Source organism: Catellatospora sp. NPDC049609, from assembly GCF_040675365.1.
GTDB lineage: Bacteria > Actinomycetota > Actinomycetes > Mycobacteriales > Micromonosporaceae > Catellatospora.
Genome location: NZ_JBFAOU010000022.1, coordinates 1 through 55,696, shown reverse-complemented (window position 1 = coordinate 55,696; position 55,696 = coordinate 1). Strand labels below are relative to the sequence as shown.

At 73.6% G+C, this 55,696-nt stretch carries 55 protein-coding genes (1 of these 55 cut by a window edge); 23 read left to right on the top strand and 32 right to left on the bottom strand.

Translation table 11 applies throughout. The features are described from left to right. The 8 genes from AB0J67_RS09480 to AB0J67_RS09445 form a co-directional block, all read right to left on the bottom strand. A protein-coding gene (locus AB0J67_RS09480; protein ID WP_363478643.1) for a nucleotide pyrophosphatase/phosphodiesterase family protein crosses the window boundary here: on the bottom strand, positions 1-1,001 show its 5' portion. It extends 145 nt beyond the left edge of the window; the window shows 1,001 of its 1,146 coding nt (coding positions 1-1,001); it begins with the start codon at positions 999-1,001; its stop codon lies off the left edge, out of view. 164 nt (positions 1,002-1,165) lie between these two features. Continuing rightward, entirely contained in the window at positions 1,166-1,921 is a 756-nt protein-coding gene (locus tag AB0J67_RS09475) for a methyltransferase domain-containing protein (protein WP_363478640.1), read from the bottom strand. Positions 1,922-1,948: 27 nt separating this feature from the next. Beyond that, positions 1,949-2,671, bottom strand: coding sequence for a PASTA domain-containing protein (locus tag AB0J67_RS09470; RefSeq protein ID WP_363478637.1), 723 nt, complete (start codon positions 2,669-2,671; stop codon positions 1,949-1,951). Positions 2,672-2,826: 155 nt separating this feature from the next. Next, positions 2,827-4,113, bottom strand: a complete 1,287-nt coding sequence (locus AB0J67_RS09465; protein ID WP_363478634.1) for a hypothetical protein — start codon at positions 4,111-4,113, stop codon at positions 2,827-2,829. 111 nt (positions 4,114-4,224) lie between these two features. After that, positions 4,225-7,524, bottom strand: a complete 3,300-nt coding sequence (locus AB0J67_RS09460; RefSeq protein ID WP_363478691.1) for an error-prone DNA polymerase — start codon at positions 7,522-7,524, stop codon at positions 4,225-4,227. A 105-nt stretch (positions 7,525-7,629) separates the two neighbouring features. Continuing rightward, positions 7,630-9,135, bottom strand: coding sequence for a DNA polymerase Y family protein (locus AB0J67_RS09455; RefSeq protein ID WP_363478689.1), 1,506 nt, complete (start codon positions 9,133-9,135; stop codon positions 7,630-7,632). A gap of 23 nt (positions 9,136-9,158) precedes the next feature. Continuing rightward, positions 9,159-9,917, bottom strand: a complete 759-nt coding sequence (locus AB0J67_RS09450) for a hypothetical protein (protein WP_363478631.1) — start codon at positions 9,915-9,917, stop codon at positions 9,159-9,161. 163 nt (positions 9,918-10,080) lie between these two features. Beyond that, positions 10,081-10,506 carry an SAV_6107 family HEPN domain-containing protein gene (locus AB0J67_RS09445; RefSeq protein ID WP_363478628.1) on the bottom strand — a complete coding sequence of 142 codons (426 nt, stop codon included), beginning with the start codon at positions 10,504-10,506 and terminating at the stop codon, positions 10,081-10,083. 439 nt (positions 10,507-10,945) lie between these two features. Between AB0J67_RS09445 and AB0J67_RS09440 the strand changes: the two genes are divergently transcribed. From AB0J67_RS09440 to AB0J67_RS09430, 3 genes are read left to right on the top strand one after another with little or no spacing between them, the layout of a single operon-like run. Beyond that, the gene (locus AB0J67_RS09440) at positions 10,946-11,947 is read left to right on the top strand and encodes an EamA family transporter (protein ID WP_363478625.1); all 1,002 of its coding nucleotides are present in this window, start codon (positions 10,946-10,948) and stop codon (positions 11,945-11,947) included. A gap of 32 nt (positions 11,948-11,979) precedes the next feature. Next, positions 11,980-12,468, top strand: a complete 489-nt coding sequence (locus AB0J67_RS09435; RefSeq protein ID WP_363478622.1) for a YbaK/EbsC family protein — start codon at positions 11,980-11,982, stop codon at positions 12,466-12,468. Beyond that, entirely contained in the window at positions 12,465-13,007 is a 543-nt protein-coding gene (locus AB0J67_RS09430) for a GNAT family N-acetyltransferase (RefSeq protein ID WP_363478619.1), read from the top strand. Before AB0J67_RS09435 ends, AB0J67_RS09430 begins: the two co-directional genes overlap by 4 nt. 193 nt (positions 13,008-13,200) lie before the next feature. Here AB0J67_RS09430 and AB0J67_RS09425 read toward each other — a convergent pair whose 3' ends face one another. The 5 genes from AB0J67_RS09425 to AB0J67_RS09405 form a co-directional block, all read right to left on the bottom strand. Beyond that, positions 13,201-13,917, bottom strand: a complete 717-nt coding sequence (locus AB0J67_RS09425) for a CDP-alcohol phosphatidyltransferase family protein (RefSeq protein WP_363478616.1) — start codon at positions 13,915-13,917, stop codon at positions 13,201-13,203. A 46-nt stretch (positions 13,918-13,963) separates the two neighbouring features. Then, positions 13,964-14,881, bottom strand: a complete 918-nt coding sequence (metF, locus tag AB0J67_RS09420) for a methylenetetrahydrofolate reductase [NAD(P)H] (RefSeq protein ID WP_363478613.1) — start codon at positions 14,879-14,881, stop codon at positions 13,964-13,966. 108 nt (positions 14,882-14,989) lie between these two features. Further along, positions 14,990-15,274 (bottom strand): hypothetical protein, encoded by a 285-nt coding sequence (locus AB0J67_RS09415; protein WP_363478610.1) that lies wholly within the window; start codon positions 15,272-15,274, stop codon positions 14,990-14,992. A 256-nt stretch (positions 15,275-15,530) separates the two neighbouring features. Beyond that, positions 15,531-15,731: a hypothetical protein gene (locus AB0J67_RS09410; RefSeq protein ID WP_363478607.1), complete on the bottom strand. Its 201-nt coding sequence runs from the start codon at positions 15,729-15,731 to the stop codon at positions 15,531-15,533. A gap of 83 nt (positions 15,732-15,814) precedes the next feature. After that, the gene (locus AB0J67_RS09405) at positions 15,815-16,558 is read right to left on the bottom strand and encodes a GntR family transcriptional regulator (protein WP_363478604.1); all 744 of its coding nucleotides are present in this window, start codon (positions 16,556-16,558) and stop codon (positions 15,815-15,817) included. 235 nt (positions 16,559-16,793) lie between these two features. On the opposite strand from AB0J67_RS09405, the gene AB0J67_RS09400 reads away from it, so the two are divergent. The 3 genes from AB0J67_RS09400 to AB0J67_RS09390 all read left to right on the top strand — a co-directional run bounded on the left by AB0J67_RS09400 (position 16,794) and on the right by AB0J67_RS09390 (position 20,592). Then, a complete protein-coding gene (locus AB0J67_RS09400) occupies positions 16,794-18,041 on the top strand; it encodes a hypothetical protein (protein WP_363478601.1) in 1,248 nt (415 codons plus the stop codon). Positions 18,042-18,276: 235 nt separating this feature from the next. Further along, positions 18,277-19,512 carry a helix-turn-helix domain-containing protein gene (locus tag AB0J67_RS09395; protein ID WP_363478598.1) on the top strand — a complete coding sequence of 412 codons (1,236 nt, stop codon included), beginning with the start codon at positions 18,277-18,279 and terminating at the stop codon, positions 19,510-19,512. A 9-nt stretch (positions 19,513-19,521) separates the two neighbouring features. Continuing rightward, complete coding sequence (locus AB0J67_RS09390) at positions 19,522-20,592, top strand: polyprenyl synthetase family protein (protein ID WP_363478595.1); 1,071 nt, start codon at positions 19,522-19,524, stop codon at positions 20,590-20,592. Position 20,593: 1 nt separating this feature from the next. Here the strand turns inward: AB0J67_RS09390 and AB0J67_RS09385 are convergent, their stop codons facing one another. Next, positions 20,594-21,034 (bottom strand): ribonuclease domain-containing protein, encoded by a 441-nt coding sequence (locus AB0J67_RS09385; RefSeq protein WP_363478592.1) that lies wholly within the window; start codon positions 21,032-21,034, stop codon positions 20,594-20,596. A 56-nt stretch (positions 21,035-21,090) separates the two neighbouring features. Here AB0J67_RS09385 and mptB point away from each other — a divergent pair, with 56 nt between their 5' ends. Continuing rightward, complete coding sequence (mptB, locus tag AB0J67_RS09380; RefSeq protein WP_363478589.1) at positions 21,091-22,692, top strand: polyprenol phosphomannose-dependent alpha 1,6 mannosyltransferase MptB; 1,602 nt, start codon at positions 21,091-21,093, stop codon at positions 22,690-22,692. On the opposite strand, the gene AB0J67_RS09375 is transcribed toward mptB, so the two are convergent. The 3 genes from AB0J67_RS09375 to AB0J67_RS09365 are packed head-to-tail and all read right to left on the bottom strand — an operon-like array spanning position 22,637 to position 23,621. Continuing rightward, complete coding sequence (locus AB0J67_RS09375) at positions 22,637-22,945, bottom strand: lycopene cyclase domain-containing protein (RefSeq protein WP_363478586.1); 309 nt, start codon at positions 22,943-22,945, stop codon at positions 22,637-22,639. The two genes, mptB and AB0J67_RS09375, sit on opposite strands and share 56 nt — an antisense overlap. After that, positions 22,942-23,259 (bottom strand): lycopene cyclase domain-containing protein, encoded by a 318-nt coding sequence (locus tag AB0J67_RS09370; RefSeq protein WP_363478583.1) that lies wholly within the window; start codon positions 23,257-23,259, stop codon positions 22,942-22,944. Before AB0J67_RS09370 ends, AB0J67_RS09375 begins: the two co-directional genes overlap by 4 nt. Before the next feature lie 2 nt (positions 23,260-23,261). Continuing rightward, a complete protein-coding gene (locus tag AB0J67_RS09365; RefSeq protein WP_363478580.1) occupies positions 23,262-23,621 on the bottom strand; it encodes an Rv2175c family DNA-binding protein in 360 nt (119 codons plus the stop codon). A gap of 84 nt (positions 23,622-23,705) precedes the next feature. Here AB0J67_RS09365 and AB0J67_RS09360 point away from each other — a divergent pair, with 84 nt between their 5' ends. The 5 genes from AB0J67_RS09360 (at position 23,706) to bfr (ending at position 28,077) form a co-directional block, all read left to right on the top strand. Further along, positions 23,706-24,332: a hypothetical protein gene (locus AB0J67_RS09360; protein WP_363478577.1), complete on the top strand. Its 627-nt coding sequence runs from the start codon at positions 23,706-23,708 to the stop codon at positions 24,330-24,332. Between the two features lie 81 nt (positions 24,333-24,413). Beyond that, on the top strand, positions 24,414-26,408 hold the full coding sequence (gene pknB / locus AB0J67_RS09355; protein WP_363478574.1) for a Stk1 family PASTA domain-containing Ser/Thr kinase: 1,995 nt from the start codon (positions 24,414-24,416) through the stop codon (positions 26,406-26,408). After that, entirely contained in the window at positions 26,405-27,268 is an 864-nt protein-coding gene (locus AB0J67_RS09350; protein ID WP_363478571.1) for a deoxyribonuclease IV, read from the top strand. The genes pknB and AB0J67_RS09350 overlap by 4 nt, the downstream gene beginning before the upstream one ends. A gap of 83 nt (positions 27,269-27,351) precedes the next feature. After that, a complete protein-coding gene (locus tag AB0J67_RS09345; protein WP_363478568.1) occupies positions 27,352-27,540 on the top strand; it encodes a (2Fe-2S)-binding protein in 189 nt (62 codons plus the stop codon). 57 nt (positions 27,541-27,597) lie between these two features. Further along, positions 27,598-28,077, top strand: a complete 480-nt coding sequence (gene bfr / locus AB0J67_RS09340) for a bacterioferritin (protein ID WP_363478686.1) — start codon at positions 27,598-27,600, stop codon at positions 28,075-28,077. Between the two features lie 56 nt (positions 28,078-28,133). Here the strand turns inward: bfr and AB0J67_RS09335 are convergent, their stop codons facing one another. Continuing rightward, positions 28,134-29,156 (bottom strand): GntG family PLP-dependent aldolase, encoded by a 1,023-nt coding sequence (locus tag AB0J67_RS09335; RefSeq protein ID WP_363478683.1) that lies wholly within the window; start codon positions 29,154-29,156, stop codon positions 28,134-28,136. Positions 29,157-29,243: 87 nt separating this feature from the next. Here AB0J67_RS09335 and AB0J67_RS09330 point away from each other — a divergent pair, with 87 nt between their 5' ends. Then, on the top strand, positions 29,244-29,840 hold the full coding sequence (locus tag AB0J67_RS09330; RefSeq protein WP_363478565.1) for a hypothetical protein: 597 nt from the start codon (positions 29,244-29,246) through the stop codon (positions 29,838-29,840). Between the two features lie 140 nt (positions 29,841-29,980). Here AB0J67_RS09330 and AB0J67_RS09325 read toward each other — a convergent pair whose 3' ends face one another. After that, positions 29,981-31,408, bottom strand: coding sequence for a class II 3-deoxy-7-phosphoheptulonate synthase (locus AB0J67_RS09325; protein WP_363478562.1), 1,428 nt, complete (start codon positions 31,406-31,408; stop codon positions 29,981-29,983). A gap of 100 nt (positions 31,409-31,508) precedes the next feature. On the opposite strand from AB0J67_RS09325, the gene AB0J67_RS09320 reads away from it, so the two are divergent. Next, positions 31,509-32,015 (top strand): hypothetical protein, encoded by a 507-nt coding sequence (locus AB0J67_RS09320; protein WP_363478559.1) that lies wholly within the window; start codon positions 31,509-31,511, stop codon positions 32,013-32,015. On the opposite strand, the gene AB0J67_RS09315 is transcribed toward AB0J67_RS09320, so the two are convergent. The 4 genes from AB0J67_RS09315 to AB0J67_RS09300 form a co-directional block, all read right to left on the bottom strand. Beyond that, complete coding sequence (locus AB0J67_RS09315) at positions 31,967-32,332, bottom strand: hypothetical protein (protein ID WP_363478556.1); 366 nt, start codon at positions 32,330-32,332, stop codon at positions 31,967-31,969. The two genes, AB0J67_RS09320 and AB0J67_RS09315, sit on opposite strands and share 49 nt — an antisense overlap. A 148-nt stretch (positions 32,333-32,480) precedes the next feature. Continuing rightward, entirely contained in the window at positions 32,481-33,287 is an 807-nt protein-coding gene (gene proC, locus AB0J67_RS09310; protein WP_363478553.1) for a pyrroline-5-carboxylate reductase, read from the bottom strand. A gap of 108 nt (positions 33,288-33,395) precedes the next feature. Beyond that, positions 33,396-34,421: a 6-phosphofructokinase gene (locus AB0J67_RS09305; protein WP_363478550.1), complete on the bottom strand. Its 1,026-nt coding sequence runs from the start codon at positions 34,419-34,421 to the stop codon at positions 33,396-33,398. A 374-nt stretch (positions 34,422-34,795) separates the two neighbouring features. Then, the gene (locus AB0J67_RS09300) at positions 34,796-35,296 is read right to left on the bottom strand and encodes a polyadenylate-specific 3'-exoribonuclease AS (protein ID WP_363478547.1); all 501 of its coding nucleotides are present in this window, start codon (positions 35,294-35,296) and stop codon (positions 34,796-34,798) included. Positions 35,297-35,338: 42 nt separating this feature from the next. On the opposite strand from AB0J67_RS09300, the gene AB0J67_RS09295 reads away from it, so the two are divergent. Further along, positions 35,339-36,163: a DUF1028 domain-containing protein gene (locus tag AB0J67_RS09295; RefSeq protein ID WP_363478544.1), complete on the top strand. Its 825-nt coding sequence runs from the start codon at positions 35,339-35,341 to the stop codon at positions 36,161-36,163. A 12-nt stretch (positions 36,164-36,175) separates the two neighbouring features. Here the strand turns inward: AB0J67_RS09295 and AB0J67_RS09290 are convergent, their stop codons facing one another. After that, entirely contained in the window at positions 36,176-37,069 is an 894-nt protein-coding gene (locus tag AB0J67_RS09290) for a phosphotransferase (protein WP_363478541.1), read from the bottom strand. Between the two features lie 200 nt (positions 37,070-37,269). Between AB0J67_RS09290 and AB0J67_RS09285 the strand changes: the two genes are divergently transcribed. Together AB0J67_RS09285 and AB0J67_RS09280 are read left to right on the top strand one after the other, a co-directional pair. Next, a complete protein-coding gene (locus AB0J67_RS09285) occupies positions 37,270-37,962 on the top strand; it encodes a Crp/Fnr family transcriptional regulator (protein ID WP_363478538.1) in 693 nt (230 codons plus the stop codon). Between the two features lie 236 nt (positions 37,963-38,198). Then, positions 38,199-39,866: a cellulose binding domain-containing protein gene (locus AB0J67_RS09280; protein ID WP_363478535.1), complete on the top strand. Its 1,668-nt coding sequence runs from the start codon at positions 38,199-38,201 to the stop codon at positions 39,864-39,866. A 92-nt stretch (positions 39,867-39,958) separates the two neighbouring features. On the opposite strand, the gene AB0J67_RS09275 is transcribed toward AB0J67_RS09280, so the two are convergent. Beyond that, complete coding sequence (locus tag AB0J67_RS09275) at positions 39,959-40,231, bottom strand: hypothetical protein (RefSeq protein WP_363478532.1); 273 nt, start codon at positions 40,229-40,231, stop codon at positions 39,959-39,961. A gap of 205 nt (positions 40,232-40,436) precedes the next feature. Between AB0J67_RS09275 and AB0J67_RS09270 the strand changes: the two genes are divergently transcribed. Next, positions 40,437-43,853, top strand: a complete 3,417-nt coding sequence (locus AB0J67_RS09270) for an adenylate/guanylate cyclase domain-containing protein (RefSeq protein ID WP_363478529.1) — start codon at positions 40,437-40,439, stop codon at positions 43,851-43,853. On the opposite strand, the gene AB0J67_RS09265 is transcribed toward AB0J67_RS09270, so the two are convergent. Then, the gene (locus AB0J67_RS09265) at positions 43,831-44,511 is read right to left on the bottom strand and encodes a lysophospholipid acyltransferase family protein (protein WP_363478526.1); all 681 of its coding nucleotides are present in this window, start codon (positions 44,509-44,511) and stop codon (positions 43,831-43,833) included. The two genes, AB0J67_RS09270 and AB0J67_RS09265, sit on opposite strands and share 23 nt — an antisense overlap. 195 nt (positions 44,512-44,706) lie before the next feature. Between AB0J67_RS09265 and AB0J67_RS09260 the strand changes: the two genes are divergently transcribed. Beyond that, positions 44,707-45,267: a hypothetical protein gene (locus AB0J67_RS09260; protein WP_363478523.1), complete on the top strand. Its 561-nt coding sequence runs from the start codon at positions 44,707-44,709 to the stop codon at positions 45,265-45,267. 318 nt (positions 45,268-45,585) lie between these two features. Here the strand turns inward: AB0J67_RS09260 and AB0J67_RS09255 are convergent, their stop codons facing one another. The 6 genes from AB0J67_RS09255 to AB0J67_RS09230 form a co-directional block, all read right to left on the bottom strand. Continuing rightward, the gene (locus tag AB0J67_RS09255; protein WP_363478520.1) at positions 45,586-46,368 is read right to left on the bottom strand and encodes an alpha/beta fold hydrolase; all 783 of its coding nucleotides are present in this window, start codon (positions 46,366-46,368) and stop codon (positions 45,586-45,588) included. Beyond that, positions 46,365-47,780 (bottom strand): NAD(P)-binding domain-containing protein, encoded by a 1,416-nt coding sequence (locus tag AB0J67_RS09250; RefSeq protein ID WP_363478517.1) that lies wholly within the window; start codon positions 47,778-47,780, stop codon positions 46,365-46,367. Before AB0J67_RS09250 ends, AB0J67_RS09255 begins: the two co-directional genes overlap by 4 nt. 72 nt (positions 47,781-47,852) lie before the next feature. After that, the gene (locus AB0J67_RS09245; RefSeq protein WP_363478515.1) at positions 47,853-48,527 is read right to left on the bottom strand and encodes an endonuclease/exonuclease/phosphatase family protein; all 675 of its coding nucleotides are present in this window, start codon (positions 48,525-48,527) and stop codon (positions 47,853-47,855) included. 101 nt (positions 48,528-48,628) lie between these two features. Then, the gene (locus tag AB0J67_RS09240) at positions 48,629-49,573 is read right to left on the bottom strand and encodes an ROK family glucokinase (RefSeq protein ID WP_363478512.1); all 945 of its coding nucleotides are present in this window, start codon (positions 49,571-49,573) and stop codon (positions 48,629-48,631) included. A 123-nt stretch (positions 49,574-49,696) separates the two neighbouring features. After that, complete coding sequence (locus AB0J67_RS09235; protein WP_363478680.1) at positions 49,697-50,236, bottom strand: hypothetical protein; 540 nt, start codon at positions 50,234-50,236, stop codon at positions 49,697-49,699. An 8-nt stretch (positions 50,237-50,244) separates the two neighbouring features. Next, entirely contained in the window at positions 50,245-50,688 is a 444-nt protein-coding gene (locus AB0J67_RS09230) for an SRPBCC family protein (RefSeq protein ID WP_363478509.1), read from the bottom strand. A gap of 206 nt (positions 50,689-50,894) precedes the next feature. On the opposite strand from AB0J67_RS09230, the gene AB0J67_RS09225 reads away from it, so the two are divergent. Genes AB0J67_RS09225 through AB0J67_RS09210 form a run of 4 tightly spaced genes read left to right on the top strand, consistent with a single transcriptional unit; the run spans position 50,895 to position 55,611 of the window. Further along, positions 50,895-52,679, top strand: coding sequence for an AMP-dependent synthetase/ligase (locus AB0J67_RS09225; RefSeq protein WP_363478506.1), 1,785 nt, complete (start codon positions 50,895-50,897; stop codon positions 52,677-52,679). Further along, on the top strand, positions 52,660-54,369 hold the full coding sequence (locus AB0J67_RS09220; RefSeq protein WP_363478503.1) for a histidine kinase: 1,710 nt from the start codon (positions 52,660-52,662) through the stop codon (positions 54,367-54,369). The genes AB0J67_RS09225 and AB0J67_RS09220 overlap by 20 nt, the downstream gene beginning before the upstream one ends. Before the next feature lie 52 nt (positions 54,370-54,421). After that, a complete protein-coding gene (locus AB0J67_RS09215; RefSeq protein ID WP_120316171.1) occupies positions 54,422-55,093 on the top strand; it encodes a response regulator transcription factor in 672 nt (223 codons plus the stop codon). After that, the gene (locus AB0J67_RS09210; protein WP_363478500.1) at positions 55,093-55,611 is read left to right on the top strand and encodes a diadenosine tetraphosphate hydrolase; all 519 of its coding nucleotides are present in this window, start codon (positions 55,093-55,095) and stop codon (positions 55,609-55,611) included. Before AB0J67_RS09215 ends, AB0J67_RS09210 begins: the two co-directional genes overlap by 1 nt. Positions 55,612-55,696 lie beyond the last annotated feature (85 nt).

Sequence of the window (55,696 nt, the reverse complement as noted above, 5' to 3'; positions counted from 1 at the left end):
ATGCGGGCCGCATGGCGCTCCGGGACGGGGCCGTACCAGCCGGTCGCGATCGCCTCGTCGCGGGTGCCGATCCAGGCGGCGTGCCCGGCCAGCTCCTGCCACGCGGCCGCGACGTCGGCGGCGGCGCCGGGCTCGGTGTGCAGGTAACGCACCCGGGGCTCGCCGGTGACGATGCGCACCCCGGCCGCGAGCGCCGGATCGGCGTGCACGTCGACCCGGCGGTCGAACGGCACGTCCAGCTGCCCGTGGTCGGCGGTGACCAGCAGCGCGGCGTCCTCGGGCAGGCCGCTCACCAGCGTGGCCAGCAGCGCGTCTACCTCCGCCGCGGCCTGCGCCCACTGCGCCGAGGTCAGCCCGTGCTCGTGCCCGGCCTTGTCCAGGCGCGGGTGGTAGCCGTACACCAGCGCGGGCGCGGCGGCCTCCTTGAGCGCGCCGAGCATGCCGGCGGCCAGCTCTTCGGCGTCCACGGCGGGCAGGTAACGGGCGCCCGCGGTGGTCGCCACGGTGAGGCCGCTGCCCGCGTACTCGGGGCGGTTGACCACGGCGGTCTCGATCCCGGCGGCGGTCGCGGCGGCGTAGCGTGGCGGCACCGGCGACCACAGCTGCGGCGGCGGGTCGTCGGCCCACTGGGTGTGGTTGAGCACGCGGCCGGTGCCCGGCACGATCGTGTTGAAGGCGAGCACGCCGTGCGCGCCCGGCAGCGCCCCGGTGGCCAGGCTGATCAGGCTGGTCGGCGTGGTGGAGGGGAAGCCGCAGGTGGTGCGCAGCGCCTTGCCGAGCCCGCCGCGCAGGGTGGCCGCGATCGTCGGCCCGACCTCGGCCATGGCGGGCAGCTGGTGCCAGCCCATGCCGTCGACCAGCAGCACCGCGATGCGGCGTACGCCGTCGAGGTGGGCGGCCAGGCCGAGCCGGTCGCCGCCGTCCGGCAGGCCGAGCGCGGTCAGCGCCCCGGGCAGCACGTCGGCGAGGGTGCCCCGCGCGTAGTCGGGTGCGACGAACACAGGTGCCTCCCGGTGGCAGTCGGTGGGCGCGGCGCCGACAGCTCGGCCCCGGCCCGGTGGGCGGGAGCGCCGGGGCATGAGCCCCGGCTCAGGTCGGTCGCGGGCGCCGGGAGCGTGGCCCCCGCTCGCGGGGTGGGCGGGGCGTCGGCGGGCCCTGCCCGCGGTCAGTGGGCGGCGGGCCCCCGGCGGCGGGCCAGCAGGTGGAGTTGCGTGGCGACGTCGCGGTACGGCGGCAGCCCGGCGGCGGCCAGCTCGAAGGCGAGCAGCGACTCCGGGTCGGCGTCGGCGACCACCCCGGGCACCAGGTCGGCCACCACGCGCACGCCGTGCGCCTGCTCGACGCGCAGCCCGGCCGCGGACAGCAGGTCCTCGGCGGAGTCCAGGTCGAAGCGCCGGCGTGCGGTGTCCCGCCCGGCCGTGCGGGCCGCCGGGTCGCCCAGCAGGTCGGTGGCGGCCTTCCACTGGCCGGCGACGGCGCGTGAGAGCACCGCCGCGGCCCGGTTGGCGACCAGGACGCTGGCGGCGCCACCCGGGCGCAGCGCGTCGTGCAGGGCCTGCGCGACGGCGGCCGGGTCGTCGACCACCTCCAGCACGGCGTGGCAGAGCACCAGGTCCGCGCCGGCGGGTGGGACCAGGTCGCCGAGCGAGTCGGCGTCGCCCTGCAGGGCGTGCACGCGGTCGGCCACCCCGGCGTCGGTGGCCCGGCGCAGCAGCGAGGCGAGCGCGTCCGGGCTCGGGTCGACGACGGTCACGGTGTGCCCGGCCTCGGCCAGCGGCACGGCGAACCCGCCGGTGCCGCCGCCGACGTCGACCACGCTGAGCGGGCGGCCGTCCTGCCCGGCCAGCTCGCCGCGCAGCACGGACCAGATCACGGCCGTTCGAGGACCCGCGATGCGGGCATGCGCCACTGTTCGCTCCACGCCGCCGAGCCTATCGGCAGACCGGGCTCACGTGCGCACTCCGTAGCCCGCGCCGGAACCCCGCTCGATCACCAGTGCGCCCTCGAACCGCTTCATGAGCTGCTCGGTCTCGTCGTCGGTGAGGTCGGCGGACAGCCGCAGCGCGCACGAGGCCGGGTCCACCTGGGTGCTGAACTTCAGCTCGCCCGCTCGGGGCAGGAACTCCCGCCGGGACAGTTCTATCTGGACCTGCTCCAGCTCGACCCGGGACCGGGGGCACGAGACGACCCGGTACTGCTTGGCGGTGATGTACTTGCGGGCGCCCTCGATGACCGCGCCGGCCTCGGCGCCCTTCTGGTACACCGAGAGCACGAGCGTGCCGTCCGAGCTGAGCCCGGCGCCGAGGAACACCTCGTGGTTGCCGCGGATGTAGTCGTCGAGGTTCTTCGGCGCGCCCGCCACGACGACGCGGACGACCGAGCCCGCCGGTGCGATCGTGCCGGGCGGCGGATCGGTGACCGCGACGGTGCCGGCCTCCAGCAGCAGGCCGGGCTCGTACCTGATGAGAGCCACCAGGCCGGCCGCCGGGAACTCCTTCTCCACGAGGTCGACGTGCTTGTTCGTCAGCTCCGGCACGCGGGCGGTGGGGCCGCTCGGCGGGGACGGCAGTGCGGGCACCTCCCCGGCGGGCACCCGTGCGGCACAGGCGCTGAGCAGCCCCGCGCACATCAGCGCGGCCGCCAGAGCCGCCCGGCTTCCCGTTCTGCGCATGTCACGCCTCACTTCTGTCGGGCTCACGCCGCGTCTCGCCGAGCGGCGGCGTGGAGCGTCGCTGGATCGCACGGTCCGCCTCCCCGCCCGGCGCACCGTGTCCCCCGGTTCGAGGCCGCCGCCGCGGCCGCGGTTCCCTTCGCGCGGCACCGGCCTCAGCTGGTCAGCACGGTCAGGCCGAGGTGGGCCTCGATGACGCTCATGTGCTCGGCCAGCACGGACGTGCAGGAGCTGGACGAACATCCGATGATCATGGCGAGGCCGGTGGCGTTGCTGGTGCCGGACCGGATGTAGACCGGCCCGCCGGAGTCGCCGGGCTTGACGATGACGTCGCCGCCCCGGTTGCCCTGCATCAGCCCGTACGTGCAGCCGTCGGCGGCGCACAGCACGCCCTGCAGGGAGTTCACCGCGATGCCGCAGGTGGCCTTGGTGACCATGCCGCTCAGGCAGACCGAGTCGCCGATCACCGCGTTCCGCTTGGCGGTGACGAAGCGCTCCGTCGGGCAGCACGGATCGGTGTGGATCTTGTTGTCGTACTTCTCGGCCGACGCGCTCACGAACATCATGTCGTACGCCGGGTAGTCGCTCTCCCCGGAGGCCGCGCCCCAGTACTGGGTCGAGGAGTAGATGCTCTGGCCGTTGCTGAAGCAGTGCGCGGCGGTCGTGCCGCCGATCCGGCCGTCGGAGTTGCGCCGTGCGACGAAGCCGCTGGTGCAGGTGTTCGTCGCCCCGGAGCCGGCGCGCAGCCCGGCACCGCCGAAGTGGGGCTCGCCGTCGTTGAGCCGGCCGGTGCGCATCGCCCCGTCGAGGGTCACCTCGGCGACCTCGCCGAGGGCGTCCCGGAGCGCCTGGGCCGCCTCGGGGTAGGCGGGGTCGAAGGACACCCGGTAGCGCGAGTCGGCGGCGTCGAGGTAGTAGCTGAACGTCGCGGCGGACGCGTCGGGGTGCCAGGCCCGGCCGAAGAGCAGCTCGTCCGCGGCGATCAGGCGGTCGGCCGGGAAGCAGCCGACCTTGACCGACGGCGCGCCGGCGGCCGCGTCCCGGGCGGCCGGGACGGCGGAGATCCGGGCGCCGACCTCGGCGACCCGGTCGCGCGCCTCGGGGGTGACCACGAGCGTGACGGTCCGGGTGTTGTGGTCGATCGCGCTGCCGATCAGCCCCTGGCGCAGCGTGGTAGCGATGCGCTGCTTGCCCTCCGGAACGCCCAGCGCGGCCTGCGCGGCCTGCTGGACCGCGACGTTGGCCTGCCGGACGGACGCCGTGTCGAGCCACTGCAGGTAGGCGGGCGTGCCGTCGCCCGCTCGCGCGGTGAGCAGCGCGGGCGCGGGCGCGTCGACCCGGCAGTCGGCGGTGGGGGCCAGCGCGGCTTGGGCGGGCAGCGCGGTGACCAGAGCAGCCAGCAGCAGGCCACAGCTGGACACGGCGAGCAGCGACTTTCGCATCCGATGTCCGTTCGTCCCAGGGGTGATGGGTCTTGCGAACGGTATCGGCAGGAACAGGTCCACACAAGACTTTCTCATGTCCTGCGTGGACTGCCGGTAATCAGCGCGCTACTAACGGAAGTCGCGGGAAGCGACCGGTGTCACTATCGACAGCGCCGTGAGCTGGTCGGCGACCAGGTTGCGCACTCCCGAGGCGGACTCCAGCCGGCCGCGCACCACCAGCGCGGCGCTGCTCCGGGCCACCGTCCGGTGGCGCAGCCACAGCCCCGGCGAGCAGACCACGTTGAGCATCCCGGTCTCGTCCTCCAGGTTGAGGAAGGTCACCCCGCCCGCGGTGGCCGGCCGCTGCCGATGCGTGACCAGCCCGCCGACCAGCACCCGCGACCCGTGCTCGACCCCGGTGAGCCGGGAGATCGGCAGCACGCCCTGCGCGGTCAGCCGCTCCCGCACGATCCGGATCGGATGGTCGTCCGGGGACAGCCCGGTCGCCCACACGTCGGCCACCAGCCGGTCCACGTCGTCCATCCCGGGCAGCATCGGCGCGTGCACGCCGACGACCGTGCCGGGCAGCCGGTCGGGGGTGTCGGTGGCCGCCGCGCCCGCCGCCCACAGCGCCGCGCGCCGGTCCAGCCCGAAGCAGGCGAAGGCGTCCGCGGTGGCCAGGGCCTCCAGCTGACCCGCGGTCAGGCCGGTGCGCCGGGCGAGATCGGTCATGTCCGCGTACGGGCCGGACGCGCGCTCGTCCACGATCCGCCGGGCGACGTCCTCCCCCAGCGTGCGCACGCTGTCCAGGCCCAGGCGCACCGTCGGGCCGCCCAGCCCCCACTGCGACGGCTGCTCACCCGGCACGCTGCCGGACCGGTCCCCCGGCGCCCACTCCAGGTTCGCCTTGACCATGCTCGCGTTGACGTCGGGGCGGTTGACCCGCACCCCGTGCCGGCGGGCGTCGTCGACCAGCGACTGCGGCGAGTAGAAGCCCATCGGCTGCGCCCCCAGCAGCGCCGCGCAGAACGCCGCGGGGTGGTAGCGCTTGAGCCAGGCGCTGGCGTACACCAGGTAGGCGAAGCTGATCGCGTGGCTCTCCGGGAAGCCGTAGTTGGCGAACGCGGCCAGCTTGCCGAAGATGTCGTCGGCCAGCGTCCCGTCGATGCCGTTGCGGGCCATGCCCGCGAAGAGCCGGTCGCGCAGCCGCTCCATCTTCTCCATCGAGCGTTTGGAACCCATGGCCCGGCGCAGCTGGTCGGCCTCCACCGGGGTGAAGTCGGCGACGTCGATGGCCAGCTGCATCATCTGCTCCTGGAACAGCGGCACGCCCAGCGTCCGGGCCAGTGAGTTGTGCATGCGCGGGTGCGGGATGTCCACCGGCTCCAGCCCGTTCTTGCGCCGGATGAACGGGTGCACCGAGCCGCCCTGGATCGGGCCCGGCCGGATCAGCGCCACCTCCACCACCAGGTCGTAGAAGCGCTCCGGGCGCAGCCGGGGCAGCGTCGACATCTGCGCCCGGCTCTCCACCTGGAACACCCCGACCGTGTCGGCGCGGCAGAGCATCTCGTACACCTCGGGGTCGTCGGGTTTGAGGTCGCCGAGGTCCAGCTCCTGGCCGAGGAAGTCGAAGGCGTAGTGCAGCGCCGACAGCATGCCCAGCCCCAGCAGGTCGAACTTGACCAGGTCGATCGCGGCGCAGTCGTCCTTGTCCCACTGCAGCACGGTGCGGCCCGGCATGCGCGCCCACTCCACCGGGCACACCTCGATCACCGGGCGGTCGCAGATGACCATGCCGCCGGAGTGGATGCCCAGGTGCCGCGGGGCGGACAGCAGCTCGTTGGCGTACTCCAGCACGTGCTCGGGGATGCCGTCGACGTCCTTGGCCGACACCCCGTGCCAGCGGTCGATCTGCTTGCTCCAGGCGTCCTGCTGCCCGGCCGAGAAGCCGAAGGCGCGGGCCACGTCGCGCACCGCCGAGCGCGGCCGGTACGAGATGACGTTGGCGACCTGCGCGGTGTGCTGCCGGTCGTAGCGCCGGTAGACGTACTGGATGACCTCCTCGCGCCGGTCGGACTCGATGTCGACGTCGATGTCGGGCGGGCCGTCGCGCTCGGGGGCCAGGAACCGCTCGAACAGCAGCCCGCCCTCGCCGCCGACCGGGTCCACGTTGGTGATCCGCAGCGCGTAGCAGACCGCCGAGTTCGCCGCCGACCCCCGCCCCTGGCAGTAGATGTCCACCTCCCGGCAGAACCGGACGATGTCCCAGACCACCAGGAAGTAGCCGGGGAACTCCAGCTGCTCGATCATCTTCAGCTCGTGCTCGATGCGCTCGTACGCCTCCGGGTACGCCTCGGGCGGCCCGTAGCGCTGCGCCGCCCCCTCGTAGGTGCGCGCCCGCAGGAACGCCACCTCGTCCACCCGGTTGCCCTCGGGATCGGTGAACGGCGGCAGCTTCGGCGCCACCAGCCGCAGGTCGAAGGCCAGCTCCCGGCCCAGCTCGGCGGCGTACGCCACCGCGCCCCGGGCCAGCGGGTGCGGCATCGCCGCGAACCGGGCCGCCATCTCCGCGCCCGAGCGCAGGTGCGCCGTGGCCGCCGCGGGCAGGTGCCCGTCGATCTGGTCGAGGCTGGTCCGGGCCCGCACCGCCGCGGTCACCGTGGCCAGCCGCCGCCGCGCCGGCTGGTGGTAGTGCACGTTGTTGGTGGCCACCGTGCGCAGCCCCGCCCGCGCCGCGAGCTCGCACAGCGCGTCGTTGCGGTCGGCGTCGTACGGGTCGGCGTGGTCGATCAGCTCCACGACCACGTTCTCCGCCCCGAACAGGCTGCTCAGCCGGTCCAGCTCCCGGGCCGCCGCGGCCACGCCCTCGGTGAGCAGCGCCCGCGGCACGGCGCCCTTGCGGCACCCGGTCAGCACCACCGCGCTGTCCCGGACGGTGGCGGCGATCTGCTCCAGCTCATACTTCGGGCGGCCCTTCTCGCCGCCCGCCAGGTGCGCCTCGGACAGGGTGCGGGCCAGGTTCGCGTACCCCTGCGGCCCCCGCGCCAGCAGCAGCAGGTGGGTGCCCGCGGGGTCCGGCGCGCCCCCGCCGCGCGGCAGCCCCGCCAGGTTCAGCTCGGCCCCGAACACCGTCGGCAGCCCGTGCTCGCGCGCCGCCTCGGCGAACCGCACCACCCCGTAGAACCCGTCGTGGTCGGTGACCGCCAGCGCCTCCAGCCCCAGCCGCACCGCCTCGGCGACCAGCTCCTCCGGATCACTGGCCCCGTCCAGGAAGCTGAAGTTGGTATGGCAGTGCAGCTCCGCGTACGGCACCGCCTCCCGCGGCCGCTCGATCCGCTCGGCCCGATACGGCTCCCGCTTCCGGGAGAACCCCGGCGCGTCGCCCCCGTCGGCCAGCGCCAGCGGATCGACCACCCGGCCGCCCCGCATCCGCCGCTCCAGCTCCCCCCAGGGCAGCTGCTGCTGACTATCGAACCCCACTCGAACAACTGTACTAAACCCCAGCTCACCCCCGCCCTCGGGTCGGGTCTCCCGTCAGTCGAAGTGGAGGGTGATGGACCAGCGGCCTTCGGCGAGGGTGAGCAGGACGGCGCGGCCGGTGGCGAGCAGGACCTGCAGGCGGGCGGCGCGGTGGGCGCGGCGGTGGTCCCACCACTGCTCGTCGACGGGCCAGGGGCCGGCCCAGCCGGTGACCTCGACCTGCCTGCCGTCGGACACCAGGTACGCGGGAGTGGCGTTCAGTTCCAGGCGGGCGCTGATCCGGACCTCCTCGCCGTCGGCGGCGAGCAGGCGCGCGGGCTGCGGCTCGACCAGCACCACGGCGGGCGCGGGCGGGGGCAGCCGGCCCGGCCACGGGCCGTCGGGGCGCACCGGCACCCGTTCGTCGCCCCACGGCACCAGGGTGGCCTGCTCGCCGGGGTCGCGGCCGCCGCCGAGCACCGCGGTCAGCACCGCCTCGGGCCCGAGGATGCCCTGCACCCGGTGCAGGGCCCGGTGCGCGCGGTCGCGCTCGGCGCCGACGTCGCCCCACAGCCCGGCCTGCAGGCCCGCCTGCCGCACCAGCCCGTCGGGGACCAGCCGCAGCGCGATGATCCCGGCGGCCATCCGGCGCTGGGTGATCCAGCCCTCCAGCTGCCAGCGGGTGCGGTCGGCGATGGCGTGCGCGGTGAGCACCCCGTCGTGGCGCCATACCCGGTGCAGCTCGCGGCCGTCGGCGGTGACCGCGCCGATGGCCAGCCGGGTGGCCGCCATGCCGTGCGCGGCGAGCCGTTGGTGCAGCTGCTCGGCCAGCGCGCGGGCGGCGAAGGCGGCGGTGTCGACCCGGTCGACGGGCTCTTCGTAGCGCTCCTCGACCTCCAGCTCGGGCGGGGCCTGCCGGACCGCGAGCGGCCGGTCGTCGCGCCCCGCGGCCAGCCGCTGCGCGAGCGCCGCGTCGAGCCCGAACCGGGCCAGCACGTCACTGGGCGGCAGCGCCGCGAAAGAACCCAGGGTGTGTACGCCGAGCCGGCGCAGCAGGCTCGTCAGCTGCGGCCGGTCCAGCGTGCTGACCGGCATCGCGGCCAGGAAGGAGGCGGTCTGCCCGGGGGCGACGATCCGGCCGGCCCGGGCGGCCAGCAGCGCGGCGAAGGCGCCGTCGGCGACGCCGAGCTGCGCCTCCACCCCGCACTCCTGCGCGACCTGCTCGACGATGCGCTCGGCGGCCGCCTCCTCGCCGCCGAAGTAGCGGGCGGGGCCGCGGGCGGCGAACGCGCAGACGCCCGCGCGCAGCACCGCCACCGAGGCGGCGATCTCCTCGACCGCGGCGAGCACGGGCTCGAAGGCGCGTACGTCGCGCACGGGGTCGTGCTCGACGACGATCACCTGCGGGCACCGGCTCTGCGCCTCCCGTTTGCGCAGGCCGCGACGCACGCCCTCGGCGCGGGCCGCGGCGGAGGAGGCGATCACCCGGTTGGCGTGCAGCACCGCGACGGGCCGGTGCGCGGGCACCCCGTCCATCAGGTCGGCGGCGATGACCGGCCAGTCCGGACACCAGACGAGCATGGTGCGCTGGGCGGCGTCGCTCGTCAACGCACCACCCGCAGGTGGGCACGGGCCTGGCCCGCGTGGTGCGGCGTCGGGCCGGGCGGCGAGACGGCGGCCGGCTCGGGCACGCCGACCGGGCCGGACGGGGCGGGCAGCCATACGGTGACCCGGCGGGGGCGGGCGGCGGCGCCCCGGCCGCGGGCGGTGATGCTCAGCTCGCGGCAGCGCAGCCGGCCGTGCCCCCGGCCCAGGCCGAGCCAGGCGCCCTCGACCGGGGAGAGCACGACGTCGGCGCCGTCCCAGTCCCCGAACGGCACGAGCACGCTGCCCCGCTGGCGGGCGCGGGCTGCCAGCTGCTGGCGCACGGCCGCCGCGACCGGCCCGGTCGGCGCGGCCACCACCACGTCGAACCCGTCGAGCAGCGCGCCGGTCACGGTCGTCCACTGCGGCCCGGGGTGCGGCACCAGGGCCAGCCGGGCCAGGGCGATGCCCATCTCGGCGGCGGCGGCCATGCCCAGGGTCGGCATGCCGACCACCGCGCACCAGGAGCCCTCCGACGAGGCGGCCGCCAGCAGCGCCAGCAGCAGCGAGGTGGCCCCGCCGCAGCCCGGCGCGCCGGAGGGCGCCACGGCGACGGTGCTGCCGCGGCGCAGACCGCGTCCGGGAAGGAGTTCACGTAGCTCGGGCAGGACCGGCAGCATCCGGTCGGCGCCCAGGCCGGCCTGCTCTTCGGTGAGGTCGCTGGCTCGCCGCACCGCGTGCTGCAACTCCATTGACCGGGCCGCTTTCAGCCCCGTCATGGCGCTCATCCCCCCGTGTCGTACGTGAACTGCTGTCTGTGCCTGCTCTGTCCAGGCCCGCCTGTCGGGCGGCTTCGGTGCCTCAGGCGGGCCGCCCGGCGAGGTCGGTTCCGGTCTCCGCTCGTGGCACGGTCACCGGACCGGCCCCCGCCGGCCCGGGCCGTCACCCTGCGAGCGCGGGCTGGATCGCGAGGTCCAGCGCCTCCTGCACCTGGTCGACGAAGTAACCGGCCTGCAGCAGGAGCGCGTCGGCCTCTTCGGCGGTGACGCGGGCGATGCCGGCCTCGGCGGCGGACCGCTTCGCCGCGCCGGAGGAGAACAGAGCCGACCAGGCGCTCATCTCGGGGGCGACCATGGACAGCAGCACCCAGACGCTGGTGATCTGCTTGCGGCGGGCCGGGGCGGGCAGGGCCCGTGCGGCGATCACGGCGGCGGCCGCGCGCAGGGCGGCGAGGTGGGCGGTGGCGTAGCGCTGGCCGGGGCCGCCGGTGTCGCGGGCCTCGGCCAGCCCGCGCCGGGCGAGGACGATCAGCTCGATCGGGGTGCGGTGCGGCAGCAGATGGGCCGGCACCTTCGTCGTGGCGTTCATGTCGGCGGCTCCCTCCTCGTCCGGCCGTCGCCGGTCGGACCTCATGACCATCGCCTACCCGTACGACAGGTGGGCGACCCACTTTCACGAGCCACGGAGGAAGAACGTGGTGTAGCGCTCGCCGGCCGGGCGTGGAGCTTCCCCACGCCACACCCGGACCGGCTCGCCGGTCGGGCGGCCACCCGCTGCCCGGGGGTCGATGGGCAGCGAGCGGCTCCCGCCTGGTGGTCGCCCGGAGCCGCGAATCTCCGGTGACCTGGGCCGATGTCGCGAACAACGACCCGGGGTTCGCGTCGCGAACCGCTCCCCCCGAACGATGATCGAACACTTGTCCGAACAACGAGTAGAACGTTAGTTCGAAAAAACCCGGTTGTAAACCCTGACCCGCCGAGTAAGGACCGAATGGAGCGTCACACATGACACCGAGTAGCCTCGAACGGTGCCGTTCCGTCCCCGGCCCGCTTTGGGCATCGTCATGGTCGCGCTCGCCAGCCTGCTGTTCGCCGTCAACGGCACCGTCTCCAAGCTGATCCTGCGCGCCGGGGTCAGCGCGCCCGACCTGACCACCCTGCGGGCCGTGGGCGCCTGCGCCGGCCTGCTCGCGCTGGGCGCCCTGCTGCGCCCCGGCCTGCGCCGCTTCACCGTCACCGCCCGCCAGCTGCCGCTGCTCGTCGCGTACGGCCTGACCGGCTTCCTGCTCGTGCCGATGCTCTACTTCGTGGCCATCGCCCGGCTGCCGGTCGGCGTGGCGCTGCTGTTCGAGTACACCGCTCCGCTGTTCGTGGCGCTGTGGGCCCGCTTCGGCCAGCACCGGCAGGTGCGCCCCCGGCTGTGGGCCGGGCTGCTGCTGTGCCTGGCGGGCCTGGCCTGCGTCGCCGAGGTGTGGGGCGCGCCGAGCCTGAACGGCCTCGGCGTGCTGGCCGCGATCGGCGCCGCCGTGCTGCTCGCCGCGTACTTCGTGCTCGGCGCGCAGGGCGTGGCCGACCGGGACACCGTCTCGCTGACCGGCTGGGCGTTCGGCGTGTCGGCCGTGGCCGGGCTGCTGTTCCGGCTGCTCGGCGGCGCCGCGCCGGACTGGTCCGCGCTGGCCGGGCACACCGCCGGCGGCACGCCGCGCTGGCTGCTGGTCGCCTACCTGCTGCTCCTCGGCACCATCGTGCCGTACCTGCTGATCGCCGGCTCGCTGCGGCACCTGCCCGCCACCAGCGTCGGCATCCTCGGCATGATCGAGCCGGTGCTCGCCGCCGTCGTGGCCTGGCTCACCCTCGGCGAGCTGCTCAACACCGCCCAGCTCGCGGGCGGCGCGCTGCTGCTGACCGGCGTGGCGCTGGCCGAGACCGCCCGGGTGCCCGTGGCGGCGACGATCGAGCCGGTGCCGCTGGGGCAGAATGAGACCCATGCCGTCGCACCCGAACGCGACCGGCTGCGCGTGACCCGCTGACCGACCGCCCGCCACCAGGACATGGACCGAGGATGTTGTCGCACCCGAACGTGATCGCCGTCCAGCACGCGCTCGACGCCGCCGACGCCCGTGACCACACCGGCACCGGCTGCCGGGTGATCGTCCTGGACGACGGCGTGCACACCGCCGCCGCTGCCGCCGCCGCGCTCGGCGTCGAGCCCGCACAGATCGCCAACTCGCTGATCTTCGAGGTCGACGGCGAACCGCTGCTGGTGCTGACCTCCGGCGGGCACCGGGTGGACACCGCCAAGGTCGCCGCCGACCTGGGCGTGGCGAAGCTGCGCCGGGCCACGCCCGACTTCGTCCGCCAGCACACCGGCCAGGTCATCGGCGGGGTCGCCCCGCTCGGCCACCCCAAGCCGGTGCGCACGCTGATCGACGTCGCGCTGGCCGCGTACGACCAGATCTGGGCCGCGGGCGGGGTGCCCCAGGCGGTCTTCCCGATCACCTATCCGGAGCTGCTGCGGGTCACCTCGGCGACGCCGGCGGAGGTCGCATGAGGCTGGTGCCCTGGACGCCGGACGATCTCGCCCGGCGGATGGACGACGTGCTGACCGTGTTCGGCGAGGCGATGTCGTACCAGCCTCAGGCACTGGCCGTGCGGCGCGGCTACATCACCACCCACCTGCAGCGGCCGCACTTCCGGGCGGTCGCCAGCGTGAGCACCGCGGGCCACCTGCTCGGCTTCGCGTACGGCTACCACTCCGAACCCGGCCAGTGGTGGCACGACCAGGTCAGCGCGGTGCTCGACCCGGCCGCGCGGCAGCGCTGGCTGACCGACTGCTTCGAGATCGTGGAGCTGCACGTGCGCCCCTCCGCCCAGGGGCACGGGCTGGGCGAGGCGCAGCTGCGGGCGCTGCTGGCGATGACCCCGGCGGCGACCACGCTGCTGTCCACGCCCGAGGCCGACGAGCAGGCCTCCCGGGCCTGGCGCCTCTACCGGCGCACCGGCTTCGCCGACGTCTCCCGCCACCTGCTGTTCCCCGGCGACCCCCGCCCCTTCGCCGTCCTCGGCCGCCCCCTCCCCCTGACCCACTGACCCCCGGCAGGGACGCCCGACCGTCGACCCGACGCGGGCTTGATCACCCGCCGCACCGACCCTTCACGCGATGGCGGCGCCCCGCGCGGGCCTTGATCGTCCGACTTGCCTGGCACATGGGCGAATGCGCGCTCAAGATACGCCCATCTGCCTGGCAAGTCCGATGATCAAGAAGAAGCGCGACGGACGGCGGTCAGGTGAGGACCTTGCGGACGACACCGAGGAGCTGGCCGAGGCCCAGGACGGCCAGGGAGAACCACAGGACCAGCACCATCGTCACCACGCCGGCGGCGAGGTCGGCGCCGACCTGGGCGGTCGCGATCGCGGCCAGCAGCAGCGCCAGCACCGTCAGCCAGGCGCGGGTGGGCCGGTCGCCGATCGTCGCCGAGCCCGCCGCCCGCAGACCGACCGCACCGGCCCGCGCCCGGATGTACTCGTGCAGCCACACCATCGCACCGCAGGCCAGCAGCAGCGTCCGCTGCGCGCCGACCCCGGCCAGCGCCACCAGCCAGCACACCTCGCTCGCCCGGTCGAGCAGGCAACGGTAGAACGAGCCGAGCCGGGTGGTCCGCTCCAGCAGCACCGCGAGCGTCTGCCCGACCGTGTCCGCGGCGAGCCCGAGCAGCAGGACCAGCGCCGCCAGGGCCGGCCACGCGCCACCCCGGACCGCGCACACCGGCACCAGCACCGCGCAGGCCGCGGCCACCGCCATCGCGTACGCCGGCTGCGCCCCCAGCCGCGCCAGGACGCCGCCGACGCGGAACGCACCCCGCAGCCACTTACGCAGCAGCGGCCCGGCATGGCGCGGGTCGTAGCCGTCGTGCGAGTGCGACCAGCCGGCGACGTAGCCGTCCCAGCTCATCCGCGCCGTCGCCGTCGGCGTCGAGGTCGGTGTCGTCGGTGCCGTCATGCTCCACTCCCGGTCCGCCTGCTCGGGCAGGCCACCCGGGTGGGAGCTACACCGGCGCGCCCACCCGCAGCCGCTGCCACACCTCGCGGGTGGCCGTCGACCGGTTCAACGTGATGAAGTGCAGGCCGGGTGCGCCCTCGGCCAGCAGCTTCGCGCACAGCTCGGTGGCCACCTCGACGCCGATCGCCCGCACCGCCCGCGGATCGTCGGCGACCGCGCGCAGCCGCTCGGCCAGGTCCGCCGGGAACGCCGCCCCGGACAGCTGCGCCATCCGCTCGATCTGGCTGACGTTGGTGACCGGCATGATGCCCGGGATGATCGGCGCGTCGCAGCCCGTGGCGGCCGTCGCGTCGCGCAGCCGGGCCCAGTCCTGCCAGTCGAAGAAGAACTGCGTGATGGCGTAGTCCGCGCCCGCGCGGCACTTGCGCACGAAGTGGTGCACGTCCGAGGCGAAGTCGGGCGAGCGCGGATGCTTCTCCGGGAACGCGGCCACGCCCACGCAGTAGTCGCCGCTCTCCTTCAGCAGCCGCACCAGGTCCTCGGCGTAGTGCAGACCGCGCGGATGCGCCACCCACTCCGCCTGCGGGTCACCCGGCGGGTCGCCGCGCAGCGCCAGCATGTTGCGCACGCCCGCGTCCGAGTAGTGCCCGATGACGTGCCGCAGCTCGGCGACCGAGTGGTTCACCGCGGTCAGGTGCCCCAGCGGCAACAGCGTGGTCTCCGTCGCGATCCGCTCGGTGAGCTGCACCGTCGTGTCCCGGGTGCTGCCGCCCGCGCCGTACGTGATGGAGACGAAGGACGGCTGCAGCGACTCCAGCTCCCGGATCGCCTGCCACAGCAGGCGCTCGCCGTCGGCGGTCTTGGGCGGGAAGAACTCGAACGAGAACGTCGGCTCCCCCGAGCTGAGCAGCTCGCGCACGGTCGGGCGAGGTCCCGGCATGGTCGATGGGGCACGCAACGTCACCCTGCCGACTCTAATGTCCGATCCGCCTTCCCAGCCGCTCCGTCCCAGTTCGTGGTGCGTCCACTCCACGTGATCATGCTCACCGGCCCCAGCGGTCACGTCCGCCCCTCACCACGGCTCCTCGTGGGTGAGGAACCAGTCCGCGAAGGCGACCGATCCGCGCCCGGTCACCGGGTGGCGGCAGGCGGCGAGCAGACCGCGCTCGGCATACCGCCGGGCCGGGCAGGGCCACGGCAGGTCGCACACCTTGCAGCGGTGCACCGGCGGCCGGAACCCCGCACCCGGCACGTGGTCGTGCAGCAGCCGCGCGGCCAGCCGCCACATCAGCGGCTGCGCCACCTGCTCCGGCGGGTCGAGCGGCGGGTTCTCCCAGTCGATCTGCGGCAGCTCCATATGAGCCCTCCAGGGGTGTACGCGGGCATGGCACCGGGGCGGCGCGAGCCATGGGAGAAGGCGCGCCGCCCCGGCGGCTCGCTGCGGGCCATGGGAGTCGTCCACCCGCACGAGCAGATCCATCACAGCGCGAATAACCCGCTGTGGGAGGGGCCAGCAGGAAGTTGGAGGGGCCAGCGGCGTTTCGCCCCTTACCGGCCCTCCGACCAGTAGCGATGCGCCTCGCAGCCCGATCGGCGCCCACCGTCAGCGCAGGTCAGACGCTGTCAATACTCCAGTGCGCAAAATGTGCGAGCAGCCGCCCGGCGTGGACCCGCTCGTCACAGGGATGCGCCCGGCCGCAGCCGCGGCAGCAGCCGGTGCCGTCGCGGCGGTGCAGTTTGAGCAGGTGACGTCCGTATGCCGCCTGTGCCTCGGCGTAAAGCCCGAACTCCCGGTCGGCGACGAAGTGATCCATGCGACTCGCCTCCTTTGTGGACGTTGCCGCATCGAGCCAACCACAACTGTTCCAAACAATCAACAACTGTTCGGAACAGTCCCTCAGGCGGGAAACGAGTAGGACAGCTCGTAGGCATCCGAGTCGAGGACCATGCGGTTCACCTCGACACACCGATCGCCCGCGTAGGCGAACCGGGTGATCTCGAGGACCCGGGCGCCGTCGGCGGTGAGGCCGAGCGCCGCCGCCTCCTCTGGCAGCGGGCTGCGTCCGATGACGCGTTCGGTGAAGCGGGTCGGGCCGACTCCCTGCTCGGCCAGGCGGGCGTAGATGCCGCCCTCCCCCGCGTCGGTGTGCTCGATCCTCGTGCCCCGCGTCAGCTCGACGGGCAGGTACGACGTGGCGAGCTGCACGGCGCGCTCCTCGACGACGAACCGGCGCGACCGGGACAGGACCGCGGCGGCAGGCTCGACGCCCAGCGCATCGGCCACGAACCCCGGCGCCGGGACGTCGCCGACAACCACGTCCACGGTGCGTGCACGAGGGCCGGTGTCGTGATCCTGGATCGCAGCGCCCGCACCCCACCGGTCGTGGGCCAGCCGCCCCGGCGATTTGCGCACGATGCGCGTGAACCGCCGGACGTACGTGCCCGCACCGGGCCGCGACACCACCAGGCCGTCGGTGCGCAGGACGTCCAGCGCCCGGGTGGCGATGCTCGTGGCCACGCCGTACCGCGAGGCGATCTCGCGCAGCGAGGGCAGTCGGGCGCCTTCGGCCAGCTCGCCGCTCAGGATGAGTTCGCGCAACCGATCCGCCACCCGCCGGTACGCCGGCTGCTCGCCCGCCATCGCGCAGGACCACCCTCCGTCGTTCGGAACAGTCGCACTCTACGACACCCCGACCGCGCACGATCTCATCCCGACCGCCGCGGCCCTTCCGCGAAGATCGCTGTTCCATGCCGAAAAGTGGAGCCTGACCGCACTTCCCGACCTGAAACAGCGACCTTCACCGCCGCCCGGCCGGATGGGCGGTGCCCGGTAATCCGGTTGCCGGTGGGGTGGTGGGTGTCCAGGCTGGGCGGCGATGAGTGACGACGACCGTGCGCACCGCTGGTTCTACGACCTTCCCGGAACACTGGCCGGGGACCTGCAGACAGGTCACGGCCTCGGCGCGGCGAAGGTGTCCGAACGTCCGCAGGACGCCGCCGACCTCGTCTTCTCCTGTATCCGGCGTGACCACCGCTGGTGGTGGCGGGTCGACGACCGGCCCGACTACCTGGCCCGTCAGGTGCGGCTGCTGGAGATGGATCCGACGCCGATCGTCGACCTGCTGTACGCCGTGGACGATCCGGACGACGACCCGGACAACACCTTCGACCTGGCACTCGACGTGCTGGTGGCGCTCGGGTACGCCGGGGACGAGCAGGTCGTCCGGGCGCTGCGCTACTACGTGAACCACGGCCCGCACTGGCGGAACGTGTTGCCCGCCGTCGCCGGGCGCTGGCCGCGACGGCTGTGGGACGACCTCGACGGCGTCGCGCTCGCGCGGCTCGGTCCCGCGCACGAGGACGGCCCTGCGCCGTACGGGCGGCCCTGGACCGACTGGGCGCCGCGCCACGAACGGGTGGCAGCGCTGCTGCGGCGCCGGGAGGCCCGCCCGCAGGCACCGGCGCGGGAGTCGTCCATGAGCACCGATCGACTGCTGGCGGTGCTGGCCGACGGCGCGGAGCCGAGCTCCGCGAAGAGGAACGCGCTGCGCGAACTCGCCTTCCGCGGATCGGATCCGCGACTGCTCGACCTCGCCGGGGAGCTGCACGGCGTGCCGGGTCTCACCGACGCGGTCGAGGCGCTGGGCCCGGCCGCGGTGGGCCACGCCCGTGCCTGGGCGGCGGCCGACCGGCTGCACCGGCTCGGTGTCACCGTGGTCGCCGCGCACGGCACCGAGCACGACGTCCCGTTGCTGATCGACGCGTGGGACCGGCTGTTCCGCAGCGACGACTGGTGCGGGTTCGACATCATCGCCGACGGTCTGGCGCGGTTCGGGCAGGGGTCGGCCGAGGCGGCAGGGCGGTTGCGGATGGTGATCCGGCAGACGCCTCACTCGTACGAGCGCACCGCGTGCCTGCGTGCCCTGCTGGCGATCGCGCCGGCCCGCGCCCGTGGCCCGCTGCAGCACGCGCTGCTCGACTGCGAGCCGGACGTACGGGAACTCGCCGTGGCGCACGCGCCCGACACCGCGTTCACCAGGAAGGCGCTCGCCGAGATCCGCGACGACCCCCTCGCCGCCCGGAAACTCCGCAACACCGCCGCCGCCCGCCTCGCCACCCTGTGACCGTTGTGTCGGTGCCAGAGCCGTGAAGATCGCTGTCACGGGTCGGGAAGTGGAGTCTGACCGCGCTTTCCGACCGGACACCGCGATCTCTCCCACCCGCCCGCGAAGGCCGACCGCGACCGGGACGGCCGATGTCGTACGGGGTCGGTAGAACGTCTCTGGCGCATGGGGGCCTGCGCCGAGCCGGGGGTCGGCCGTTGTCACGTAGTGCCGTGGGACGAGCCGGGAGGCCGCCATGCCCCGTCCGCTGGGCAGACTGATCGCCGAGACCCGCCGCCGGCGGGGGTTCAGCCAGACCCGGCTGGCCGCGTTGCTGTGCGCCGCCGCCGGGACCACCACCGTCACCCGGCACGAGGTGAGCCGGTGGGAGCGCGGCGAGCGGGTGCCGGGTGCCCAGTGGCTGGCCTGGCTCGCGCTCGTGCTCGACCTGCCGCCCGCCCTGCTCGTCGCCGCCGCGCCACCCCCGGACCGCCCGCTTCCGGCGGACGGTGTCGAGCAGTTCTGCCGCCTGGCCGAACGCTGGCTGCATCAGACCGCGGTCAGCACCACGCCGCCCGGCCCGCCTTCCACCGCACCCCACGTCGCCGAGCTGCGCAGGATGGACGACCTGGTCGGCGGGGCGGATCTGGCGCCGGTGGCGCACCGGCGGTGGCGGGAGGCCGTGACACGGCTGCGCCGGGCCCGGGGCGCGGACCGGCGGCGGCTGCTGCGGCCCGCCGCCGAGCTGGCGCAGCTCGCCGGGTGGACCGCCGCGGACGCCGGGGACGGCGCCGGGGCGCTGCGGGCGTATCGGGCGGGGCTGCTGCTCGCGCTGGAGGCGGGCGACACCCCGCTGGGCGGGCACCTGCTGGGCTGCGCGAGCCACCTGCTCGGCGAGGTGCGGCCGCGCGCCGCGTGGCAGCTGGCGCGGGTGGCGGCGGCGGGGGTGCGCCGCAGCGGCAGCCCCGGCCTGCGGGCGCTGCTGGCGCACCGGGCGGCGCTGGCCGCGGCGCGGTCCGGGGACGGCCGCACCGCAGGGCAGGGCCTGCTGGTCGCGCAGCGGCTCGGCGAGCGGCTGGGCACCGACCCCGAGCCGTCCTGGCTGTACTGGCTGGACCCGGCCGAGCTGACCGCGATGACGGGCCGCTGCCTGGTGGTGCTGGACCGCCCGCTGCGGGCGCTGCCGCTGCTGGACGTGGCGGGCCTGAGCCTGCTGCGGCGCGGCCAGCCCCGGACGGTCGCCGTCTACGCGGGGTGGCGGGCCCGGGCGCTGCTCGGCATCGGCGAGGTGGAGCAGGCGTGCGCCGTCGGCGGGGGCGCGGCGATCGAGGCGGTGCGCTCGGGCTCGGTGCGGGCGGCCGAGCAGACCCGCGAGCTGTCGGCACGGCTGGCGCCCCGGCGGCAGATCCGGGCGGTGCGTGACCTGAGTGAACTGATCAGGCAGCTCACGTCATACCTCCCGGGGTCATCGCCGGCAGGTGGGGTGAACTAAGTTCGTGCTATGACCATTCACCCGGTGGACCGTGCCGCGCTGCGCCCGCGGGTGGAAAAGGCGCTGGCCGTGTTCCTCGCCGACCGCCGGGAGCACATGGCGGGCATCGACGCCGGCCTCGCCCCGCTCGCCGACGCGGTGGAGTCGTTCGTGCTGGGCGGCGGCAAGCGGCTGCGGCCCGCCTTCGCGTACTGGGGCTACCGGGGCGCGGGCGGCGAGGACCGCGACGAGGTGGTCACCGCCCTGGCGTCGCTGGAGCTGGTGCAGGCCAGCGCGCTGATGCACGACGACCTGATGGACGCCTCCGACACCCGCCGGGGCGAGCCCGCGGTGCACCGCAGGTTCGCCATGCTGCACGACAGTGCGGGCTGGCAGGGCGGGGCGAGCGGGTTCGGCGCCGCGGCCGCGATCCTGCTCGGTGACCTGTGCCTGGTCTGGTCCGACGAGCTGCTGCACGCCAGCGGGCTCGACCCGGTGACGGTCGCGCGGGCCCGGCCGGTCTTCGACCTGATGCGCACCGAGGTGATGGTCGGGCAGTACCTCGACGTGCTGACCCAGGCGTCGGCGGACACGTCGGTGCAGCGCGCCTCGCAGGTGGCCCGGTTCAAGTCGGCGAAGTACACGGTGGAGCATCCGCTGCTGCTCGGCGCCGCGCTGGCCGACGCCCCCGCCGAGCTGACCGCGGCGTACTCGGCGTTCGGCCTGCCGCTCGGCGAGGCCTTCCAGCTGCGCGACGACGTGCTGGGCGTGTTCGGCGACCCGGCCGCGACCGGCAAGCCGGCCGGTGACGACCTGCGCGAGGGCAAGCGGACGTACATCGTCGCGATGGCGCTGACCCACGCGGCCCCGGCCGACCGGGACACCCTGGCCGCCTCGCTGGGCCGGGCCGACCTCGACGAGGGCGGCGTGGCCCAGCTGCGCCGGATCATCACCGAGTCGGGGGCGCTGGCCCGCACCGAGTCGCACATCGCGGAGCTGACGGCGGCGGCGCTGACCGCGCTGGACGCCGCGCCGGTCGAGCCGGAGGCCGCGGACATGCTGCGCGAGCTCGCCGACGCCGCGGTGCACCGGGCCGCCTGAGTCAGCGCAGCACCTGCCGGAAGCTCTCGTAGTGGTCGGCGGTGTAGTACACGTCGCCGCCCTGCCCGGCCACCAGCCGCCGCGCGCCCCGGTCGGCTGAGCCGGGCGTGGGCACCGTGTACTCCTTGTAGTAGCCGCGTGGCTGCTTCGGCAGGATGCCCTCCAGGTTGCCGAAGACGGTGCCGTCCTTCGCGTACGGGAACGGGCCGCCCGCGTCGATGAGCGCGAGGGTGGCGACCGCCTCCTTGGGCAGCTCGGCCACCGCCACCGTGGGCAGCCCGGACGCCGGGGTCCGCGCGGCCGACGCGGCGGGCGCACCGCCGTCGACGCCCTGTTCCATGCTGGTACGCGCGCAGTACCCCACCAGCGTCATGAGCGCCACCAGCAGCACCGCCGCCACGGCGGCGATCGTGATGTTGCGCCGCGTCCCGAGCCTGTCCACACAGGGAGTGTGCGGCGTCGTGCAGTCGCGATCAAGGACCGTGGAATCATCAACGGGTGCTCCCCCGCCCCGCCACGTCCCGGGCCGCCGTCGCCCTCGGCTGCGTCTCCGGCGTGCTGCTGGCGGTGTCGGCGTTCCTGGCGGGCGCGCTGCCCGGCGACCTCGGCCCCGACCTGCAGGCGGGCGGACTCGGCGCGGTGCCCGCGAGCTTCCTCGCCGGGCTGGCCTGCTGGCTGCTCGGCATGGCCGGCTGGACCACGGCGTGGTGGTGGCTGGGCCGCCCCCTCTGGCCGTCACCGCATGCCGCGGCCGACTCACGCTCGATCGACTCACGCTCGATCGACTCACGGTCGGGCGACTCACGGTCGGCCGGGCTGGACGGGGCGCCCGGGCTCGGCCGACCCGACCGGTCCGCCCGGCGCCTGCTGCTGATCGGGGCGGCGTGGGCCGCGCCGCTGCTCGTCGCGCCGCCGCTGGGCAGCCGCGACGTGTACGCGTACGCCTGCCAGGGCTGGCTGTGGCGCGCGGGGCTGGACCCGTACGCGATGGGTGTCGCCGACGGCGGCTGCCCCTGGAGCCCGGCCGTCCCGGAACTGTGGTGGCACACCCCCACGCCCTACGGCCCGGTCGGGGTGGTCCTGTCCGGCGCGGTGACCTGGCTCGGCGGCCTGCTCGGCGCGCTCGGCGGCCTGCGCCTGCTCGCCGTCGCCGCACTCGTCCTGCTCGCCGCCACCCTGCCCACCCTGGCCCGCGCCTGCGGCGTCCCCGTGGCCGCCGCCTACTGGATCGCCCTGCTCACCCCCCTCACCGCCGTCCACGCCCTCTCCGCCGCCCACAACGACGTCCTCGTCGCCGCCCTCACCGTCGCCGCCCTCGCCCTCGCCCTCCCCCGTGATCGCGACGATCTTGCGCGAACTGTTGCCCTTTCGCCCGGTACGCCCGTGTCGCACCCACAGTCCACGCAAGATCGGCGCGGCTGGCGGGGAGTGCGGTGGGCCGTGGCGGCGGGGTTGGTGGTGGCGGGGGCGGTGGGGGTCAAGGTGACGGCGGTGGTCGTGGTGCCGTTCGTGCTGGTGTTGCTGGGGCGGCGGTGGTGGGTGGGGGCGGTGGCGGGGGTCGGCGGGTTCGCGGTGTTCAGCGTGGTCAGTGGGTTGGGGTGGGGGTGGGTGGGGGCGCTGCGGGGGACGGGGCAGCTCACGCAGTGGAGTTCGCCGCCGACGGCGGTCGGGATGACGGTGGGGTATGTGCTGCGGGGGCTCGGCCATGGTGAGTGGGCGGGGACCGCGGTGGGTGTGGCGCGGGTGGTGGGGGTGCTGGTGCTGGCCGGGGTGGGGCTGGCGGGGCTGCGGCACGCGTGGCGGCACCGGGAGCAGCCGCGGGTGGTGGTGCTCGCGTGCGGGTGGGTGATGGCGGCGACGGCGCTGCTCGGGCCGGTCTTCTACCCGTGGTACGCGCTCGCGCCGCTGGCGGTGCTGGCCGCGGCCGAGACCGAGCCGCGACGGCGGCGGTGGCTGGCGGTCGCCGCGGTCACCTGCGCGTTCCTGACGCTGCCCGACGGGCTCGGGGTGCCCGTGCTGACCAAGGGGGTGGGCGCGCCGGCGGTCACGATCGCGCTGATCGTCGCCGCCGTCCGGTCCAGACCCAGAGCGAGAGCGTGAACAGCACCAGCGCGAAGCCGAACACCAGATCCTCGACGGGGGCGTACGCCACGCGCAGGCCGGTGATCGCCTCGGGCGCGTAGCGGACCACCCCGCGCCCGGTCAGGATGCCGTTGGACAGCAACTGGAACAGCAGCACGATCGGGTACGTCGCCCAGAAGGCGAGGCTGCCCAGCAGCCGGGTGCGCAGCACGAACAGGTCGACCGCGACCGCGCCGAGCAACCCCAGCACGGCCGCCAGGGTGTACGTCACGATCGCCCGTACCTGGCCAGCACGGTGCGGACCGCCTCGTAGCCCAGGATCGCGCACAGCGGCACGACCAGGAAGAACAGCAGCTCCTCCAGGGGCATGCCGCCGGGCAGCCAGACGCCCAGCACCTGGTCGTGGTCGAAGCTCCAGTGCCCGGCCGCGATCGCGGCGAGATCCCAGGCGACGAAGACGGCCAGCACCGGCACCGCGACCAGCAGCAGGCGCCGCCACTGGCGCAGCACGCCCACCCGCAGCACCGGCTCCAGCCACAACGCGCACAGCAGGCAGCCGAGCAGCACCGCGAGGTAGGCGTACACGGTCAGAAGGCGACGGCCTGGGCGCGCCGCTTGACCTCGCGCGCCTTGTCGCCGCCCAGCGCCGCCGCGGGCGTCCCCGGAAGCGTGTCGTCGGCGGTGTAGAGCCACCGGAGCGCCTCATCGTCGTTGTACCCGGCGTCGCGCAGCAACGTCAGGACGCCGGGGAGGTGCTTGAGCACGGTGTCGTTCGCCACCAGCTCCGCAGGCACCTGGCGCACGCCCTCGTGGCGCACCGCCAGCAGCGTGCCGTCCTTGATCAGCTGGTGCACCTTGACGATCGACAGCCCCAGGCGCTCGGCCACGTCCGGCAGCGGCAGCCAGCTCGCGGGTGCGTCGGTCGTCGATTGCGTAGTTTCGGCCACCTCCACACCTTGCCACGTCGCCGACCGGGCCCACCACCGCATCCCCGACCCGGGCGGTTCCGTGATCGTGGAAAGGAGCATGCGATGAGTCCCTGGGCGGCCATCAAGCGCGAGATCGACGGGGCGGTGCGCTCGCTGCGCTACGACCTGGCGCGGCGGCGCATGAACGACCAGACGGTGATCATGCCCACGGTCGGCGACGAGCCGCCGCGGCCCTCCGTCCGGCACCGCGCGGTGCTGGCGACCGGGGCGATGCTGATCGCCTCGGTGGGCGTCGGCGGCTACTACGCCGTCACCGCCGGGGTGGACGCCCTGCTCGGCGACGACCGCACGCCCGGGGCGCTGCCCCGGGTGCCCGCTCCGGCGTCGCCGGTGCCGTGGCGCCAGGCAGGGTCCGCGCCCAGCCCGACCGACCGGGTGGCGGACGTGCCCGCCGCACGGGTCGTGCCGACGAGCCCCGGCCCGCGCCGCAAGCCGTCGCCGTCGCCGTCGGCCTGCGACTGCGAGGCGACACCGACGCCGTCCCCGCCGGCCTCCCCGTCCCCGTCCCCGTCGCCCTCGCCGAGCCCGTCGCCCAGCCCGAGCCCGTCGGCATCGCCGTCGTCGCCCGCGGCGGCCTCCGCGTCCGCCTCCGCGGTGGTGACGCCGGACACGTCCGGGCCGGCCGAGCAGAGCTCGCCGACCGCCGCGCATCCCTCCGCGGTCGCCTGACATGCGCAAACGCCGGGCCGCAACGCGGTCGCACGCGCGGGTGTACGCCGTCGGCCCGTGCCTGACTTAGACTGCGCTGCGATGGACACTCAGGTCGCCGATCCACTGCTCGGCTCACTCGTCGACGGGCGCTACCGCATCCGCGGTCGCGTGGCTCGTGGTGGCATGGCGACGGTCTACACGGCGGTGGACGAACGCCTGGAACGCACCGTCGCACTCAAGATCATTCACCCGGCGCAGGTGCGCGACGCCGCCGGCCAGGCCTTCAGCCTCGACCGCTTCACCGACGAGGCCAAGACCATCGCCCGGCTGACCCACCCGAACGTGGTCGCCGTCTACGACCAGGGCACCCACGCGGGCCTGCCCTACCTGGTCATGGAGTACGTGCGCGGCCGCACGCTGCGCGACATCCTCGCCGAGCGCCGCCGGCTCACCCCGGTGGAGGCGCTGGCGCTGATGGAGCAGGTGCTGTCGGCGCTGGGCGCCGCGCACCGGGCCGGCCTGGTGCACCGCGACGTGAAGCCGGAGAACGTGCTGGTCGCCGAGGCGCCCAGCGGCGGCGGCCACAACCTCGTCGACGCGGTGGCGAAGGTGGCCGACTTCGGCCTGGCCCGCGCCGTCGAGGCGAGCGCCGACGACCCGTCCGGCGGCCAGCTCATGGCCACCGTGGCATACGTCGCGCCCGAGCTGGTGACCGACGGCCACGCCGACCCGCGCAGCGACGTCTACAGCGCCGGGATCGTGCTGTTCGAGATGCTGACCGGCCGCGTGCCCTACGACGGCGAGCGGCCCGTGGAGGTGGCCTGGCAGCACGTCGACCGCGACGTGCCGCCGCCGTCACGGATCGTCGCCGGGCTGCCCCCGGTGCTGGACGAGCTCGTCGCCGCGGCGACCCGCCGCTCCCCCGGCGCCCGGCCCACCGACGCCGGGGCGCTGCTGAGCGCCGTGCAGGCCGCCCGGGAGAGCGTCAGCGCGAGCACGAACGCGGCCACCCAGCGGCTGCGCCCGGTGGCCCAGGACACCGTGGTGGTCAACCACGTCGTGCCGGCCGAGCGCCCGTCCTGGGCCCGCCTGCCCGACGCGCAGCCCGCGCCGCGCTCGCGCCGCCGCGCCCCCGCCCCGGCGGCGCCGGTCGGCCTGCTGGAGCAGGTCAAGCAGCGCTACCGGAAGGCGATGAGCGACCCGCGCGGGCGCATGGCGCTGACCGCGGGCGCGGTGGTGGTCGCGCTGCTGGTGCTCACCGGCGGCTGGTGGCTCGGCTTCGGCCGCTACGAGGTGACGCCGCAGCTGGTGAACCTGACCAAGGAGCAGGCGGAGACCACGCTGCGCGCGGCCGGCCTGAACATCGCCTACGGCGAGGGCCAGTTCCGCGAGAACGTGCCCAAGGACATCGTGCTGGTGCAGGACCCGCCGGTCGGCGCGCGGGTGGTGCGCGGCGGCACGGTGACGCTGATCCTGTCCAAGGGCGCCGAGCGCTACCTGGTGCCCGACGTGTCGGGCAAGACGTGGGATCTGGCGCTCACCGACCTGCAGGCCGAGCCGTTCAAGTTCAAGGTGGTCAAGGCGGGTGAGCGTTACGACGACCTCATCCCCAAGAACACCGTGCTGGAGACCGATCCGAAGCCGGACACCGAGGTGGCCCCCGGCACCGAGATCAAGGTCATCGTCAGCAAGGGACGTGCCCCGCTGACCGTGCCGTTCGTCGAGGGCAAGTCGCTGGCCGAGGCCACCAACACGCTGCAGGGCATGGGCCTGCGGGTGGTGGTCGAGCGGGTGCAGTCCGACAAGCCGTACGACATCGTGGTCAAGCAGGACCCGCCCAACGGCACCGGCGTCGAGAAGAACGCCGAGGTCAAGCTGCAGGTCAGCGACAACCAGAACCTCAAGGCGATGCCGGAGGTCCGCAACGCCCGCTGCGGTGACGCCGAGGGCCTGCTCGCCTCGATGGGCCTGCAGGTCGAGGTGCGCGGCGTGCTCGGCGACAAGAACTGGTTCAAGGTCGTGAACCAGGATCCGCAGCCGAACACCCCCGTGCAGCCCGGCCAGCGCGTGGTGATCGAATGTCAGCTGGGATGACGGAGACGACGCAGACCGGCACGAACCCGGGCGTGGGCGCGCATGCGCCCGTCGCCGGCGGGCTGGCCAAGGCCGCGCTGGCGTACGTCGACAAGGTGCAGGCCGCGGCGGTGCAGGTCTACGTGGGCAACCCGCGGGGCTGGGCCCGCCCGCCCGGTGACCCGGCTCAGGACGCGGCGTTCACGGCGGGCTGCCACACCCGGGCCATCCCCGCGTACGTGCACGCCTCCCTGCTGGTGAACGTGGGCTCGCCCACCGAGGCGACGGTCGAGCAGTCCCGCGAGGTGCTGGCGCACGCGCTGGTGCGGGCGGCCGCGATCGGCGCGGCCGGGGTGGTGTTCCACGCCGGCTCCTCGGTCGACGCCGAGCACGCCCCCGCCGCGCTGCGCCAGGTGCGCGAGGTGCTGCTGCCGCTGCTGGACGCGCTGCCCGACGACGGGCCCCGGCTGCTGGTCGAGCCCAGCGCGGGCGGCGGCCGGTCGCTGGCGGCCCGGGTCGAGGACCTGGGGCCGTACCTGGACGCCGTGGACCGGCACCCCCGGCTCGGCGTGTGCTTCGACACCTGCCACGCCTGGGCGGCCGGGCACGACCTGGCCAAGCCGGGCGGCATGACGCTGACGCTGGACACGCTGGTGGAGGTGTGCGGCCCGGGGCGGCTCGGGCTGGTGCACGCCAACGACTCCCGCGACCCGATGGGGTCCACCCGCGACCGGCACGAGGCCATCGGCAAGGGCATGATCGGGGCGGACCCGTTCGCGGAGATGTTCCGCCATCCCGCGCTCGGCGGCGTTCCGGTGGTCGTCGAGACCCCCGGTGAGACGCACGCCGCTGACATTTCCCTGCTCAGGGGCTTGCGCTAGGTATTTCCTTTAGGGCACCCTTACTGAGGCAAGGCTTGCTTCACCAGCGAGCCTCACTCCTCCAGTGCCGAAGGGTCCCTGCTGTGTACGTGTGCATCTGTGAACGGGTTCGTGAGTGCGAAGTGCGCTCGGTGATCCGCGCGGGGGCGCGCTGCGAGGACTCCGTAGGCGAGGCATGCGGTGCGGGCACGGGCTGCGGCTCCTGCCTGGATCGCATCTGCGACCTGATCGACGAGGAGCACGCCGACACGCTGCTGCCAATGGCGGCATAACCGGACAAGGCGCGTAGATTACCCCCTATACGATTTCCCGTGGGGGGTTTCTTCACCATGCAAGGCGACGCCCGAGTCATAGAGTTCCTCAACGAGCAGCTGACCGCGGAGCTGACGGCGATCAACCAGTACTGGCTGCACTACCGCATGCAGGAGAACTGGGGCTACACCAAGCTCGCGAAGTACACCCGGCACGAGTCCATCGACGAGATGAAGCACGCCGACCGGCTCGCCGAGCGCATCCTCTTCCTCGACGGGCTGCCGAACTTCCAGAAGCTCGGCGCGCTGCGCATCGGCGAGACCGTCAAGGAGCAGTTCCAGTGCGACATGAAGATCGAGCTGGAGGCCGTCGAACGGCTGCGCCTGGGCATCGAGTACATGCGCTCGGTCGGTGACGTGACCTCGGCGAACATCTTCGAGGAGATCCTCGCCGACGAGGAGCACCACATCGACTACCTGGAGACCCAGCTCGGCCTGATCGAGAGCCTCGGCGAGGGCCTCTACCTGCAGAACGTCACCGAGCACCCCGAAGCCTGACCTCGACCACTGCGAAGGCCCCCACGCTGTCCGGCGCGGGGGCCTTCGCACGTGGGTCAGCCGGCGAGCAGCGGGTTGAGCACCGCGATGGCGCGGTCCACCGCGGCGTCGTCGGCGTCGAGGTGGGTGATGAGCCGGACGGTACGCGGCGCGATGACGCTGACCAGCACGCCCTGCTCCCGCGCCCGCGCGGCCAGGCCGTGCGCGTCCAGGGCGGTCTTGGCCAGGTCCAGCAGCACCAGGTTGGTGCGCACCCGGTCGGCGTCCACCACGCCGTACGGGGCCAGCGCCTCGGCCAGCCGCCGGGCCCGCGCGTGGTCGCCGGCGAGCCGGTCGATGTGGTTGTCCAGCGCGTACAGGCCGGCCGCGGCGAGGATGCCGGCCTGGCGCATCCCGCCGCCCATGCGCTTGCGGATCCAGCGCGCCTTCGCGATGTGCTCGGCGCTGCCCACGACCACCGAGCCGACCGGCGCGCCCAGGCCCTTGGACAGGCACACCGACATCGTGTCGAACAGCGCGCCGTACTCGGCCAGCGGCACGCCGTCGGCGACGTGCGCGTGCCAGATGCGCGCGCCGTCGCAGTGCAGCGCGACGCCCGCCCCGTCGGCGACGGCCCGCAGCGCGCGCAGCGTGTCGAGTCCGATCACGACGCCGCCCGCCATGTTGTGCGTCTGCTCCACCGCGATGGCCCGGGTCGGCACGGCCCAGTAGCCGTCCGGGCGGATCATCGCGGCGACCTGGTCCACATCGATCAGGCCGCCCGCGAAGGGCCAGGTCCGGGTGGAGATGCCGCCGATGGCCGCGGCCGCGCCGAACTCGTACGTCACCACGTGCGCGTTCGCGTCGCACAGCAGCTCCTGCGCGGGTGGGACGACCAGCTGCAGCGCGATCTGGTTGGCCATCGAGCCGCTCGGCGCGAACAGCGCGGCCTCGTGCCCGAACAGCTGCGCCACCCGCTGCTCCAGGGCGATGACGGTGGGGTCCTCGCCGTACACGTCGTCACCGACCTCGGCGGCCGCCATCGCCGCCCGCATCGCCGCGGTGGGCCTGGTCACGGTGTCGCTGCGAAGATCAACCATTTGCGTCATGCCACGTTCCTACCGCATCGACGAGGGTGACCGTAAGGGGGGCAGCGCGCAGCGTCACGGGCCGCTACGCTGCGCGCCATGACCCAGGCATCCACCCCTGTCACGGCCGGCGACGTGTCCAAGTCCGCGCGCATGCTGGTCGGGTTCATCGGCGTGATCGTGCTGGCGCTGCTGTCCTGGCAGGTCGTCGCCCTGGGCTACCGGCTGGAGACGGGGTCCTTCGGCGGTGGCAGCCCCGACGCCCAGGCGTCGCAGGGGGTGGCGGGCGCCTTCGTGCGCTACGACTACACCGCCGAGCGCACCTACGAGCTGTACTTCACCGTCCGCAACCCCGACCGGCTGCCCGTGCGGGTCGAGGGGGTCGACGAGGACCGGCTGGCCGGCCTGACGCTGGAGCGGCTGGCGATGATCGAGGACAAGCCGGGCCGCGCCTGCTGCCGGCCGGAGTCGGCGGTGCCGTTCCAGCCCGTGCGCCTGGCCCCCGGCGGGGAGGTCTACCTGTTCGCCACGCTGCGGTTGGCCGCCCCGGGCGGCACGCAGGCCGACTGCGCGTACCAGGCGTGGTCGTCGGTGCCCATGCGCTTCACGGTGCTGGGCACGACGCGCCACCAGGAGGTGCCGCTGCTCGCGACGCTCATGATCAGGCTCGCTCCCGGCACCGGGTGCGCCGTCTGAGCGCGGTGGACCTCCGCCGGGCGGTATTCAGCTGCCGCGGCTACCTGTTTCGGGATGTGTTCACATCCCGAAACAGGTAGCCGCCGACGACGTCCATCCGACGCGCCGCGCGTGAGCGGCGACGCGCGTGGCACGCGGGGTCAGCCGCGGAGCATCTCCGCGACGAGGAAGGCCAGCTCCAGCGACTGCTGGGTGTTCAGGCGGGGGTCGCAGGCGGTCTCGTAGCGCCGCTCCAGGTCGGCGTCGGCCAGCGCCTGCGCACCACCCAGGCACTCGGTGACGTCCTCGCCGGTCAGCTCGATGTGGATGCCGCCCGGGTGGGTGCCCAGCATCTTGTGCACCTCGAAGTAGCCCAGCACCTCGTCGACGATGCGGTCGAAGTGACGGGTCTTGTACCCGTTGGACGACTCGTGGGTGTTGCCGTGCATCGGGTCGCACTGCCAGACGACCTTGGCGCCGCTGTCGCGCACCGTCTCGACCAGCGTGGGCAGCCGGTCGCGGACCTGGTGGTTGCCCATCCGGCTGATCAGCGTCAGGCGGCCCGGGATGTTGTCCGGGTTGAGCATCTCGGTCAGCCGGCGGACGTAGTCCGGCGTGGTGGACGGGCCGAGCTTCACGCCGATCGGGTTGGCGATCCGGGAGATGAAGTCCAGGTGCGCGCCGTCCAGCTCGCGGGTGCGCTCGCCGACCCACAGGAAGTGGCCGGACAGGCCGTACGCCCGCCCGTCGGCAACGCGGGTCAGCGCCCGGTCGTACTCCAGCGCCAGCGCCTCGTGCGAGGCGTAGAGGGTGACCGTGCGCAGCGCCTCCTCGTCGGTCATCCCGCAGGCGCGGATGAACGCCAGCGCCCGGTCGATCTCGCGGGCGATCGCCTCGTAGCGCTCGCCGAAGGCCGAGGTGCGCACGAAGTCGCGGTTCCAGTCGTGCACGGCGTGCAGGTCGCCGAGGCCGCCGCCCAGGTACGCGCGGAGCATGTTCATCGCGGCGGCCGCGTTGGCGTACGCCCGGATCATGCGCTGCGGGTCGGCGACGCGCGCCTCCGGCGTGGGCTCCAGCGAATTGATCATGTCGCCGCGGTAGGCGGGCAGGCCGAGGGAGTCCAGCGGCTGCGAGCGCGGCTTGGTGTACTGCCCCGCCACCCGGGCCACCTTGACCACCGGCATGCTCGCGCCGTACGTCAGCACCACCGCCATCTGCAGCAGCGTGCGCGCGTTGGCCAGCAGGTGGCTCTCGGTGTTGTCGGCGAACGTCTCCGCGCAGTCGCCGCCCTGCAGCAGGAACGCCTGGCCTTCGCAGACCTGCGCCAGCCGCTGGCGCAGCTGGTCCACCTCGTACGGCGCCACCACCGAGGGGACCGAGTCCAGCACCCGGCACACCTGCTCGACCTCGCTGTAGTCCTCCCACGGCGGCATCTGGGCCCGCGGCAGGGTGCGCCAGTGGTCCAGGCCGAGCGTCTCGGCGTTCGCGTCCGTGGTGGGGCGGCCGATGGTGACGCCCGACTCGCCGGGCTGCCGGTGGTCGGCCAGTTCGAGGCCGGGGTGCCTGAGCTCATGCCATTCGTGGCGCATGGCGTCAAGGGTAAGGCGGGTGCCCGGGCCACCCGCAGCCGACGTGGCGCAATCCCAAAAACGCCCGGTCTCGACCGCCCCCCGAGATCGTTGATCAGGCATGACGACGACGCTGCCGCGGACCGCCGAGTACACCCTGCACCGGACGGTGCCCGACATCGACCTCGAAGGGCACGTCGTGCCCGGGCTGACCGGCGAGTTCTACCGCCGGCCCGAGGGGCTGCGCACGGCCACCGTGGGCCTCTACCGCTACCGGGGCGTCGATCTGTTCATGGCCTGGGGGTACGTCGGCGAGGAGCACTGCCGGTGGACGGCGTACCGGCGTACCGCCGGCGACTGGACCGCGCCGCACGAGGGCTGCCCGCGCGTGCGCCGCAGCGGCGACCTGCTGGAGCTGGACCTCGACGGCGAGCTGGTGGCCCTGCGTACGGCCGCCCGGCCCGGCGTCCCCGGGTCGGGCGGCGTCTGTGCGGTGCCGCCGCCGGCCGTCCGCGACTCGTCGCACACGACCGACAGCGTGTCTGCTCCCTCCGCCGGAGCGCTCCGGCAGCGGGTCTCTCAGCCGGCGGACTCGACGGCCGCGACGTGGGCCTCACGCCGTACATAGACGATCGAGGTCGCCGTGATGGCGAGGCTGGTGGCCAGGGCCACGGTGTGCAGGACCGGGTCGGGGATGGGCACGAAGGCCAGCACTCCGGCGGGGATCTGGACCAGGCCGATCAGCAGCATCAGCGCTGCCGAGCGGTGGCCGCGGGACCAGGCGAAGGCCGTCCACACCGGAGCGGTGACGACCGCGAGGGTGAGCACGTCGAGGATGGCGTGCAGCACGGGGTTGGTGACCCGGTCGTGGGCGTAGGCGTACGCCGGGGTCGAGATCGCGAGTGTGGCGAGGACTGTCCCGATGACTGTGGCGGCGCGTCGCATGGCCGTCTCCTTGGGATGTGGCTCCTTGGAGCTACCGAACGGAGTTCGTGTCAAACTCCCTGAACCGAGCCTAAGTCGACAGTCCGAACAGCAGGAACCCCCACAGGCGTGAATGAGCCTGTGGGGGTGAGACGATCACGCGTTCGGGTCAGGACGCCTGGTCGGCGATCTCCTTGGCCCGGTCGCGGGCGGCCTCCAGGGCGGCCAGCAGCGCCGCGCGCACGCCGTGGTTCTCCAGCTCCCGGATGGCCGAGATGGTGGTGCCGGCGGGCGAGGTGACCGCCTCGCGCAGCTTGACCGGGTGCTCCCCCGAGTCGCGCAGCATGATGGCGGAGCCGATCGCGGTCTGCACGATCAGGTCGTGCGCCACCTGGCGCGGCAGTCCGAGCAGGATGCCCGCGTCGGTCATCGCCTCGACCAGGAAGTAGAAGTACGCCGGGCCGGAGCCGGACAGCGCGGTGACCGCGTCCTGCTGGCTCTCCGGCACCCGGATGGTCCGGCCCAGCGGCGAGAACAGCTCCTCCGCCACGGCCAGGTGCTCGGCCGTGGCGTGCGGCCCCGCCGAGATCGCCGTCATCGCCTCGTCGACCAGCGCGGGCGTGTTCGTCATCACCCGCACCACGGGCGTGCCCTCGGCCAGCCACTTGGTGAAGAACGACGTCGGCAGGCCCGCGCACAGCGAGATCACCAGCTTGCCCGCCGGGATGCGTGGCCCGAGGTCGGCCAGCAGCGCGCCCGCGTCCTGCGGCTTCACCGCGATGGCGACCACGTCGGCCGCCCGCACCGCCGCCTCGTTGTCCAGCACCCTGATGCCGTACCGGTTGCGCAGCTGCTCGGCCCGCTCCTCGCGCCGCGCCGTCGCGACGATCTGGTCCACCGGCCACCCGGCCTTGACCAGCCCGGAGAGCAGCACCTCCCCGATCTTCCCCGCCCCGATCACGGCAACGGTGTACATCCCGCCTCCTCTGCCCGCGGTGAAGCGGGTTGATCATGAAGTTGGGGGTGCCGACACGCCGTCGAACACGTCCACAAGTTCATGATCAACCCGCGGGAGGGTCGAGTCTCAGCCGAAGAAGGCTTCGGCCTCGGTGTAGCGGTGGGCGGGGACGGTCTTGAGCTCGCGGGTGGCCTCGATGAGGGGGACCCGGACGATCTCGGTGCCGCGCAGGGCGACCATCTTGCCCCAGTCGCCCTCGTGGACGGCGTCGATGGCGTGCAGGCCGAAGCGGGTGGCCAGGACGCGGTCGAAGGCGGTCGGGGTGCCGCCGCGCTGGGTGTGGCCCAGCACGACCGCGCGCGCCTCCTTGCCGGTGCGCTTCTCCAGCTGGTCGGCCAGCCAGTTGCCGATGCCGCCCAGGCGGACGTGGCCGAACGCGTCCAGCTCGCCGTTGAGGGTGACCATGTCACCGTCGGTCGGCATGGCGCCCTCGGAGATCACGATGATCGGCGAGTAGTTCGTCTTGAACCGGGTCTCCACGTGCTCGACGACCTTGTCCAGGTCGAACTTCTGCTCGGGCAGCAGGATCACGTTGGCGCCGCCGGCCAGGCCCGCGTGCAGCGCGATCCAGCCCGCGTGGCGGCCCATGACCTCCACGACCACGGTGCGGTGGTGCGACTCGGCGGTGGTGTGCAGCCGGTCGATCGCCTCCATGGCGATGTTGACCGCGGTGTCGAAGCCGAACGTGAAGTCGGTGGCGCCGAGGTCGTTGTCGATGGTCTTCGGCACGCCGACCACGTGCACGCCGAGGTCGGTCAGCTTGGTCGCGACGCCGAGGGTGTCCTCGCCGCCGATCGCGACCAGCGCGTCGATGCCCATGTCGGCCAGGTTCTGCTTGATCCGCTCCACGCCGTTCTCGATCTTGAACGGGTTGGTGCGGGACGAGCCCAGGATGGTGCCGCCGCGCGGCAGGATGCCGCGGACCTCCGGGATGCCCAGCGGGCGGGTGATGCCCTCCAGCGGGCCCTTCCATCCGTCGCGGAACCCGACGAACTCGTGCCCGTAGGTGCCCACGCCCTTGCGGACCACGGCGCGGATGACCGCGTTGAGACCGGGGCAGTCGCCGCCGCCGGTGAGTACGCCGATACGCATTTCTCGTCCTCCCGATTACGGGTAGTCAGTTGCCGGGCCCCGGGAGACGAGTGATCACGGCTACGCTGCCGGCCGGGGCGGGCCGCAAATGGGCACTGTACTGGCCTGACCGGGGTTAGGCCAGCACGCCCCGCGGGTGTCGGAAGCGGGGGCGCGCCGCCGCTCACCAGCGGCCGCAACAGTGTCGTCATAGCCAGGTTACCCGTGCGTGACCAAGGCCCGGCACCCCGGTCCGGACGGCGCCCGGCGACGAACCGGCCAGTCCCGCGCCACCCCCGCCCCGCATGGACGTTGGCCTTTCACCTCGAGTTCGATCTCGTCCCCGTCGATGTGATAGGCCAACGTCTATGAGAGACCGGGTGGCCGGGCGCGCTTCAGCCCTTGCGTGCCGTCATGGCGCGCCAGCGGGCGAGGTTGTGCCGGGCGTCGACCAGGGCGTCGTGGCGCGCGGTCGCCGCCTCGGGCAGCGCCGGGCGGCCCCGCTCGTCCCAGAGCTGACGCAGCTCCTTGGTGAACCGCGGGATCACCCGGGGCAGCGCCACCATGGCACCCCACAGCTGCGCCAGCGCCACGTGGTCGTACGCGCCGTACCAGGCCCACAGCTCGACGGCCTCGTTGCGGCCCTGCAGCGGCTCGGTCAGGAACTCCAGCAGGTCGGTGCGGATGCGCTCGCGCGAGCGCCACGCCTTGTCCGCCGGGGACGGCAGCAGGTTCAGCACGTTCTCGCGCACCCACGGGATCGCCTTGGCCGGGTCGAACTCGGTCGACACGGCGTAGAACTCCCGGCCGTGCTCGTCGACCACGCCGATCGAGACCAGGTCGATGGTGACTCCGTCCTCGATGAACTCGCAGTCGTAGAAATAGCGGTACGCCATCCGAACCCGTCTCCCCCTCCGCGACGCCCTACCCTGGGCGCCATGACGTTCTCGATCGTCGCGCGTTCGGCCGACGGGGTCGCACACGGGGTCGCCGTAGCCAGCAAGTTCCTCGCCGCCGGGGCGGTGGTCCCGGCCGCCGAGGCCGGGATCGGCGCGCTGGCCACGCAGTCCTACGCCAACCTGGCCTACCGGCCGCAGGGGCTGGCCATGCTGCGCACCGGCACCGCCCCGGCCGACGTGGTGGCCGGGCTCACCGCCGCCGACCCGGGCCGGGTGCAGCGCCAGCTCGGCGTGGTGGGCGCGACCGGCGACGGCGCCACGTTCACCGGGTCGGGCTGCCACGACTGGGCGGGCGGCACGGCCGGGGACGGGTACGCGATCCAGGGCAACATCCTCACCGGACCCGAGGTCGTCGCCGCGATGGAGCGGGCCTGGCTGGCCTCGGACCCGTCCGCCCCGCTGGCCGAGCGCCTGCTGGCGGCGCTGCGGGCCGGGGACGCGGCAGGCGGCGACCGGCGCGGGCGCCAGAGCGCGGCGGTGTACGTCGTCGCGCCCGGACAGGGCTACGGCGGCACCGGCGACGTGCTCGTCGACCTGCGCGTGGACGACCACGCCGACCCGTGCGCGGAGCTGGCCCGGCTGCTCGACGTGCACACCCTGCTGTTCGGCAGGCCGGATCCGGACACCCTGCTGGCGCTCGACGGCACGCTGGCCGACGAGGTGCGCGCCCTGCTGGCCGCGCGCGGCCACGCGCACTCCGATCTCGACGCCGCCCTGGCCGACTGGGCGGGCATCGAGAACCTGGAGGAGCGCATGGTCCCCGGCCACATCGACCCCCTGGTCCTGGCCCACCTGCGCGCCTGACTCGCCGCCGGATCAGTCGAGCAGGGCGGCGCGGGCCGCCCCCAGGCCCGCCCAGCCGCGGTCGACGGCCGCGGGGTCCGGCTCGGACGCCGTCGCGCAGGCGGACAGCAGCCGGGCGCAGGCGTCGGCCTCGGCCGCCCAGTGGAAGCGCAGCAGGGTGTCCAGGCTGCCCTCGATCTCGGCGACCGGCACCGGGCCTGCCGCGGCGTACGCCGCCACCAGCTCCGCGGCGTGCCGGATGCCGCCGGCGTGGCGCACCGCGGTGGCCAGGTCGTAGACGAGCGGCCCGGACAGCACCGAGCCCCAGCTCACCATGCCGATCCGGCCGGTGTCCGGGTCGAGCAGGAAGGCGCCGGGCCGCGGGTCGCCGTGCAGCGTGCCCACGGTGAGCCGGTCGGTGACCTGCAGCTTGGTGAGCGCGGTCACGGCGCGGGTGACCGCCGGGCGCAGCCAGGCCGCCACGGTCAGGTGGCCCGCGTCCGGCCGCAGCCAGTGCCAGCCGGGCAGGCCCGGGTGCTGGAACCCGGCCAGCCCGCGGTGCGCGGCGCCCAGCCGGTCACCCCACCACTGCTGGTCCACCGGGTCCGCGCCGTCGAGCGGTCGGCCGGGCATGAAGTCGAGCAGCGCGAGGAGCTGGTCGCCCGCCGACACGCACAGGGCGCCGTCGGCCGCGCGCAGCGGGGCGCCCACGTCATGGCCCAACCGGGCGAGATGTTCGGCCGCGGCGAGCCCCGCCTCGAACCGGGCCCGCCGCACGGCCGGGACCAGCGCCGCCACGTACCGCCGGTCACCCGCGACGACCGACCCGGCCGACCCGGCCGGCCCAGTGGCCACCTGAGTGCAGCCGTCCGGTTGAAGGTGCCATGCGGTACGAAGCGCGGTGCGGATCGTATCGTCAGCCAGCACGGGCGGATTATCACATGTGGCGACACGCTGTCGTATCCGTCGCAGGTGTCTGCGATACGGCGGTTCCGTCGATGGACATTCGACGATGGAGACCCACGGAGTGGACGTGGCGGCTCGCTCAGGCGATGATCTGTCCAGGGTTGCGCCGACCGCCACGACCGTGTGCGTCGGTGGGGGTGGGAACACGGAAGGGGTAGGCGGTGGAGATTCGCATTCCGGATGCCGCGGACGCGCTCACCGGGGTGGACATGTTCGCTGGTCTGGAGCCTGAGGTGCGGCAGCGGGTGATCGCCGCGGCGGTGCCGCGCACCTTCCGCAAGGGGCAGCTGCTTTTCGTGGAGAACGACCCCGGCGAGTCGCTCATCGTGCTCAAGCGGGGATCGGTGGCCATCTTCCGCACGTCCCCCACCGGCGAGCGCGCGGTGCTCTCCGTGCTGCGCCCGCCGGAGGTGCTGGGCGAGTTGTCCCTTCTGGACGGTTCGGCGCGCTCGGCTTCCTGCGAGGCGCTGGAGGACTGCACCGCACTGGCGCTGTCCCGCGGCGCCTTCATGGAGCTGGTGCACTCGAACCCGCGCTTCCTCGACGCGGTCATGCGCTCGCTGGGCGCCCTGATCCGGCGACTGACCGATCAGAACGCCGACCACGTCTTCCTCGACCTGCCCGGTCGCGTCGCCAAGACGCTGGTGCGGCTGGCCGGAGAGAGCCAGGCGCCGATGATCACCATTGAGCTGAACCAGAGCCAGCTGGCCGAGATGGCGGGCGGCTCGCGGCAGAGCGTGAACCAGGCGATCGGCTCCTTCGCCAGCCGCGGCTGGCTGCGCACCGAGGGCCGCCGCATCGTGGTGATGGACGTCCCCGCGCTGCGCCGCCGTGCGGGCATGACTGAGCGCTGACCCCGCCTGCGCAGTTCTTGAAGAGCCGCGGCCTCAGGACGACCTGAGGCCGCGGCTCTTGACGAATTGCGACGGATGCGGCGGCGCGGGTGGGGTGGAGGGGCAGGTGCTCCACTGAACCGCTTTACCTCCGGGGATCGCGGGCCTAGCATGGGAGCGCTTCCATTGACGTCTGTCCGCACCGCCCGATGTGCCCGCATCGCTGTGGACGGACGCCGTTCCCCTGAGGAGTCCTCATGTCCCGTTCCCCACGGCGCGCGCTCATCGCCGCCCTGGCGGCGTTCGCGGCCACCCTGGCCCTGGCGCTGCCGTTCGTCGGCTCCCCCGCCGCGCAGGCGGCCGACCCCCGCGACAGCTTCGTCACCCGGTGCGGCATCCGGTTCTGCCTGGACGGCAAGCCGTTCTACTTCGCCGGCACCAACACCTACGACGTGTTCACCTTCGGCTACGACTGGCTGCCCGGCGAGCAGTACGTCGACAAGGCGAAGATCGACGCGCACATGACCCGGCTGAGCAACGACAACGTGTCGGTGCTGCGGCTGTGGATGTTCAGCCACGAGGACTGGATGGGCTTCGAGGCGGCCGAGGGCGTCTACACCGAGGAGGCGTTCATCCTCTTCGACTACGTGATCAAGTCCGCCCGCGAGCACAACATCCGGCTCATCCCCGTCTTCGAGAACTTCTGGGAGGCGTACGGCGGCATCGACAAGCGCCTGGCCTGGGAGGGCCTGCCCGGCGGGTACGCCAACCGCTGGCGCTTCTTCAACAAGACCGCCTGCCCGGGGTGCTTCACGCAGTACCGGAACTACGTGACCAAGGCGCTCACCCGGACCAACTTCTTCACCGGCGTGGCCTGGAAGAACGATCCGACGATCCTGGCCTGGGAGCTCATGAACGAGCCCCGCTACCCCGACGCCACGCCCAACGAGAACACCACCGGCACCACCCTGCGGGCCTGGGTCGACGAGATGGGCGCGCTGGTCAAGAGCCTCGACCCGAACCACCTGCTCGGCACGGGCCAGGAGGGCCAGGAGACGAAGTACGGCTACGGCGGCGACTCCGGCGGCCCGTGGACCTACATCCAGTCCTCGCCGTACATCGACTTCACCTCGGCGCACATGTACCCGACCGAGGGCTGGGCGGGGCTGAACACGACCTCGGCGCGGGCCCTGGTGCGGCGCTGGATCAGCGACGCGCACACGGTGGTCGGCAAGCCGTTCTTCCTCGGCGAGTGGAACGTGCACGAGGACAAGTCGCACTGGTGGAGCGAGATCTACGCCGAGATGGAGGCCTCCGGCGGCGACGGGGACGCGTTCTGGTGGTTCCCGGCCAACAGCAACTGCGGCGGCTTCGACTCCGGTGAGGGCTGCCCCGAGCATGCGGTGTTCCGGCAGCACTCGCTGAACATGAAGGCCAAGAGCGGGGTGGTCGACCCCTCCCCCAGCGTGAGCCCGTCGCGCTCGGCGAGCCCGTCGCCCAGCCCCAGCCGCAGCGCGAGCCCGTCCCCGAGCCCGAGCCGCAGCACCTCGCCGAGCCCGAGCGCCAGCCCGAGCAGCAGCCCGAGCGCGTCGCCGAGCCCGCAGACCGGAACGAGCTGCCGGGCGGTGCACCGGATCGACAACTCCTGGCCCAACGGCTACAACGCCTCGCTGGTGGTGACCAACACCGGCAGCACGGCGTTCAACAACTGGGTGCTGACCTTCACGCTGGGCAGCGGCCAGGCGATCGTGAACGGCTGGAACGGCACCTTCGCGGTCAGCGGCGCCAACGTGACGGTGACCGCGCCCGGCTGGGCGCCGCACCTGCTGCCCGCCCAGAGCTGGACGGTCAGCTACACCGGCTCCGGCCCGTCCACCGCGCCCGGCAACGTACGGCTCAACGGGGTGCCCTGCACCGCGAGCTGAGCCCTGCCGTACTGACCGAGGGGGCGGGCCGGATCACTCCGGCCCGCCCCCTCGGCTGGCTCATCCGGTCGGCGCCGGCCCACCTCAGGCGGTCACGGCTCCGGGTCGGGCTCCGGCTCGGGGTCGCCCGAACCCGGCGAACCGGGGCCGACCCACGCGTTCTGCTCCACGGTCTCGTCATCCTTCGGCGGCGCACCGGGGCCGACCCACTTGTCCGGGCCCGACGGTGGCTTGGGTGCCTCGGTCATGTTCTCCACCACTCCCTGCTCTTCCAGCTCGGCGAGGGTGACCGCGTCGATGTCCACAAGCTCGCCCACGCCGTGTGCGATCCCGAAGGGATCGGTCCAGGCGAGCGCCAGTCGCACCAACATCGCTTCTCGGCCTCCCACGCACGACCATCGATCGGTTAACGACCACACGAAACCGCGGCCCGGGGCCGCGGTCTGTCAGTGCACGAAACTCTAGCCGCGCGGCGGTGTTGGCGCGGACCCCTTGTCGCGTTAGCTACAGCGGTAAGGAAACAGCCATGGAGGTCGGGCCATACTGGACCTCCGGCGACCTGGCGGAGACGTGAAAACCCCAACCTGCGCACACTGCTCCCGCGCAGCCGGCCCGGACGACAGGTTCTGCGGCGGCTGCGGGTCGAGCCTCACGCCACCTTGCGTCCACTGTGGACGTACGGTCGCCTTCGGCGACCTCTTCTGCACCGGCTGCGGCAACCCGGTGTCCGCCGGGCAGACCGCCACCCCGCACCGCGAGGACCGGCGCCAGGTCAGCGTGCTCTTCGTGGACATGGTCGGCTTCACCACGTTCGCCGAGCAGTCGGACCCGGAGCAGGTGCGCACGCTGCAGCAGGAGTACTTCGCCGCGGTGCGGCAGGTGGTCCGGCAGTTCGGCGGCGTGGTGGAGAAGTACATCGGCGACGCGGTGATGGCGATCTTCGGCGCGCCGGTGGCCACCGAGACCGACGCGCTGCGCGCGGTGCGGGCCGGGCTGGAGGCGCAGCGGGTGCTGGGCCGGGGCCCGCTGGCCGACGCGGCGACCTTCCGGGCCGGTGTCGCCACCGGCGAGGCGCTGGTCGACGTGAGCGCCGCCCGCGACGGCGGCCAGGCCATCGTGGCCGGCGACGTGGTCAACACCGCGGCCCGGTTGCAGGCCGCCGCGGCCCCCGGCGCGGTGCTGGTGTGCGCCGAGACCGCCGCGGTCACCGCCGACGACATCGAGTACGACGAGCAGGCCCCGCAGACCCTCAAGGGCCGCAGCACCAGCAGCCGGGTCTTCCTCGCGGTGGCGGCGCGGCTGCAGCGGCGCGACCGCGACGAGTCCACCCCGATGGTCAACCGCGACCACGAGCGGGGCCTGCTGGTCACCGCGCTGCACCGGACCATCCGCGACCGCAGCCCGCAGCTGGTCACCGTGTTCGGCCCGGCCGGCATCGGCAAGAGCCGGCTGCTGCGCGAGCTGGCCCGGCACGCCGAGCGCATCCCGGACACCACCGTGTGCTGGCGGGTCGGCCACTGCCCGCCCTTCGGCGAGAACGTCACGTACTCGGCGCTCGCCGAGATCGTCAAGGCGCAGGTGGGCATCCTCGACACCGACGACGAGCCCACCGCCCGCGCCCGGCTGGACGGCGCGCTGCGGGCCATGTGCGGCGAGCAGGAGGCGGCCCGGCTGGTCGACGCCCTCGGGCCGCTGGTCGGCCTGCCCGGCGCGGGTCTCACCCCGGCCGAGACCGAGTCGGCCTGGCGCCGCTTCCTGCTGGCGATGACCACCGCCAACCCGACGGTGCTGGTCTTCGAGGACATGCACTGGGCCGACGAGGCGATGCTGCGGTTCGTCGAGATGCTCGGCAGCATCGGCCCCGGCGTGCCGCTGCTGGTCGTCGCGACCGCCCGGCCCGAGCTGCGCGAGCGGCGGCCCGGCTGGACCAGCGCGGTCAGCGGCGCGGTCTCGGTGTCGCTGGGCCCGATGCACGACGAGCACATCGCCGCGATGTACCGGCTGATGTTCGGCCAGGCCGTCTTCCCGGCCACCGGGGTCGCGCCGCTGGTGGAGCTGGCCGGCGGCAACCCGCTCTACGCCCACGAGTTCGTCCGGATGCTGGTCGAGCGCGGCGAGCTGCGCCCGGTCGGCGGCAACTGGGCGCTGGCCGACGGCGACGCCACCCCGATGCCGCAGACCGTGCAGGCCGTCATCGCCAACCGCCTGGACCTGCTGGACGCCACCGACCGCTCGGTGCTGCAGGCCGCCGCCGTGGTGGGCACCCAGTTCTGGCCGGGCGCGGTCGCCGCCGCGCTGGGCATCCCCGTCGACGTGGTGGCCCGCTGCCTGCAGCGGCTGCAGCAGCGCGACCTGGTCGCCGAGCACCCGACCTCGGCGATGGCCGGCGAGCCGGAGTACGCCTTCCGGCACGTGCTGGTGCGCGACGTCTGCTACCAGCGGCTGCCCCGCTCGGAGCGGGTCACCCGGCACCAGCGCACCGCCGACTGGCTGGAGCAGATCACCGACAACCGGGCCACCGACCTGGCCGAGGTGCTCGCCAACCACCGCTGGGCGGCCCACGAGATCGCCCGCACGCTGGGCATGGACCCGGAGCCGTACGCCCCCGCGGCGCGCGCCGCGCTGCACCGGGCCGCCCGGCGCGCGTACGCCCTGCACGCCCTGGACGCCGCGCACGTGCTGGTCGACCGGGCGCTCAGCCTCAAGCTGGCGCAAGATCCGCTGCTGGAGCTGTTCGCCGCCGAGCTGGCGCTGTTCCGCGCCGGGGACGCGTTCCTGGAGAGCGGCGGTGTGCAGCGGCTGGGCGAGCTGGCCGAGGAGCTGGACCGGCTCGGCGAGCGGGCCGGGGCCGCCCGAGCGCTGACCCTGCTCGGCACCGTCGCGTGGGGCCGCGCCGACCGCGCCGCGACGCTGTCCCACCTGGACGCCGCCGTGGAGCGCTACGAGGAGCTGCCCGAGACGCTGGAGAAGGCCGAGGCGCTGCTCGAGCTGGCCCGGGTGCACATGATGAACTACGAGACCGAGCCCGCGATCGCCGCCGCCGAGGCCGCGGCCGACATCGCCGACCGGCTCGGCCTGGCCGAGGTGCACGCCAACGCCCGCATCACCTCCGCCACCGCGCGCTACATCGCGGGCGACCCGACCGGCTTCAGCGAGCTGGAGCTGCTCACCGACCACTGCCGCGACCAGCGCCTGACCAGCCGCCGCCGGGTGGTGCAGAACTTCGCCTGGGCCTGCCTGGAGGAGGGCGACCTGGGCCGGCACCACCGGCTGCTGGCCGAGCAGCGCACCGTCGACGTGGCGGGCGGGCTGAGCCTGGCCACCAACTTCCACCGGGAGGCCGCCGACGCGTACTTCGCCGGCGACTGGGACACCCAGGTGCGGGCCATCGGCGAGACGATGCGCGCCAACGCGGCCGAGTGGGACGCGACCTCGGTGCTGACCTCGTCGTGGATCCGCGTGCTGCGCCGCGAGGAGGCCGACGACGACGCCATCGAGAAGGTGCTCTGGTTCGCCCGGCGCAGCGGCTTCCACCGGGTGCTGCGCGGCGCGGCGGCACACGCCGCGCTGTGCCGCGCGCTGCAGGGCCGGGCCGAGGAGGCCGCCGCGCTGCTGGCCGAACTGGACACCGACTGGCAGGCCCGGGTCATGCTGCCGTTCGGCGAGTGGGTGGCCGCGGCCGGGCACGCCGCCGCGCTGCTCGGCGAGGCCGAGCGGGAGCAGGTGCGCGGGATGCTCACCCGCTCGCCGCGGCGCACGCCCTGGGTCCGGGCGGCGCTGGCCACGGTCTCGGGCGACCACGCGGCGGCGGCCGCGCACTTCGCGCGCATCGGCGACGCCAGCGACCGGATGCTGTCGCTGGCCTGGTCGGCCCGCGCGGGTCAGCTCGACCCGGCCGGGCAGGCCGAGCTGCGCGCGTTCGCCGACCGCAACCGGGCGCCGGGCCTGCTCGGCAAGGCCCCGGTCAAGCGGCGACGGCGGCCTTGACCTTCACCGCGTAGACGTCGACGTACTCGCGGCCGGACAGCTCCATCACCTCGTACATGATCTCGTCGGTGATCGCGCGCTCGACGAACCGGTCGCCGGCCATCCCGGCGTACCGGGAGAAGTCCAGCGGGCGGCCGAAGCGCAGCCGCACCTTCATGATCTTGGGGATGAGCTTGCCGCTGGGCTGCACCTTGTCGGTGTTGAGCACCGCGACCGGGATCACCGGCGCGCCGCTCTCCAGCGCCAGCCGGGCCACCCCGGTCTTGCCCCGGAACAGCCGGCCGTCGGGCGAGCGGGTGCCCTCGGGGTAGATGCCGGCGATGTTGCCCCCGCGCAGCACGCGCAGCTGCGTGTCCAGCGCGGCCTGGGCGGCCCGCCCGCCGGAGCGATCCACCGGGATGGTCCCGGTGCCCACGAAGAACATCTTCTGGAGCCTGCCCTTGATCCCCTTGCCGGTGAAGTACTCCGCCTTGGCCACGAAAGTGACCTTCCGCTTCACCACGAGCGGGATGAAGATGGAGTCGGAGAACGAGAGATGGTTGCTCGCGAGGATCGCCGCACCCGTGTCGGGCACGTTCTCGAGGCCCTCGACCTGAGGCCTGAAGATCAACCGCAGCAGGGGGCCGAGGAAGATGTATTTCAGCAGCCAGTAGAACACTGGGTCCCGTCCAAGTCGATCGGCGTACGTGGTGTGACTGCGTGCACGCCGGAGCGGAGCGGCCCGGCGGGACATGCCGTATGTGTGACCGGCATCGCAGAGCCTACTGCCGGAACACCCGTGTCACGTGTCAGGATTTGAGGCGGTGCCCACCGGCCCCGCCACGAGCCCCCATCCCGCTGAGGAGAGTGCCAGGTGCCAGCCACGGACGACCCGGACCGGACGCCGGAACCCGCGCGCCAGGGGCCCGGCAACGAGGCGACCCCGGAGCAGGTGGACGCGGAGTTCGCCCGCATCGTCGCCGGATTCGACGCCCCGGTGGCCGCTCCCACGTGGCCCGCGACCGAGGAGCAGGCCGGCTCCCCCACCCCCGGCCCGGTGTGGCCGGCCGGCGGGCCGATCCTCAACCGGCCGGCGTTGACCGGCGACCCGAGGGCCGTCGGTCCCGGCGACCCGTCGCTGCTGGACTCGCTCGACTCGTTCGGCAGCGGGCTGCCCGACGACGCGCCCGAGGAGTTCGTGCCGCCGCCGCCCCCGCCGCTGCCGCGCATCCCCGTCGCCGCCATCGTCGCGGTGCTGGCCATCATCTTCGGGTTCGTGCTCTTCTTCGACACCCGGCTGCTGCCCTTCAACGATCGGGTGAGCATGCTGTTCGCCCTGATCTGCATTCTGGGCGGGGCGACCGCGCTGATCATGCGGCTGCGCCCCGGCGACGAGGACGACGAACTGCCGCCGGACGACGGCGCGGTCGTGTAGCCCCGGAGCCCGCCGGAGCGCAGCGCAGGCTGGACAACCGGTTGAGGCCGCGTAGCGGGCTCCGCATGTCACAGGAGCCCGTCGGAGCGGCCGCCCGGTGTCCGGCCGGAGCGCAGCGCAGGCTGGACGACCGGTTGAGGCCGCGTAGCGGGCTCCGCATGTCACAGGAGCCCGCCGGAGCGGCCGCCCGGTGTACAGCCGGAGCGCAGCGCAGGCTGGACGACCGGTTAAGGCCGCGGAGCGGGCTCCGCATGACACAGCGCGGGCTCCGCATGACACAGCGCGGGCTCCGCATGACACAGCGCGGGCTCCGCATGTCTACGCCGACTTCTCCAGCCAGTCGAGGATCGCGTCGATCGGCTCGCGCCAGCGGGCGTCCAGCATGAGGTCGTGGCCCATGCCCGGGAACAGCAGCGGCGCGCCGCCGTAGCCGCGGGCCACCTTGCGCAGCGCCGCGTCGGACACGATGCGGTCGTCGGGGCTGCCCACCACCAGCACCGGCGGGTCGCCCACCGGCGGCTGCGGGGCCCGGCCGCGCAGCAGCTGCCACTGTGCGCGGGTCGAGGCCCGGCCGAGGCGGGCGGAGTACCCCCGCGCGGCGTTGGCCGGCAGCTCGCGGCTGAACAGCTGCCCGGCGGGCAGTCGCAGGCCGCCGCCGAACAGCGCGGGCAGGGACAGCATGGGGTTGCGCAGCGCGGTGCCCGCGCCGCCGAAGACCGGCGACAGCAGCACCGCGGCGCGGGCCGGGTAGCGGGCCAGCGCGTGCGCGGTCACCAGGGCACCCGCCCCGTGTCCCACGATCACCGCGCGCTTCGGCAGCGATGCCGCGACCTGGGCGACATCGTGGGCGTACGCGCGCAGCGTCGCCTTCGGCGCCGGGGCGCTCTCGCCGTGCCCGCGCAGGCTGACGGCGTACGCGGGAAAGCCCCGGTCGGCGGCGTGCTCCAGCCAGTGCTCGGCGTAGACCCAGGCGCCGTGGCCGAAGCCGGGCACGAACAGCACCGGCGGCCTGCCCTCGTCGACCTCGGGCGTGGCGCGGCGCACCTCACGGCGGGCGGGTGCGACGGGGAACGCCCACTCGCGGGCGCGGATGACCTTCACTGCACGGCCCCCTCGAGGTCGAGCTCGTCGAGCAGGCGCTGCACTGCTTTGAGGTACACGGTGTGGCTGATCTCGAACCAGTGGCGGGAGGAGTCCTTCACCTTCGCCCCGGTCCACCGCCGGTCGAGCTCCGACTCCAGCCGCCGCTGCACCGCCACGGCCTTGGCCGGGGCTGCCTCGCGCACCCGCAGCATCCGGGCGAACGCCACCATCTGCCAGTGCACCAGCGGGAACAGCCCGGAGTCGGGCTGCAGCAGCCCGGCCACGGCCAGCGTCGGCAGGCGCTTGGGGAACGCGTGCATGGCCAGCCGCGGGCGGCCGTCGGCCCCGATGCCCAGCAGGTTGCCGTCGATGAAGTCGAACGCGGGGCTGTAGCCGGTGGCCAGCACCACCAGGTCCGGCTCGATGACCTCGCCGCCCTTGAGCTCCACGCTGTTGCGGTGGAAGCGCGCCACGTCCGGCACCGGCGTCACCGCGCCGTGGCCCAGGTAGTAGACGAGCTGGCTGTTGGTGATGGTGTGCGTCTCGAAGATCTTGTGATCGGGCTTCGGCAGGCCGAACCGGGTCAGGTCGCCGACCGTCGTCTTGAGCGTGCGGTGCGCGATGAACTGGCGCAGCCGCAGCGGCAGGCGCAGCCACAGCATCGTGTCGTTGACCTGGTCGGCCGGGCGGCCCAGGGTGTACTTCGGGGTGTACCAGTAGCCGCGGCGGCTGGAGTGCCAGCAGCGGGCGGCCTGCTGGGCCGCCTCCACCGCGATGTCGCACCCGGTGTTGCCCGCGCCGACCACCAGCACCCGCTTGCCGCGCAGCTGCGCCGCGTCCTTGAACTGGGCGGCGTGGATGACCTCGCCCTTGAAGTCGGCCAGGCCCTCGTAGTCGGGACGCTTGGGCGACCAGTTGTGCCCGTTGGCGATGACGACGCCGGCGTAGCGGTGGATGCGCTCCCCGCCGTAGCCGCCGGTGCTGCGGGTGGTCACGTCCCAGCGGTCGCCCTCGGCCGGCTCCACCTTGACCACCTCGGTGCCGAACCAGATGTGCGGCTTGAGCTCGAAGTGGTCGGCGTAGTGGTCCAGGTATTCGAGCACCTGGGTGTGCTTGGGGTAGTCCGGCCAGCTGTCCGGCATCGGGAAGTCGGGGAACTGGCTGAACGGCTTCGACGAGATCAGGTGCGTGCTGGAGTACACCGGGCTGCGGTCGTGGCGCCAGTTCCAGGCGCCGCCGACGCTGGTGTCGCGCTCGTAGCAGTCGACGCCGAACCCGTGCTCCTTCAGGTTCTTCATCGCGGTCAGTCCGCTGGGACCCGCGCCGATGACGCACACCGTGCCGCTGCGGTCGTAGACCGGCCACCCGTCGCGCCACGCGGTCGCCGGACCCCCTGATTCGGGCTCGCCGTAACCGGCTGAGTACGTCACCCACGACCTCCACCACTCGTAAGACGCAGAGCATCTTTCCCGTTTGCGGCGGAGCTTGTCCAGCGTGAGTTGCTATGCGAGGTCCACGACGATCGGGTAGTGATCGCTGGCGCGGTCCGCCTCCGGCGAGTCGACCACCCGGTATTCGCGCAGCTCCAGGCGGGGGTCCACGAGCAGCGCGTCGATCCGGCGGGTCGGGTTCGGGGTCGGGAACGTGGCCCGGTCCTCGAACCCCACCAGCGCCGCGGCGTCGGCCAGCCGGTCGGTGAGCAGCGGCCAGCAGCCGCCGTCGGGGCACTCGTTGAGGTCCAGCCCCACCACGACCGGGTCCGCCAGCGCGTCCAGCGCGGGCTTGAGCAGGCCCGCCTGGGCCGGGCGCTCGGCGTCGTCGGTGGACAGGTGCGTGCCGACCACGGCGAACGGTGCCCGCCCCGGCACCTGCAGCCGGGCGAACACCGCCCCGCGCATGTGCCGGCCGGGGGTCAGCGGGAAGCGCATGCACCAGGTGTCGAGTACGCGTACCCGCAGGTTGGTCATGATCACGTTGCCCAGGCTGGGCATGCCGCCCGCCGCCATGTACATCCCGAACGAGTGCGCGAGGTCGGCGCACTTGGTGCGCCAGCGCCACCGCCGCGGCGCCTCCTGCACGATCAGCACATCCGGCGCCAGCCCCCGCACCACCGCGGAGAGCGCGGAGAGATCATCCCGCAGCGAATGCACGTTGTACGAAACAACCCGCAGAGTCATGCGCCCACCCTGCCCCACCCACGCCACGGTGATCATGAACTTATGTCAACGACACGCCGTCGAACCGTGCCATAAGTTCATGATCACCGCATGGGGGGAGGTCAGAGGCGGGCCAGGTCGGCGGCGCCGACGAGGCCGGCCACGTTGCCCATCTTGGCGGCGCGCAGCTCGGCCACCGGCAGGCGGCCGCGCTGGGCGAGGCTGTCCAGGTAGGACTGGCGGGCGGGGGTCATCAGCAGGTCACCGGCGTCGATGACGCCGCCGCCGACGACCAGCACCTGCGGGTCGAGGATCTGCACCAGGTCGGCCAGGCCCTGGCCGAGCCAGTATCCGATCTGCCCGAAGGCGTCGATCGCGATCTCGTCGCCGGCCTGCGCCGCCGCCGTCACGATCGGACCGGTGATGTTCTCGACCTTGCCGTCCGCCTTGCTCAGCAGCAGCCCGGCCCGTCCGGGCTCGGCCTGCGCTCCCGCCCGCGCGAAGCGGACCAGGGCGTTGCCGCTGGCGTACTGCTCGATGCAGCCGTGCCGGCCGCAGCCGCAGACGTGCCCGTCGGGCACCGCCAGCATGTGGCCGATCTCCGCGGCGATGCCGTGCGCGCCGCGGACCAGGCCGCCGCCGAGCACGATGCCGCCGCCGATGCCGGTGCCGACGGTGAACATCACCATCGAGTCCTCGGCGTCGGCCGCCGCGCCGTAGCGGAACTCCGCCCACGCCGCCACGTTCGCGTCGTTCTCCACCACCACGGGGAGGTTCACCGCCTTGGCGACGTACTCCCGCAGCGGCTCGTCACGCCAGGCCAGGTTCGGTGCGAAGAGCACCGTCGACCGGGTCGCGTCAATCCATCCGGCGGCGCCGATGCCGACCGCGTCCACCTTGTGCTCGGTGGACAGATCCTTCACCACATCGATGATCACGTCCCGGGTCGCGGCGACGTCGCCGGCCGGGGTGTCGCGACGGCTCGTCGCGATCACGGTGCCGTCAGGATCGACCACACCGCCGAGCACCTTGGTGCCACCGATGTCCACGCCGATGGTGAGTGCCACGGCCGAACCCTTCCTTGCTGGGCTTTGCCGGCGGTGACGCTTTCGAGGTGCCACGCCGTTCTACTGGGCAACACCCTAACGCCGCGAGGACCTCCGGGGAGCGTCGCCCGCCGAAGATCGATGTCAAAGCTCCGGCGGCGGGTGCGGCTCGGCCTTGCGGACGGCTTTCTTAGCTGCCTTAACCGGGGGGTGTGAAGGCCCGGTTTCCGGTTCGGAAACATCTGATGTCGGCTTCGCGACAGCCTTCTTGACGATCTTCTTCGCGACCTTCTTGACGACCGGCGCGGTCGCCGGGGCGGCACCGGCGGCCTCGGTCGCGCCCGTCCCGCGCCCGGGCGTGTCGCCCGCCCCGGAGCCGTCCGGCGCGCCGTGCCCGTCGGTGGCCGCGCGCCATGCCGAGTCCGCGCCGCCGGGCCGGTGCTCGGACACCGCGCGCAGGAAGCTGGCCAGGCCCGCGGCCAGGTCGCCGGCGCCGGTGGCCACCCGCTCGACCAGCTCCGGATCGGGGTCGCGCACCGCGGCGATCACCTTGCAGAGTGGACAGATGCAGCACTCCGCCGAACCGGTGGAGATGTGCGGGTTGGCGTTGGCGGCCAGCGTCGCGGCGGCGAGCACCGCGGCCACCAGCCGCTCCGCCTCCTCGCGGGCAGTGCCCGGTGACATGTCCACGCTCAGACCGCCTCGACCTGCTTCTTGAGCTCCTTCAGGGCGGTATCCATGATCGCCTTCTCCGCCTTCTTCTTGAACATGCCCAGCATGCCGATCGACAGGTCCACCGACAGCGTGTAGGTCACCGTGCAGGTGCCGTCGCCGTTGTCGACGATGTCGTACGACCCGTCCTGCGCCTTCTGCATCTTCGACGGGGCCACCAGGTGCCACTCGATCCGCGAGATGTCCTCGGCGTAGTCGTAGTGCAGGGTGTACTCGTCCTGCACGATGCCCGCGTCGATGACGAAGCGCACGGTGGCCGGGTAGCCGTCCTCGTACTCCTCCAGCACCTCCGCGGCCTTGATGGCCTGGGTCCACCGGGGATACGACGGGTAGTCGCAGATGACCTCGGCGATGCGGGCCGGGTCGGCGTTGATGACGATCGACTGGGTGGAGGAATCCGCCATGACCAGCAGGCTACCCGTAGATCGTCGGGCAGGTCCCACCCGCCACGGCGGGCACGGCGCGCCGGAACGCTCCCACGTCCGAACGTGGACAGCGTTTGCAGGACGACCGGGCCGACGTTCTACAGTGCCGGGGGCGGGTCGCGGTGGACGCCGCCGGTCGGCGCGGGCGCGCCCGATGCCCGGACGAGCACTTCAAGGAGCGCATGGTGCGTCAGTTTTCGCAGGCCCCGGCGGTGACGATCGATGACACGGCCCGCCTGACCGACCCGGTGTGGGACAACGCGGCACAGACGCCCCAGCTGGTGCAGTTCTCCCGGCGTACGGCCACCGGCTTCGACGACGTCACCAGCGAGCAGTTCCACGCCGAGGTCGTCGCGCTGGCCCGCGGCCTGGTCTCCGCCGGCGTGCAGCCCGGCGACCGGGTCGGCCTGATGAGCAAGACGCGGTACGAGTGGACGCTGCTCGACTACGCGATCTGGGCGGCCGGCGCGGTCACCGTGCCGATCTACGAGACCTCCAGCACCGAGCAGGTGCGCTGGATCCTCGCCGACTCGGGCGCGGTCGGCTGCTTCACCGAGACCGCCGAGCACTCGGCGATCGTGCGCGAGGCCGCGCCCGACCTGCCCCGGCTATGGGAGATCGACGGCGGGGACCTGCCCACCCTGGTCACCCTCGGCGCGTCGACCGACCCCGCCGAGATCGACGTGCGCCGCAAGTCCGGCAGCGCGGACGACCCGGCCACCATCGTCTACACCTCGGGCACCACCGGGCGGCCCAAGGGCTGCGTGCTGACGCACCGCAACATGCTCTCCGACATCGGCAACGCCATCCCGGCGCTGGACGTGCTGTTCCACGAGGGCGCCTCGACGGTGCTGTTCCTGCCGCTGGCGCACGCGTTCGCGCGGCTGCTGCAGCTCGGCGTGGTCCAGGGCCGGGTGCGCACCACGCACACCGCCGACGTGAAGAACCTGGTCGCCGACCTGACCGCGTTCCAGCCGACGTTCCTGCTGAGCGTGCCGCGGGTGTTCGAGAAGGTCTACAACGGCGCGCGGCAGAAGGCGCACGCCGGCGGCAAGGGCGCGATCTTCGACCGGGCCGAGGCCGTCGCGATCGCGTACAGCAAGGCCCTGCAGACCCCCGGCGGGCCCGGCCTGGGCCTCAAGCTGCGCCACACGGTCTTCGACAAGCTCGTCTACGGCAAGCTGCGGGCGGCGCTGGGCGGCCGGTGCCACAGCGCGATCTCCGGCGGCGCGCCGCTGGGCGACCGGCTGGGCCACTTCTTCCGCGGCGTCGGCCTGAACGTGCTGGAGGGCTACGGGCTGACCGAGACCTCCCCGGCGATCACCTTCAACCGGGCGGGCGCGCAGCGCATCGGCACGGTCGGCCAGCCGCTGCCCGGCGTCACCATCGCCATCGCCGACGACGGCGAGATCCTGGCGCGCGGCGAGGTGATCTTCCCGGGGTACTGGAACAACCCGGCCGCCACCGCCGAGGCGATCGACGCCGACGGCTGGTTCCACACCGGTGACCTGGGCTCGCTGGACGCCGACGGCTTCCTGAGCATCACCGGCCGCAAGAAGGAGATCATCGTGACGGCGGGCGGCAAGAACGTCGCGCCCGCCGTGCTGGAGGACCGGGTCCGCGCCCACGCGCTGGTCAGCCAGTGCATGGTGGTCGGCGACCGGCAGCCGTTCATCGCCGCGCTGGTCACCATCGACCCCGAGGCGCTGCCCGCCTGGCTGGCCGAGCGCGGCCGGGCCGAGACGCCCATGTCGGCGCTGCGCGAGGACCCGGACCTGCGCGCCGAGATCGAAGCCGCGGTCGCGGAGGCCAACAAGGCCGTCTCGCAGGCCGAGGGCATCAAGGTTTTTCGCATCCTGCCCCGTGACTTCACCGAGGCGACCGGGGAGCTCACCCCGTCGCTCAAGGTCAAGCGCGCGGTCGTGATGAAGGAGTACGCGGAGGAGATCGATGCCATCTACCGCCGCTGAGCGCCCCCGGCGCCGGCGCATCCCGGCCTCGCAGCTGATGGCGATCGCCGTGCGCGGCACCATGCTGCTGCTGGTCGGCGTGCTGATCTGGGTGGCCACCGGCGACCCCGCCGAGCTGCGCTGGGTCGCCCTGCTCGCGCTGGCCGCGCTGCCCGGGGTGCTGGCGCCCCGGCACCACGTGGTGGCCCCGCTCGGCCGGTTCGCCGAGACGGTGCTGGTCGGCCTCGGCGCGAGCGCCATCGCGGTGGCCGCGGACCAGGCCGCCACGGTCTCCGACGGCGTCGGCGCGTCGGCCGTGCTGCCCTACCTGGCCGTCCCGATCACCGCGGCGATGCTCAACAACCGCCCGCTGGAGTCGGCCGGGCTGCTCAGCATCGCCGCGCTGACGCTGGCCGTGGCGGGCTGGCTGACCACCGCCCCGGAGGGGGTGCGCCAGCTCAGCCAGTTCGGCTACCTGGCGGTCTGCGCCCAGTGGCTGATCCTGGCCGCGGTCGGCACCATCACCACCGGCGCCATGCAGCGGGCCGCGCTGATCCGCCGCACGCCCCAGCCCTACGCCGAGGCCACCCGCCTGCTCACCCAGCTGCGCCAGGTGGCCCGCCAGCTGCCCGGCGCCACCCTGGACCCGGGCAGCATCGCCGAGCACGTCATCGAGGAGCTGCGCCCGATCGGCCGCCCGCAGCGGGCCGCGGTGCTCGCCGCCAGCGGCGCCGGCCGCCTGGTGGTGCTGGCGCAGTTCGGCGTGGAGGCCGACGACACCTCGACCCGCGCCGCCTGGGAGACCAGCCTGGACGCCGACTCGGCCATCGCCGACGCGTGGGCCAGCCAGCAGCCGCAGGTCTCCGGACGCTCGCAGCTGCGCTCGTTCGAGCCGACCGGGCCGGTGTCGGCGCTGGTCGTGCCGCTGATCGCGGGCGTGCGCACGGTGGGCCTGGTGGCCCTGGAGCGCGACGGCACCAACCTCTTCCCGCCCCAGCTCACCGGCCGCATCGTCGCCGCGGCCACCCCGGCGGCGCTGCGGCTGGAGGCCGCGCTGCTGTTCGAGGAGGTGCGCTCCATCGCCACCAACGAGGAGCGCCAGCGGCTGGCCCGCGAGATCCACGACGGCGTCGCCCAGGAGCTCGTGATGATCGGGTACGGCGTGGACAACGCGCAGGCCACGCTGCCCGAGGGCACCGAGGAGACGGCCGAGGAACTGCGCGTGCTCCGCTCCGAGATCACCCGGGTCATCACCGAGCTGCGGCTGAGCCTGTTCGAGCTGCGCAGCGAGGTGGACCGGCACGGCGGCCTGACCGCCGCGATCGCCGAGTTCGCCCGGATCTCGGGCAACCAGGCCGGGCTGAAGGTGAACCTGTCGCTGGACGAGGCGGGCCGCCTGCCTGCCTCGATCGAGTCGGAGCTGCTGCGCATCGCGCAGGAGGCGATCACCAACGCGCGCAAGCACGCCAATGCCGCCAACCTGTGGGTCACCTGCACCGTCGACCCGCCGTACGGGCTCATCGAGGTCTCCGACGACGGTCAGGGCATACCCGATGAGCGTACGGACGGACGCTACGGACTTGCGATCATGGCGGAGAGGGCGGAACGTATCCGTGGCCGACTCGAGATTCGGCCTCGGGACCCGGTCGGGACCACGGTCGCCGTGGTCGTGGGCGGTTCCCCTCGACAAGAGGGCAGGGCGACGCGATAACGTGTGTCACCCGCAAGCCAGAACGCGGGTGCCAGAAGGGGAGTAAGCGGGCATGTCCACCAGTACTGTGCCGACGGGGCGAACCAAGGTCCTTCTCGTCGATGACCACGACCTCATCCGCAAGGGGCTGCGCCACGCCTTCGAGCGGGACCGCCAGTTCGAGGTGGTCGGCGAGGCGAGCACCGCGGCCGAGGCCGTCCGCCAGGCCGGTGCGCTGCACCCCGACGTGGTCATCATGGACCTCCGCCTGCCCGACGGCAGCGGCCTGGAGGCCACCCGCACGCTGCGCAAGTCCAGCTCCACCATGGGCATCGTCGTGCTGACCATGTACGCGGGCGACGACCAGCTGTTCGGCGCGCTCGAGGCCGGCGCCAGCGCGTTCGTGCCGAAGACCGCCCCCGCCGACGAGGTCGTGGCCGCGGCCCGCCACGCCGCCTCCGCGCCGAGCGCCTTCACCGCGGCCGACCTGGCCGAGGCGATGAAGCGCCGGCTCACCCCGAGCGGCCCGCAGCTCAGCCCGCGCGAGGGCCAGGTGCTCAAGCTGCTGGCCGAGGGCATGAGCGTGTCCGGCATCGCCAAGCAGCTGTTCGTCAGCGAGTCGACCGCCAAGACCCACATCTCGAAGCTCTACGAGAAGCTGGGTGCGGCCAACCGGGCGCAGGCGCTGATGACGGCGCTGCGGCTCGGCCTGCTCCAGGCTCCCGACGCCCCGAACCTGTCCTGATGGGGCGGCACGCACACGCCAACGGCGACGAGCTGCTCGTCGACTGGCGGACCGACCGGCTGGGCGCGGCCCGGCGCGGCGACAACCCCCTCGTCATGGCCAAGCTCAACAGCGGCTACGCCGTCTTCGGCGACACCCAGCACCTGCCGGGATACTGCGTGCTGCTGTCCGACGTGGACGGCGCCGACCACCTCACCGACCTGACCCGCGCCCAGCGGGCGGACTTCCTGGCCGACATGGGCCTGCTCGGTGAGGCGGTCTTCGCCGCCTGCAACGGTTTCGACCCCGCGTTCCGCCGCCTCAACTACGAGATCCTCGGCAACTCGCTGCACCACCTGCACGCGCACATCCACCCGCGCTACTCCTGGGAGGCCCGCGAGTTCCGCGACGCCCCCGTGTGGCGCTACCCCAACGAGGTGCGCTTCGCCGAGGAGCACGACACCCTCGTCTCCCCCAAGGCCGAGGAGTACGACCAGCTCCGCGAGGCGATCACCGCCGAGCTGGCCCGCCTGGCCTGACCCCCGCTCGACCTCGCGAAGGGCGCCCGATCCGCGGATCGGGCGCCCATCGCGCGTTACGCAGCCCCCAGCCCGGGTGGGTGGG

Coding starts and splice junctions, on each gene's coding strand:
- AB0J67_RS09470 (WP_363478637.1), bottom strand. CDS start 2,671: ATGCGCAGAACGGGAAGCCGGGCGGCTCTGGCGGCCGCGCTGATGTGC.
- AB0J67_RS09465 (WP_363478634.1), bottom strand. CDS start 4,113: ATGCGAAAGTCGCTGCTCGCCGTGTCCAGCTGTGGCCTGCTGCTGGCT.
- AB0J67_RS09460 (WP_363478691.1), bottom strand. CDS start 7,524: ATGCGGGGCGGCCGGGTGGTCGATCCGCTGGCGCTGGCCGACGGGGGC.
- AB0J67_RS09455 (WP_363478689.1), bottom strand. CDS start 9,135: ATGCTCGTCTGGTGTCCGGACTGGCCGGTCATCGCCGCCGACCTGATG.
- AB0J67_RS09450 (WP_363478631.1), bottom strand. CDS start 9,917: ATGACGGGGCTGAAAGCGGCCCGGTCAATGGAGTTGCAGCACGCGGTG.
- AB0J67_RS09445 (WP_363478628.1), bottom strand. CDS start 10,506: ATGAACGCCACGACGAAGGTGCCGGCCCATCTGCTGCCGCACCGCACC.
- AB0J67_RS09435 (WP_363478622.1), top strand. CDS start 11,980: ATGTTGTCGCACCCGAACGTGATCGCCGTCCAGCACGCGCTCGACGCC.
- AB0J67_RS09430 (WP_363478619.1), top strand. CDS start 12,465: ATGAGGCTGGTGCCCTGGACGCCGGACGATCTCGCCCGGCGGATGGAC.
- AB0J67_RS09425 (WP_363478616.1), bottom strand. CDS start 13,917: ATGACGGCACCGACGACACCGACCTCGACGCCGACGGCGACGGCGCGG.
- AB0J67_RS09415 (WP_363478610.1), bottom strand. CDS start 15,274: ATGGAGCTGCCGCAGATCGACTGGGAGAACCCGCCGCTCGACCCGCCG.
- AB0J67_RS09410 (WP_363478607.1), bottom strand. CDS start 15,731: ATGGATCACTTCGTCGCCGACCGGGAGTTCGGGCTTTACGCCGAGGCA.
- AB0J67_RS09405 (WP_363478604.1), bottom strand. CDS start 16,558: ATGGCGGGCGAGCAGCCGGCGTACCGGCGGGTGGCGGATCGGTTGCGC.
- AB0J67_RS09400 (WP_363478601.1), top strand. CDS start 16,794: ATGAGTGACGACGACCGTGCGCACCGCTGGTTCTACGACCTTCCCGGA.
- AB0J67_RS09395 (WP_363478598.1), top strand. CDS start 18,277: ATGCCCCGTCCGCTGGGCAGACTGATCGCCGAGACCCGCCGCCGGCGG.
- AB0J67_RS09390 (WP_363478595.1), top strand. CDS start 19,522: ATGACCATTCACCCGGTGGACCGTGCCGCGCTGCGCCCGCGGGTGGAA.
- AB0J67_RS09360 (WP_363478577.1), top strand. CDS start 23,706: ATGAGTCCCTGGGCGGCCATCAAGCGCGAGATCGACGGGGCGGTGCGC.
- pknB (WP_363478574.1), top strand. CDS start 24,414: ATGGACACTCAGGTCGCCGATCCACTGCTCGGCTCACTCGTCGACGGG.
- AB0J67_RS09350 (WP_363478571.1), top strand. CDS start 26,405: ATGACGGAGACGACGCAGACCGGCACGAACCCGGGCGTGGGCGCGCAT.
- bfr (WP_363478686.1), top strand. CDS start 27,598: ATGCAAGGCGACGCCCGAGTCATAGAGTTCCTCAACGAGCAGCTGACC.
- AB0J67_RS09335 (WP_363478683.1), bottom strand. CDS start 29,156: ATGGTTGATCTTCGCAGCGACACCGTGACCAGGCCCACCGCGGCGATG.
- AB0J67_RS09330 (WP_363478565.1), top strand. CDS start 29,244: ATGACCCAGGCATCCACCCCTGTCACGGCCGGCGACGTGTCCAAGTCC.
- AB0J67_RS09325 (WP_363478562.1), bottom strand. CDS start 31,408: ATGCGCCACGAATGGCATGAGCTCAGGCACCCCGGCCTCGAACTGGCC.
- AB0J67_RS09320 (WP_363478559.1), top strand. CDS start 31,509: ATGACGACGACGCTGCCGCGGACCGCCGAGTACACCCTGCACCGGACG.
- AB0J67_RS09315 (WP_363478556.1), bottom strand. CDS start 32,332: ATGCGACGCGCCGCCACAGTCATCGGGACAGTCCTCGCCACACTCGCG.
- proC (WP_363478553.1), bottom strand. CDS start 33,287: ATGTACACCGTTGCCGTGATCGGGGCGGGGAAGATCGGGGAGGTGCTG.
- AB0J67_RS09305 (WP_363478550.1), bottom strand. CDS start 34,421: ATGCGTATCGGCGTACTCACCGGCGGCGGCGACTGCCCCGGTCTCAAC.
- AB0J67_RS09300 (WP_363478547.1), bottom strand. CDS start 35,296: ATGGCGTACCGCTATTTCTACGACTGCGAGTTCATCGAGGACGGAGTC.
- AB0J67_RS09295 (WP_363478544.1), top strand. CDS start 35,339: ATGACGTTCTCGATCGTCGCGCGTTCGGCCGACGGGGTCGCACACGGG.
- AB0J67_RS09280 (WP_363478535.1), top strand. CDS start 38,199: ATGTCCCGTTCCCCACGGCGCGCGCTCATCGCCGCCCTGGCGGCGTTC.
- AB0J67_RS09245 (WP_363478515.1), bottom strand. CDS start 48,527: ATGACTCTGCGGGTTGTTTCGTACAACGTGCATTCGCTGCGGGATGAT.
- AB0J67_RS09235 (WP_363478680.1), bottom strand. CDS start 50,236: ATGTCACCGGGCACTGCCCGCGAGGAGGCGGAGCGGCTGGTGGCCGCG.
- AB0J67_RS09230 (WP_363478509.1), bottom strand. CDS start 50,688: ATGGCGGATTCCTCCACCCAGTCGATCGTCATCAACGCCGACCCGGCC.
- AB0J67_RS09220 (WP_363478503.1), top strand. CDS start 52,660: ATGCCATCTACCGCCGCTGAGCGCCCCCGGCGCCGGCGCATCCCGGCC.
- AB0J67_RS09215 (WP_120316171.1), top strand. CDS start 54,422: ATGTCCACCAGTACTGTGCCGACGGGGCGAACCAAGGTCCTTCTCGTC.
- AB0J67_RS09210 (WP_363478500.1), top strand. CDS start 55,093: ATGGGGCGGCACGCACACGCCAACGGCGACGAGCTGCTCGTCGACTGG.